This window comes from Cyanobium sp. BA5m-10 (assembly GCF_024346255.1).
Lineage (GTDB): Bacteria > Cyanobacteriota > Cyanobacteriia > PCC-6307 > Cyanobiaceae > Cyanobium_A > Cyanobium_A usitatum.
In genome coordinates this window covers 1-52,996 of sequence record NZ_JAGQCP010000015.1, presented here as the reverse complement: position 1 = coordinate 52,996, position 52,996 = coordinate 1, and the positions used below count along the sequence as shown (strand labels likewise).

At 65.3% G+C, this 52,996-nt stretch carries 60 protein-coding genes, 3 tRNA genes, 1 other RNA gene and 1 pseudogene; 28 read left to right on the top strand and 37 right to left on the bottom strand.

The window, feature by feature from the left end:
• Positions 1-84: 84 nt before the first annotated feature.
• Positions 85-231 (top strand): DUF2256 domain-containing protein, encoded by a 147-nt coding sequence (locus tag KBY85_RS07580; RefSeq protein WP_254960916.1) that lies wholly within the window; start codon positions 85-87, stop codon positions 229-231.
• A gap of 3 nt (positions 232-234) precedes the next feature.
• Complete coding sequence (locus KBY85_RS07575) at positions 235-561, top strand: YciI family protein (protein WP_254960915.1); 327 nt, start codon at positions 235-237, stop codon at positions 559-561.
• Here the strand turns inward: KBY85_RS07575 and KBY85_RS07570 are convergent.
• The 4 genes from KBY85_RS07570 to ilvC form a co-directional block, all read right to left on the bottom strand.
• Entirely contained in the window at positions 532-774 is a 243-nt protein-coding gene (locus KBY85_RS07570; protein ID WP_254935882.1) for a hypothetical protein, read from the bottom strand. The two genes, KBY85_RS07575 and KBY85_RS07570, sit on opposite strands and share 30 nt — an antisense overlap.
• A 49-nt stretch (positions 775-823) precedes the next feature.
• Positions 824-1,822, bottom strand: coding sequence for an adenosylcobinamide-phosphate synthase CbiB (cbiB, locus tag KBY85_RS07565; protein ID WP_396121827.1), 999 nt, complete (start codon positions 1,820-1,822; stop codon positions 824-826).
• Between the two features lie 2 nt (positions 1,823-1,824).
• A complete protein-coding gene (locus KBY85_RS07560; RefSeq protein ID WP_254960914.1) occupies positions 1,825-2,757 on the bottom strand; it encodes a hypothetical protein in 933 nt (310 codons plus the stop codon).
• Between the two features lie 161 nt (positions 2,758-2,918).
• A complete protein-coding gene (gene ilvC / locus KBY85_RS07555; RefSeq protein WP_254960913.1) occupies positions 2,919-4,001 on the bottom strand; it encodes a ketol-acid reductoisomerase in 1,083 nt (360 codons plus the stop codon).
• Between the two features lie 30 nt (positions 4,002-4,031).
• Here ilvC and KBY85_RS07550 point away from each other — a divergent pair, with 30 nt between their 5' ends.
• A complete protein-coding gene (locus tag KBY85_RS07550; protein ID WP_254960912.1) occupies positions 4,032-4,547 on the top strand; it encodes an ester cyclase in 516 nt (171 codons plus the stop codon).
• A 49-nt stretch (positions 4,548-4,596) separates the two neighbouring features.
• On the opposite strand, the gene KBY85_RS07545 is transcribed toward KBY85_RS07550, so the two are convergent.
• The 4 genes from KBY85_RS07545 to KBY85_RS07530 all read right to left on the bottom strand — a co-directional run bounded on the left by KBY85_RS07545 (position 4,597) and on the right by KBY85_RS07530 (position 7,526).
• Positions 4,597-4,983 carry a nuclear transport factor 2 family protein gene (locus KBY85_RS07545; RefSeq protein ID WP_254960911.1) on the bottom strand — a complete coding sequence of 129 codons (387 nt, stop codon included), beginning with the start codon at positions 4,981-4,983 and terminating at the stop codon, positions 4,597-4,599.
• A 4-nt stretch (positions 4,984-4,987) separates the two neighbouring features.
• Positions 4,988-5,590, bottom strand: coding sequence for an ATP-dependent Clp protease proteolytic subunit (locus KBY85_RS07540; RefSeq protein WP_106501400.1), 603 nt, complete (start codon positions 5,588-5,590; stop codon positions 4,988-4,990).
• Positions 5,591-5,654: 64 nt separating this feature from the next.
• The gene (locus KBY85_RS07535) at positions 5,655-6,341 is read right to left on the bottom strand and encodes an ATP-dependent Clp protease proteolytic subunit (RefSeq protein WP_254960910.1); all 687 of its coding nucleotides are present in this window, start codon (positions 6,339-6,341) and stop codon (positions 5,655-5,657) included.
• 30 nt (positions 6,342-6,371) lie between these two features.
• The gene (locus KBY85_RS07530; RefSeq protein WP_254960909.1) at positions 6,372-7,526 is read right to left on the bottom strand and encodes a PIN/TRAM domain-containing protein; all 1,155 of its coding nucleotides are present in this window, start codon (positions 7,524-7,526) and stop codon (positions 6,372-6,374) included.
• Positions 7,527-7,679: 153 nt separating this feature from the next.
• Between KBY85_RS07530 and hemW the strand changes: the two are divergent.
• A pseudogene (gene hemW / locus KBY85_RS07525) lies at positions 7,680-8,882 on the top strand (radical SAM family heme chaperone HemW); the annotation flags it as partial.
• On the opposite strand, the gene panB reads toward hemW, so the two are convergent.
• Positions 8,833-9,672: a 3-methyl-2-oxobutanoate hydroxymethyltransferase gene (gene panB, locus KBY85_RS07520; protein ID WP_254960922.1), complete on the bottom strand. Its 840-nt coding sequence runs from the start codon at positions 9,670-9,672 to the stop codon at positions 8,833-8,835. The pseudogene hemW and the gene panB sit on opposite strands and share 50 nt — an antisense overlap.
• A gap of 45 nt (positions 9,673-9,717) precedes the next feature.
• On the opposite strand from panB, the gene ffs reads away from it, so the two are divergent.
• Positions 9,718-9,814, top strand: an RNA gene (ffs, locus tag KBY85_RS07515) — signal recognition particle sRNA small type.
• 18 nt (positions 9,815-9,832) lie between these two features.
• On the opposite strand, the gene ftsZ is transcribed toward ffs, so the two are convergent.
• The 5 genes from ftsZ to miaB all read right to left on the bottom strand — a co-directional run bounded on the left by ftsZ (position 9,833) and on the right by miaB (position 14,844).
• Entirely contained in the window at positions 9,833-10,972 is a 1,140-nt protein-coding gene (gene ftsZ / locus KBY85_RS07510) for a cell division protein FtsZ (protein ID WP_254960908.1), read from the bottom strand.
• Between the two features lie 119 nt (positions 10,973-11,091).
• A complete protein-coding gene (locus KBY85_RS07505; RefSeq protein WP_254960907.1) occupies positions 11,092-11,910 on the bottom strand; it encodes an FtsQ-type POTRA domain-containing protein in 819 nt (272 codons plus the stop codon).
• Between the two features lie 22 nt (positions 11,911-11,932).
• Complete coding sequence (locus tag KBY85_RS07500; protein ID WP_254960906.1) at positions 11,933-12,343, bottom strand: hypothetical protein; 411 nt, start codon at positions 12,341-12,343, stop codon at positions 11,933-11,935.
• Entirely contained in the window at positions 12,340-13,437 is a 1,098-nt protein-coding gene (locus KBY85_RS07495) for a D-alanine--D-alanine ligase family protein (RefSeq protein WP_254960905.1), read from the bottom strand. The genes KBY85_RS07500 and KBY85_RS07495 overlap by 4 nt, the downstream gene beginning before the upstream one ends.
• A 33-nt stretch (positions 13,438-13,470) precedes the next feature.
• Positions 13,471-14,844 (bottom strand): tRNA (N6-isopentenyl adenosine(37)-C2)-methylthiotransferase MiaB, encoded by a 1,374-nt coding sequence (gene miaB, locus KBY85_RS07490; protein WP_254960904.1) that lies wholly within the window; start codon positions 14,842-14,844, stop codon positions 13,471-13,473.
• 138 nt (positions 14,845-14,982) lie between these two features.
• On the opposite strand from miaB, the gene KBY85_RS07485 reads away from it, so the two are divergent.
• Together KBY85_RS07485 and KBY85_RS07480 are read left to right on the top strand one after the other, a co-directional pair.
• Positions 14,983-16,080 carry a dipeptide epimerase gene (locus KBY85_RS07485; protein ID WP_254960903.1) on the top strand — a complete coding sequence of 366 codons (1,098 nt, stop codon included), beginning with the start codon at positions 14,983-14,985 and terminating at the stop codon, positions 16,078-16,080.
• Positions 16,074-17,135, top strand: coding sequence for a DUF1611 domain-containing protein (locus KBY85_RS07480; protein ID WP_254960901.1), 1,062 nt, complete (start codon positions 16,074-16,076; stop codon positions 17,133-17,135). Before KBY85_RS07485 ends, KBY85_RS07480 begins: the two co-directional genes overlap by 7 nt.
• Before the next feature lie 45 nt (positions 17,136-17,180).
• Here the strand turns inward: KBY85_RS07480 and KBY85_RS07475 are convergent.
• Positions 17,181-17,253, bottom strand: a tRNA-His gene (locus KBY85_RS07475).
• A gap of 73 nt (positions 17,254-17,326) precedes the next feature.
• Entirely contained in the window at positions 17,327-17,539 is a 213-nt protein-coding gene (locus tag KBY85_RS07470) for a hypothetical protein (protein ID WP_254932365.1), read from the bottom strand.
• A 161-nt stretch (positions 17,540-17,700) separates the two neighbouring features.
• On the opposite strand from KBY85_RS07470, the gene KBY85_RS07465 reads away from it, so the two are divergent.
• From KBY85_RS07465 to KBY85_RS07455, 3 genes are read left to right on the top strand one after another with little or no spacing between them, the layout of a single operon-like run.
• The gene (locus KBY85_RS07465; protein WP_254960900.1) at positions 17,701-18,072 is read left to right on the top strand and encodes a DUF4359 domain-containing protein; all 372 of its coding nucleotides are present in this window, start codon (positions 17,701-17,703) and stop codon (positions 18,070-18,072) included.
• Positions 18,072-19,352: an amidohydrolase family protein gene (locus KBY85_RS07460; RefSeq protein ID WP_254960899.1), complete on the top strand. Its 1,281-nt coding sequence runs from the start codon at positions 18,072-18,074 to the stop codon at positions 19,350-19,352. The genes KBY85_RS07465 and KBY85_RS07460 overlap by 1 nt, the downstream gene beginning before the upstream one ends.
• Positions 19,345-20,724, top strand: a complete 1,380-nt coding sequence (locus KBY85_RS07455) for an FAD-binding oxidoreductase (protein WP_254960898.1) — start codon at positions 19,345-19,347, stop codon at positions 20,722-20,724. Before KBY85_RS07460 ends, KBY85_RS07455 begins: the two co-directional genes overlap by 8 nt.
• On the opposite strand, the gene KBY85_RS07450 is transcribed toward KBY85_RS07455, so the two are convergent.
• The 5 genes from KBY85_RS07450 to murA form a co-directional block, all read right to left on the bottom strand.
• The gene (locus tag KBY85_RS07450) at positions 20,708-21,289 is read right to left on the bottom strand and encodes a pentapeptide repeat-containing protein (RefSeq protein ID WP_396121826.1); all 582 of its coding nucleotides are present in this window, start codon (positions 21,287-21,289) and stop codon (positions 20,708-20,710) included. The genes KBY85_RS07455 and KBY85_RS07450 overlap by 17 nt on opposite strands.
• Before the next feature lie 119 nt (positions 21,290-21,408).
• Positions 21,409-22,695, bottom strand: coding sequence for a folylpolyglutamate synthase/dihydrofolate synthase family protein (locus KBY85_RS07445; protein ID WP_254960896.1), 1,287 nt, complete (start codon positions 22,693-22,695; stop codon positions 21,409-21,411).
• A 7-nt stretch (positions 22,696-22,702) separates the two neighbouring features.
• Entirely contained in the window at positions 22,703-23,917 is a 1,215-nt protein-coding gene (locus tag KBY85_RS07440) for an aspartate aminotransferase family protein (RefSeq protein WP_254960895.1), read from the bottom strand.
• A gap of 23 nt (positions 23,918-23,940) precedes the next feature.
• Positions 23,941-24,022: transfer RNA gene (locus KBY85_RS07435), tRNA-Leu, on the bottom strand.
• 12 nt (positions 24,023-24,034) lie between these two features.
• Positions 24,035-25,351, bottom strand: a complete 1,317-nt coding sequence (gene murA, locus KBY85_RS07430; RefSeq protein WP_254960894.1) for a UDP-N-acetylglucosamine 1-carboxyvinyltransferase — start codon at positions 25,349-25,351, stop codon at positions 24,035-24,037.
• Positions 25,352-25,504: 153 nt separating this feature from the next.
• Between murA and KBY85_RS07425 the strand changes: the two genes are divergently transcribed.
• The 5 genes from KBY85_RS07425 to trpC all read left to right on the top strand — a co-directional run bounded on the left by KBY85_RS07425 (position 25,505) and on the right by trpC (position 29,093).
• Positions 25,505-25,588: transfer RNA gene (locus KBY85_RS07425), tRNA-Leu, on the top strand.
• An 8-nt stretch (positions 25,589-25,596) separates the two neighbouring features.
• The gene (locus KBY85_RS07420) at positions 25,597-25,845 is read left to right on the top strand and encodes a hypothetical protein (RefSeq protein WP_254960893.1); all 249 of its coding nucleotides are present in this window, start codon (positions 25,597-25,599) and stop codon (positions 25,843-25,845) included.
• Complete coding sequence (locus KBY85_RS07415) at positions 25,820-26,686, top strand: RNA methyltransferase (protein WP_254960891.1); 867 nt, start codon at positions 25,820-25,822, stop codon at positions 26,684-26,686. The genes KBY85_RS07420 and KBY85_RS07415 overlap by 26 nt, the downstream gene beginning before the upstream one ends.
• 38 nt (positions 26,687-26,724) lie before the next feature.
• Positions 26,725-28,200 carry a dihydrolipoyl dehydrogenase gene (gene lpdA, locus KBY85_RS07410; RefSeq protein ID WP_254960889.1) on the top strand — a complete coding sequence of 492 codons (1,476 nt, stop codon included), beginning with the start codon at positions 26,725-26,727 and terminating at the stop codon, positions 28,198-28,200.
• A 5-nt stretch (positions 28,201-28,205) separates the two neighbouring features.
• Positions 28,206-29,093, top strand: a complete 888-nt coding sequence (gene trpC, locus KBY85_RS07405) for an indole-3-glycerol phosphate synthase TrpC (RefSeq protein WP_254960886.1) — start codon at positions 28,206-28,208, stop codon at positions 29,091-29,093.
• A gap of 71 nt (positions 29,094-29,164) precedes the next feature.
• Here trpC and KBY85_RS07400 read toward each other — a convergent pair whose 3' ends face one another.
• Positions 29,165-29,314 carry a hypothetical protein gene (locus KBY85_RS07400; RefSeq protein WP_254960884.1) on the bottom strand — a complete coding sequence of 50 codons (150 nt, stop codon included), beginning with the start codon at positions 29,312-29,314 and terminating at the stop codon, positions 29,165-29,167.
• Positions 29,311-29,919, bottom strand: a complete 609-nt coding sequence (gene rpsD, locus KBY85_RS07395) for a 30S ribosomal protein S4 (RefSeq protein WP_254960882.1) — start codon at positions 29,917-29,919, stop codon at positions 29,311-29,313. Before rpsD ends, KBY85_RS07400 begins: the two co-directional genes overlap by 4 nt.
• A gap of 197 nt (positions 29,920-30,116) precedes the next feature.
• Here rpsD and yidD point away from each other — a divergent pair, with 197 nt between their 5' ends.
• From yidD to aqpZ, 4 genes are all read left to right on the top strand, one after another.
• Positions 30,117-30,356, top strand: coding sequence for a membrane protein insertion efficiency factor YidD (yidD, locus tag KBY85_RS07390; RefSeq protein WP_254960921.1), 240 nt, complete (start codon positions 30,117-30,119; stop codon positions 30,354-30,356).
• Positions 30,356-30,670, top strand: a complete 315-nt coding sequence (locus KBY85_RS07385; protein ID WP_254960881.1) for a glutaredoxin family protein — start codon at positions 30,356-30,358, stop codon at positions 30,668-30,670. Before yidD ends, KBY85_RS07385 begins: the two co-directional genes overlap by 1 nt.
• A gap of 27 nt (positions 30,671-30,697) precedes the next feature.
• Positions 30,698-32,191, top strand: coding sequence for a UDP-N-acetylmuramoyl-L-alanyl-D-glutamate--2,6-diaminopimelate ligase (locus KBY85_RS07380; RefSeq protein WP_254960880.1), 1,494 nt, complete (start codon positions 30,698-30,700; stop codon positions 32,189-32,191).
• 104 nt (positions 32,192-32,295) lie between these two features.
• Positions 32,296-33,036, top strand: coding sequence for an aquaporin Z (gene aqpZ, locus KBY85_RS07375; protein ID WP_193486053.1), 741 nt, complete (start codon positions 32,296-32,298; stop codon positions 33,034-33,036).
• A 76-nt stretch (positions 33,037-33,112) separates the two neighbouring features.
• On the opposite strand, the gene KBY85_RS07370 is transcribed toward aqpZ, so the two are convergent.
• Positions 33,113-34,276: an aminotransferase class V-fold PLP-dependent enzyme gene (locus tag KBY85_RS07370; RefSeq protein WP_254960878.1), complete on the bottom strand. Its 1,164-nt coding sequence runs from the start codon at positions 34,274-34,276 to the stop codon at positions 33,113-33,115.
• Positions 34,277-34,398: 122 nt separating this feature from the next.
• Here KBY85_RS07370 and KBY85_RS07365 point away from each other — a divergent pair, with 122 nt between their 5' ends.
• A complete protein-coding gene (locus KBY85_RS07365; RefSeq protein WP_254960876.1) occupies positions 34,399-35,178 on the top strand; it encodes a mechanosensitive ion channel family protein in 780 nt (259 codons plus the stop codon).
• On the opposite strand, the gene KBY85_RS07360 is transcribed toward KBY85_RS07365, so the two are convergent.
• The 10 genes from KBY85_RS07360 to sppA form a co-directional block, all read right to left on the bottom strand.
• Entirely contained in the window at positions 35,175-35,348 is a 174-nt protein-coding gene (locus KBY85_RS07360; RefSeq protein ID WP_254960875.1) for a hypothetical protein, read from the bottom strand. The two genes, KBY85_RS07365 and KBY85_RS07360, sit on opposite strands and share 4 nt — an antisense overlap.
• Positions 35,349-35,468: 120 nt before the next feature.
• A complete protein-coding gene (locus KBY85_RS07355; protein ID WP_254960874.1) occupies positions 35,469-36,944 on the bottom strand; it encodes an AAA family ATPase in 1,476 nt (491 codons plus the stop codon).
• Positions 36,945-36,954: 10 nt separating this feature from the next.
• On the bottom strand, positions 36,955-37,494 hold the full coding sequence (locus KBY85_RS07350) for a DUF177 domain-containing protein (protein WP_254960873.1): 540 nt from the start codon (positions 37,492-37,494) through the stop codon (positions 36,955-36,957).
• Positions 37,495-37,497: 3 nt separating this feature from the next.
• Positions 37,498-38,625 (bottom strand): membrane protein insertase YidC, encoded by a 1,128-nt coding sequence (yidC, locus tag KBY85_RS07345; protein WP_254960872.1) that lies wholly within the window; start codon positions 38,623-38,625, stop codon positions 37,498-37,500.
• A 53-nt stretch (positions 38,626-38,678) separates the two neighbouring features.
• Positions 38,679-39,086, bottom strand: coding sequence for a PH domain-containing protein (locus KBY85_RS07340; protein WP_106501423.1), 408 nt, complete (start codon positions 39,084-39,086; stop codon positions 38,679-38,681).
• A complete protein-coding gene (gene rnpA / locus KBY85_RS07335; protein WP_254960871.1) occupies positions 39,083-39,466 on the bottom strand; it encodes a ribonuclease P protein component in 384 nt (127 codons plus the stop codon). The genes KBY85_RS07340 and rnpA overlap by 4 nt, the downstream gene beginning before the upstream one ends.
• 5 nt (positions 39,467-39,471) lie before the next feature.
• Positions 39,472-39,609 (bottom strand): 50S ribosomal protein L34, encoded by a 138-nt coding sequence (gene rpmH / locus KBY85_RS07330; RefSeq protein WP_006170261.1) that lies wholly within the window; start codon positions 39,607-39,609, stop codon positions 39,472-39,474.
• A 96-nt stretch (positions 39,610-39,705) separates the two neighbouring features.
• A complete protein-coding gene (locus KBY85_RS07325; RefSeq protein ID WP_254960870.1) occupies positions 39,706-40,299 on the bottom strand; it encodes a DUF2808 domain-containing protein in 594 nt (197 codons plus the stop codon).
• 88 nt (positions 40,300-40,387) lie between these two features.
• The gene (aroH, locus tag KBY85_RS07320; RefSeq protein ID WP_254960869.1) at positions 40,388-40,765 is read right to left on the bottom strand and encodes a chorismate mutase; all 378 of its coding nucleotides are present in this window, start codon (positions 40,763-40,765) and stop codon (positions 40,388-40,390) included.
• Positions 40,762-41,574, bottom strand: a complete 813-nt coding sequence (sppA, locus tag KBY85_RS07315; RefSeq protein ID WP_254960868.1) for a signal peptide peptidase SppA — start codon at positions 41,572-41,574, stop codon at positions 40,762-40,764. The genes aroH and sppA overlap by 4 nt, the downstream gene beginning before the upstream one ends.
• A gap of 58 nt (positions 41,575-41,632) precedes the next feature.
• Here sppA and KBY85_RS07310 point away from each other — a divergent pair, with 58 nt between their 5' ends.
• The 3 genes from KBY85_RS07310 to KBY85_RS07300 all read left to right on the top strand — a co-directional run bounded on the left by KBY85_RS07310 (position 41,633) and on the right by KBY85_RS07300 (position 45,643).
• Positions 41,633-42,568, top strand: a complete 936-nt coding sequence (locus KBY85_RS07310; RefSeq protein ID WP_254960867.1) for a DMT family transporter — start codon at positions 41,633-41,635, stop codon at positions 42,566-42,568.
• Complete coding sequence (locus KBY85_RS07305) at positions 42,568-43,641, top strand: glycosyltransferase (RefSeq protein ID WP_254960866.1); 1,074 nt, start codon at positions 42,568-42,570, stop codon at positions 43,639-43,641. Before KBY85_RS07310 ends, KBY85_RS07305 begins: the two co-directional genes overlap by 1 nt.
• 244 nt (positions 43,642-43,885) lie before the next feature.
• The gene (locus KBY85_RS07300; RefSeq protein WP_254960865.1) at positions 43,886-45,643 is read left to right on the top strand and encodes a glycosyltransferase family 39 protein; all 1,758 of its coding nucleotides are present in this window, start codon (positions 43,886-43,888) and stop codon (positions 45,641-45,643) included.
• On the opposite strand, the gene KBY85_RS07295 is transcribed toward KBY85_RS07300, so the two are convergent.
• On the bottom strand, positions 45,637-46,185 hold the full coding sequence (locus KBY85_RS07295; RefSeq protein ID WP_254960864.1) for a DUF721 domain-containing protein: 549 nt from the start codon (positions 46,183-46,185) through the stop codon (positions 45,637-45,639). The two genes, KBY85_RS07300 and KBY85_RS07295, sit on opposite strands and share 7 nt — an antisense overlap.
• Positions 46,186-46,272: 87 nt before the next feature.
• On the opposite strand from KBY85_RS07295, the gene KBY85_RS07290 reads away from it, so the two are divergent.
• From KBY85_RS07290 to KBY85_RS07270, 5 genes are all read left to right on the top strand, one after another.
• Positions 46,273-47,046, top strand: a complete 774-nt coding sequence (locus tag KBY85_RS07290) for a PspA/IM30 family protein (protein ID WP_254960920.1) — start codon at positions 46,273-46,275, stop codon at positions 47,044-47,046.
• A gap of 79 nt (positions 47,047-47,125) precedes the next feature.
• Positions 47,126-47,446 (top strand): thioredoxin, encoded by a 321-nt coding sequence (gene trxA / locus KBY85_RS07285; protein WP_254960863.1) that lies wholly within the window; start codon positions 47,126-47,128, stop codon positions 47,444-47,446.
• Positions 47,433-48,626, top strand: a complete 1,194-nt coding sequence (locus KBY85_RS07280) for an aminotransferase class I/II-fold pyridoxal phosphate-dependent enzyme (protein ID WP_254960862.1) — start codon at positions 47,433-47,435, stop codon at positions 48,624-48,626. Before trxA ends, KBY85_RS07280 begins: the two co-directional genes overlap by 14 nt.
• The gene (locus KBY85_RS07275) at positions 48,623-49,330 is read left to right on the top strand and encodes a biotin--[acetyl-CoA-carboxylase] ligase (protein ID WP_254960861.1); all 708 of its coding nucleotides are present in this window, start codon (positions 48,623-48,625) and stop codon (positions 49,328-49,330) included. The genes KBY85_RS07280 and KBY85_RS07275 overlap by 4 nt, the downstream gene beginning before the upstream one ends.
• 51 nt (positions 49,331-49,381) lie before the next feature.
• The gene (locus KBY85_RS07270; RefSeq protein ID WP_396121825.1) at positions 49,382-50,533 is read left to right on the top strand and encodes a M23 family metallopeptidase; all 1,152 of its coding nucleotides are present in this window, start codon (positions 49,382-49,384) and stop codon (positions 50,531-50,533) included.
• Here the strand turns inward: KBY85_RS07270 and KBY85_RS07265 are convergent.
• Together KBY85_RS07265 and KBY85_RS07260 are read right to left on the bottom strand one after the other, a co-directional pair.
• Positions 50,526-51,200 (bottom strand): ABC transporter ATP-binding protein, encoded by a 675-nt coding sequence (locus KBY85_RS07265; RefSeq protein WP_254960859.1) that lies wholly within the window; start codon positions 51,198-51,200, stop codon positions 50,526-50,528. The two genes, KBY85_RS07270 and KBY85_RS07265, sit on opposite strands and share 8 nt — an antisense overlap.
• Before the next feature lie 36 nt (positions 51,201-51,236).
• Positions 51,237-52,796 (bottom strand): NAD(P)H-quinone oxidoreductase subunit N, encoded by a 1,560-nt coding sequence (locus tag KBY85_RS07260; protein WP_254960858.1) that lies wholly within the window; start codon positions 52,794-52,796, stop codon positions 51,237-51,239.
• Between the last annotated feature and the right edge of the window lie 200 nt (positions 52,797-52,996).

The following is a 52,996-nucleotide window of genomic DNA, read 5'->3' as shown; positions in this document are numbered from 1 at the left end:
GGTCGCTTTTTGTCGTTTCCCTGATCTGGATTTGGTTTCGGTTGCCTAAATTTCCCATCCCTGATCTGGGTCGAGCCCCTGGAGATGCCCCACCACGAGAACCGTCCCACCAAAATCTGCCCCGTTTGTGAGCGGCCCTTTCAGTGGCGGCGCAAGTGGAGGGAGGTTTGGGAAGAGGTGCGCTACTGCTCAGAAAGGTGCCGCCGGCAACGCACCGCCAAAGAGGTTTAAAAGATGCGCCCCACCTTTGTTAAGTTGGAGCTGGGTCTGGTTTCTAAGCCCCAATTCGACGCCGTGATTCCAGCCCATCTGGCCTGGCTGGCAGAACTAGAACGCAAGGGCCATGAGCCCCGCAGTGGTTATTGGGCCGATCGGGTCGGCCGCAGTGGCGATGGGGCTGGCGGCATGTTGCTCTTTACGGCAGCCAGTTGGGAAGAAGCCGAGGCCCTTGTTCGAACAGATCCGCTGATCGTCCAGGGCTGCGTCAGTTGGACGCTGCATCAATGGGCGCTGGTGTTTCCCCCAGCAGGCCTAGCTGTGAAACAGCAACACCAAACCTGAATTGAGCTGGTGAAACTCCCGCTCTTCGCGACTCAGATCCAGCCCTACCTGCAGACCTTCCTTGAGGGCATCTTCGTAGGGAGGAGCCGTGGGCGCTGCCCCGGCCTGCCACAGGGCTGCAATCCCTACAGGTGTGGCGTGCCAGCGAAAGCAAGGGGTTAGGCCGATGTTCGGCTCCTTGAGGGCATCTTCGAGCAGCTCGCGAATCGCCATGGTCCCAGTGATCTGTGTGCAGCTTCGGCAGGGGCTGGGGCAGGGGCAATCAGCTGAGAGTTTTCGTGATGAACGCCACTGCAGCGGCTGCGGTGAGCCATATCAGCTCAAGCCGCCGATTCAGTTGCAGCATTTGCAGTACCGCCGCCTGATCCGGCGCTGGCAGCCCAGCGGCAAGCAGGGGCTTGCGATGCATTTGGCCGCCATAGCTATTGCTGCCTCCCAGCTGCACCCCGGCGACGTGGGCATAGGCGGCTTGGGATAGCCCCGCATTGGGTGAGGGGTCGGCGGCGCCATCGCGCCGGGCCGCTGCCAGTACCTCAAGGCTGCGGCCTGGCTGGCCAGCCGCCAGCGGCAGGCTCACCGCCACCAGCCGGCAGGGCAGCCAAACCAGTAGGTCATCGAGGCGGGCTCCCGCCGTGCCCAGCCAGCGCAGGCGCCCGTGGCGGTAGCCCAGCATTGAATCCAGGGTGCTCGCTGCTTTGAAGCCCCAGGCCAGGGCCAGGGGGCCGGGCCATTCGGGGTTGAGGCTCCACAGCCCAGCCCCCAGCAGTATCCAAAACAGTGGCGCAAACAGACCGTCCACGCCGTTCTCGCTGGCCGTTTCGGCCAGGGCCCGCAGAATTTCCGGGGCGTCGAGATCGGCCGTGTCGCGGCCCACTATCCAGCTGAGCCGCTGCCGTGCCAGGGGCAGATCGCAGGCGGCAACGGAGGCCAGCACGGCGCCCACCGCCTGCTCCAAGCTGCGGCCGGCCAGGGCGCTGGCTAGGGCTACGACCAATAGAACCGCGCCAAGGGGGCCGCTCCAGGCCAGCCGTTCCGTGCCCCAGCCCGCCAGGCCGCTCCCGCCCACCAGCAGGGCTGTGATTGCAACGCCCGCCAGCCGCAGCCGCCTTGGCTGGTTTGCGGCCCAGCGTTCCGCCCAGCCGCGCAGTCTGCTGATCAGCCAGCCCATCACTACCACCGGGTGGATACAGCCCCGAGGGTCCCCCACCAGGCGATCCAAACCGCAGGCCAAGGCCACCAGCACCAGAGGGGCCATGGCCATGTTCATGGGGACGGTTGCCTCGAAGCGCAGCGTCCCAGGGGCCAGGCCAGGGCGAGAAAGAGTCCCACTTGAAGTGGCATCACAGCATTGATTCCAAAGATCTGGCTGAGTAACCCCATGCCAAGGCTGCCAATGAGCCCGCCGACCCCCCCGGAGCGCAACAACATTTCCCAGCGCAGGGCTGCATCCGCCAACGGTTGCATTGAAGCCACCAGCGCGGCATCGCTGGCGGCAGCGAGGGCACCAAGAGGCAAGAACACCGCCACCACTCTTGAATCGCCGAGTGCCTCAGCCAGCACCAGAAGTGCCGCCATCGCCGCGTAGATCAGAACACTCCCTCTGATGGGTATAAAACTGTTCAGGCTGCGTCCCAAGCAGTAGCAAGCCAGCAGCAGGCCGAAATCGAAGTAACTCGCGCCATAGACTTCTCTTAGCCAGAGGGGTAACACGGCAAAGAGGCTGCCGAAGAGAACGCCTTGTAGGAGACAGCGCCGGCTGAACGGCACGAGCTCCGGAGTTTGATTCGAGTTTGCCTCTGTTGTGGTGTCGAGAGGCTGGTCGCTCTGCAGACTGCTGAGGCCGAGGGGCAAGAGCAGCACGAGGGCGCTGGCGAATTGCGCTAGCGCTGGAAAGATAAACGCCTCCAGCAGATTGCCTGCCATGGCACCGATCTCACTGCCAATCCGCAACCGCTCGACCGTGGCCCCGGTTTTCCCGAGCAACTGGCGTTGCAGCGGCAGCTGGCTGATCTCCCGGCCAAATGCAAAGAGCAGAACGGCCAGAAGCGCTGGCGCCACGAGCCAGGCGTCTGGGATCTGAAGGCTGGATTCCCCAACAGTGATGCCAATCAGCCCCACCACCCCGACCAGCTGTGCTGCATAGCCACCGCTCCGGCGTTGCAAGGGCAGCAAGGCCGGCAGAGTGGCCAAGGCCATCAGAAGGCTGATGACCAGAGGGGATTTGCTTAGGCCGGTGACCAACCAAGCGGCAGAAGCCTGGGTGAGACTGTTACCTGCTCTGGAACTTCCCCAGAGCAGGACTGGGGCCTGGAAATGCAGCCGTAGACCCATGGCAGCGGCCCCTCACCCCGCCGGCTTCAGGAGGCTTTCAGCCAGCTGAACATTGAGCGCAGGCCCTTGCCCACCTGCTCAATCGGATGGGCCGCATCGCGCTCGCGGATTTTGGTCATCTCCGGCTTGCCGGCGTCACACTCGGCCACGAAATTGCGGGCGAAGGTGCCATCTTGGATGTCGGTGAGGATGCGCTTCATCTCCGCTTTGGTGTCGGCGGTGACCAGGCGCGGGCCGCTCACGTAGTCGCCGTACTCGGCGGTATTGGAGATCGAATCGCGCATGGCCGTCAGGCCGCCCTTAACCATCAGATCGACGATCAGCTTCACCTCGTGCAGGCACTCGAAGTAGGCCAGCTCGGGCTGATAGCCAGCCTCTACCAGGGTTTCGAAGCCGGCCTTGACCAGCTCGGAGAGGCCGCCGCACAGCACGGCCTGCTCACCGAAGAGGTCGGTTTCGGTCTCTTCTTTGAAGTTGGTTTCGAGGATGCCGGCTCTGGTACCGCCGATGCCCTTGGCGTAGGCCATGGCCAGCTCACGGGCGTGGCCGCTGGCGTCCTGCTCGATGGCGAATAGAGCCGGCACGCCCATGCCGTTCTGGTATTCCCAGCGCACGGTGTGGCCGGGGCCCTTGGGGGCAATCATCACCACGTCCACATCTGCGGGCGGCTTGATCAGCTCGAAGCGGATGTTGAAGCCGTGGGCGAAGCTCAGCACCTTGCCGGCGCTGAGGTGCGGTGCAATTTCCTTGTCGTAAACAGCCTTCTGGAATTCATCGGGCAGCAGCACCATGATCCAGTCGGCCTTGGCGCAGGCGTCGGCCACGCTTAGTACTTCCAGGCCATCGGCCTTGGCTTTTTCTGCCGAGCGGCTGCCTTCGTAGAGCCCAACGACCACGTTGACGCCGCTGTCCTTGAGGTTCAGCGCGTGGGCATGGCCCTGGCTGCCGTAGCCAATGATGGCCACCGTCTTGCCAGCAAGCAGGGAGAGGTCGGCGTCGGTGTCGTAATAGAGCTTGGCCATCGAGGCGTCGGTTCTGGACAGGGCAGAAGCTGAGCTTACGCAGGCGCCTGCGGAGCGCCCCTTCCAACTGACAGGGCCCAAGGCCATCCCTAACATTTGGACCTTGCCCCAAGCGCCATGGTTGTCGACCAAGCCACCACTTCGACAACGGCCAACGCTCTCTTCGAGGCCCACATGCAGGCCGAGCTCAACGGCGATCTCGACGCCACCATGGCCACGATGGTGGCGAACCCCCATCTGATCAATCTGGCCTCTGGCACCGGGGGGCAGGGCGCCGAAGGGGTGCGTGAGTTCTACGCCACCCAGCTGATCGGCCAGTTCTTTCCCCCCGATGTTGAGTTCATCCAGATTTCACGCACCGTGGATGGCGAGCGCCTGGTGGATGAGCTGGTGATTCGCTTCACCCACACAAAAGCCATCGGCCATCTGCTGCCCGGGGTGGCTCCCACCGGCCGGCGCGTGGAGATGGCCCTTGTTGTGATCGTGGGCGTGCGCGAAGGCAAGGTGGCCTACGAGCACATCTACTGGGATCAGGCCGGACTACTTGTCCAGCTTGGGTTGCTGGATCCATCCGGGCTGCCGATCGGGCTAGATACCGCCTCACGCCTGCTGGCCGCAACCGGCAAGGGCTGAATTTACGAATTTGGTCTTTAGAAGGCCTGGGCCTTAGAAGGCTTGGGCATTAAAAGGTATCGGTGTGATGGTGCACCACACGCCAGTTGCCAGCCTCCTTGCGGAAGACCGTGGTGGCGCGGATGTCAGTCCGAACCTCCGCACCGGCCTGGGTCATGCCGCTGGTGCGCTCCATGCACACCAGGTAGCCCATATCAGAGCTTTCAACAAAGCGACGGTCGTCAGCCACCAAGGTGCCTTCGAAGCCCATTGCTGACTCCTTGGTGAATTGTTCAAACACCGCCTTTTGGCCTATGCAGAGATTGCCGGTGGGGCCGAGGTGGCTGATGTCATCGCCCTCAGACCAGATCTCCGCAAATGGGGCGCAATCCCCTGCAAGCAGCTGGTTGCCAGCTGCGTAGAACAGATCGGCAGCCTCGGGGAGGGTGGTGGCCATCGGCTCAAGCCTCGCTGGGGTGGGCGATCACCCGATCGATCAGGCCGTACTCCTTGGCTTCGGCGGCGCTGAGAAAGTAATCGCGGTCGGTGTCCTTCTCGATCTTCTCGAAGGGTTGGCCAGTCATGTCGGCCATCGAGTGGTTGAGCATGTCCTTGATGCGCAGGATCTCCTTCGCCTCAATCTCGATGTCACTGGCTTGGCGCTGGCTGGTGCCGCCTAAGGGCTGGTGAATCATGATCCGGCTGTGGGGCAGGGCCAGCCGCTTGCCCTTGGTGCCAGCGCCCAGTAGGAAGGCGCCCATCGAGGCGGCCAGACCCACGCAGATCGTCACCACGTCGCTCTTGACGTACTGCATGGTGTCGTATATCGCCAGGCCCGCGGTCACCGAGCCGCCGGGCGAGTTGATGTACAGGTAGATCGGCTTGGAATTGTCTTCCGAATCCAGATAGAGCATCTGGGCTACCAGCGCGTTGGCCACTGCGTCGGTGACCTCCGAACCCAGGAAGAGAATTCGCTCCACGCCCAGCCGCGTGTAGATGTCAACCCAGCGCTCGTACTGGCTGCCGGGGAGGCGGTAGGGAACGCTGGGGGTGCCGATGGGCATGGGTTTGGTTGGGGTGGTCGGTGGAACGCGGGGTGCCTGGGGGGGCTGGCTGCCTGACGGTGGCTCAGCCCAGGCCGGCTGCCGTGGCCGGCGGAGCGGTTGGAAGGTCTTTCAGGCTCGTGAGTACCCGATCGATCAGTCCGTACTCCTTGGCTTCCTCAGCGGTGAAGTAAGTCATGCGGTCGGAATCGCGCGACAGCTGCTCCACCGACTTGCCGGTGTTGAGAGAAAGCATCTCCAGCAGGGTGCGCTTGTTGTGCAGCACTTCCTGGGCCCGGATCTGGATGTCGGTGGCCTGGCCGCGGGCGCCGCTGCGGGGCTGGTGCAGCACGATCGAGGCGTGGGGTAGGGCGGCCCGATGGCCCTTGGTGCCGGCGCTGAGGATCATGGCTGCGGTGCCCATTGCTTGGCCGATGCAGATGGTGTGCACCGGCGGCTTCACGTAGCGGAGCGTGTCGGCGATGGCGAAGGCTTCGGTTTCAAAGCCAACGGCGTCGCCGGTGTACCAGCTAGTGCCGGTGGAGTTGATGTAGAAGAAAATAGGTTTCTCCGGATTGTCAAACTCCAGGTAGAGCAGCTGAGCGATGATCAACTCGGTGACGTCAATGCCCATCTGGCGCTTGGCTTCGTCGTCGCTAAACAGGGGCAAGCCCAGATAAACGATGCGCTCCTTCAGCAGCAGGCTGGGCAGATCGGGCGGCGGCGTGCGCATGGCCGCGGAATCGCCGTAGTAGGGGGCTGAAACCGACATCCGCGGTTGATGGAAGCAGGTTTGCGGAGCCTAGCGGGGGCCGTCCGCCTGCGGATTGGCCTTGCTGCGCTCTTGCCGTGGTTTGCGCTTGGCGGTGGCCTCCCCATTGGCCTCGGCTGGGGCTCCGTCGCCCCGGGCGAAAACGATCCGGCCAGTGGGGTTTTGCAGGGCTCCGGTGACCACCACCGGCAGCCGCTCGCCAATGCGGCCCCGGGCGCCTTCCACCACCACCATGGTGCCGTCGTCGAGGTAGCCCACGCCCTGATCGGCCTCCTTGCCATCGCGGGCGATCTTGAGCTGCAGCTCGTCGCCAGGCTGCACCTCGGGCCGCAGGGCGATTACCAGCTCGCTGAGGTTGAGCACCTTGAGATCCTTCACCTCAGCCACCTTGGCCAGGTTGTAGTCGGCGGTGAGCAAGGTGCCGCCGGTGTCAGCGGTGAGCAGCAGCAGCTTGTCGTCGACGCCGTTGCCTTCGTAGCGGGTGCTGTTGACCACCAGCCGCCGGCCGTACTGCTCGCGCAGCTCGCTCAGCAGCTTGAGGCCGCGGCGGCCCCGGCCGCGCTTCTCGGCGTTGCCCGAGTCTGCCAGGGCCTGCAGCTCATCGATCACGCTCTGGGCCACGATCACCTGGCCCTCCAGCAGCCCTGAGGCGAGCAGGCCGCGGATGCGGCCATCAATGATCACGCTGGTGTCAAGGATTTTCGCGCTGGCCGGTTGCAGCACCCCATCGGCCACCAACATCGCCTCTGTGCTGCTGGGGTTGAACAGGCGCAGCAGGGTGCGGCCATGCACCTCAGCCAGGTTGTAGCCGGATACGCCGAAGAAGACGTTGCTGAGCACCGCCGCCAGCGGTTTGATGAAGATCACCTCCCAGGGCAGGGGCAGCAGCAGGATCGGCGCCAGCAGCAAGTTGGCCACCAGCAGGCCGAGGATCAGTCCCACGGCGCGGCTTATCAGCAAGTCGGTGGGCATGGTGCGGACCTGCTGCATCAGCTTGCGCCGCAGCTGCTGGAAGAAAACTCCAGCGATCACCCCAAAGAAGGCACCGAAGCCGCCCAGCACGGTGCGCAGCTCTTCTGGTTTGTCCACCTGCAGCAGCAGCTGCTCGGGCAGCAGGTCTACCCCCAGCCAGCCGGCGGCGGCGCCAGAGATCACAAACAGGATCAGGATGAGGGAGTCCACCATTCCCGTCGTGCGTGGCTACCCAACTGATCTGGAGTGCAGCATGCCTGATTTCGGTGCCTTTGGCCTGAAGGGGTTTCCGCACCTGTTGTTGTGACTGCTCAATTTCCCCATCCAGTTCCAGTCCCAGCCCCAGCTCCAGGCCCGGCAGCCGCCCTGCTCTGGCCGCCGCGCAGTGCCTATTTGCACATCCCCTTTTGTCACCGGCGTTGCTTTTATTGCGACTTTCCGGTGGTGCCCCTGGGCGACCTTGCCGGCGGCGAAGCGCCGGCGCCGGGGTCGGCCTCGATTGCGGCCTACCTCAGCCTGCTGCTGCAGGAGATTGCCGCCTCGCCCCCCGGCCCCCCGCTTGCCACGGTGTATTTCGGTGGCGGTACGCCCTCACTGCTGACGCCCCCCCAGCTGGAGTCCCTGCTGGCGGCACTGAGCTGCCGGTTTGGCCTGGCTCCTGGAGCTGAGATCAGCCTGGAGCTTGATCCAGCCAGTTTTGACCAGGATCGCCTGGCTGGCTATCTGCAGGCCGGGGTAAACCGGGTGAGCTTGGGCGGCCAGAGCTTTGACGATGCCGTGCTCGCCGGGCTGGGTCGCCGCCACCGCGGCGCGGACCTGCTGGAGGCCGCCGGCTGGCTGGCCCAAGCCCTGGGCGGCGGGGCCCTCAGCAGCTGGAGCCTGGATCTGATCCAGGGTCTGCCGGGTCAGGACCTAGGCCACTGGCGCCGCCAACTGCGGCAAGCCATTGCCCTGGCACCGCCCCACCTTTCCGTCTACGACCTCACCCTGGAGCCCGGCACCGTGTTTGCCCAGCGCCACGATCGCGGCCAGCTGCAGCTCCCCGATGCCGACCTAGGCGCCGACTTGATGGAGCTCACCTGGGCCGAGCTCAGCGCCGCTGGCTACGGCCACTACGAGATCTCCAACTACGCCCTCCCCGGCCACGCCTCCCGCCACAACCGCGTCTACTGGAGCGGCGCCGGCTGGTGGGGCTTTGGGATGGGAGCCACCGCGGCGCCCTGGGGTGAGCGCCTGGCCCGGCCGCGCACCCGCGAGGCCTACGCCGACTGGTTGGCCCAGCCGGGCTCGCCGCCCGCTAGCGCTGGTGAGGCTTGCCCAGGAATGCCGCTAGATGAGCGCTTGCTGGTGGGGTTGCGCCGCCGCGAGGGGGTGTCCATGCCCGCGCTGCTGGCCCAGGCTGGGCTGGGGCCAGCGGCGCTTGTCGCCTTGCACAGCCACTTGGAGTCCTGGATCGGTGAGGGGCTGCTGCGGATTGAGGGGCCCCGGTGGCGACTCAGCGATCCAGCTGGCCTGGCCCTTAGCAATGGGGTGCTGCGGGAGCTACTGGCTTGGTGGCAGGAGCAGGAGCAGTTGCCTGGGCAGGGTGACGCTGGCTGGCGATCCAGCCCTGCAGCGCTGCCACCCCCAGGGCACGACCCTGCAACAGCGGCGGGCTGAAGGGGGGCTGGCGGCTGGTGAGCCCCAGCAGGTCTGCCGTGACCCGAACCTGGCCATCACAGCCCTCGCCGGCGCCGATGCCTATCACCGGTAGTTCCAATTCCTTTTGCAGCAAGGCGCCCAAATCGGCGGGCACGTGTTCAAGCACTAGGGCGAAGCAACCCGCTGCCTGCAGGGCCAGGCCTTGGCGCCGCAGCCGCTCGCGGCTGACCTCATCGTTGCCCTGGCGGCGGTAGCCCAGCCGATGCACCGACTGGGGGATCAGGCCGATGTGGCCCATCACCGGTATGCCGCTGCGCACCAACCGGTCGATCAAGGTCAGGGTCTCAGGCTCGGCGCCTTCAAGTTTCACAGCTGCGGCGGGGGTCTCCTTGAGCACCCGGCCGGCGGCAGCTACTGCGTCATCTGGGTTGCACTGATAGCTGAGGAAGGGCAGATCGCAAATAAGCAGGGGCATCTGCCCAGGGCCGCAGCTGCTGGCTAGGCCGCGGGCCGTGGCCCGGGTGTGGTGCAGCATCTCCTCGAGGGTCACCGGCAGCGTGGTGGCGTGGCCCAGCACGGTCATCGCCAGGGAATCCCCCACCAGCACCGCATCAGCGCCCGCCTCGGCCACCAGAGCGCCAGAGAGGGCATCCCAGGCCGTAAGCATCGTGATCGGCAGGCCCGCCTGCTTGCGGCTCGCCAGATCAGCGGGGCGCAGGGGCACGGGCTTCGGTGCGAGTGATGCCATTGCTAACATCTAATCGACTCGGACCCATGCGGCTCTGACGCCCAAATCTGGTCAGGACCGGAAGGGAGCAGCCACACGGGATGCTCAGGGCAGGCGTGGAATCCGGGTCACCCCAATCAAAAACCGCTGACTAGCTTTCCTGGCTCTGGCGGTTGAGCAGGAATGGCGGGATTTTGGCGCCCCGTTCCTCCTGGGTGCTGTTGAACAGGGGAGTTCCGGCAAAACTGACCACGGTGCGCTCGGTGCGGTAAGGGGCGCCGCTCTCGAAGCCGGTGGCGATCACGGTCACGTGGATTTCGCCCTCGAGGCGTTCATCCACCACGGCACCCACAATGATGTTGGCGTCAGGATCGACAACCTCGTAGATCACTTCAGAGGCGGTGGTCATGTCCTCGAGGGTCATGTCTTTGCCGCCGCTGATATTGATCACACAACCCTTGGCACCGTCGATGCGGGCCGATTCCAGCAGGGGGCTGCTCATCGCCGCCTGAGCAGCCTCAAGAGCGCGGGAGCGGCCGGAGCCCACCCCGATGCCAAGCAGGGCGGTGCCGGCGCCAGCCATCACCGAGCGCACATCGGCGAAGTCGACGTTCACCAAGCCAGGCCGGGTGATGATGTCGCTGATGCCCTTAACGCCCATCCGCAACACGTCATCGGCGGCGCGGAAGGCCTCTTGCAGGGGGGCGCCGGCAATGGCATCGCGCAGGCGATCGTTGGGGATCACGATCAAGGTGTCCACGCTCTCGGCCAGCCGGGCAATGCCCTCTTCGGCCTGACGCAGCCGCTTGCGACCTTCAAAACCGAAGGGCTTGGTGACGATGCCTACGGTGAGGGCGCCAACTTCTTTGGCGACCTCGGCAAGAATTGGTGCTGCGCCGGTGCCGGTGCCGCCACCCATGCCAGCGGCGATGAAAACAAGGTCGGCACCCTGCAGTGATTCCTGCAGTTCGGCCCGGGACTCTTCCGCAGCCTTTTGGCCGATTACCGGATTACCGCCGGCACCTAGGCCGCGAGTCAGTTTTTGTCCGAGCTGGATGCGCTTCTGCGATGCCGACTGCAGCAGCGCCTGGGCGTCGGTGTTCAGCACCCGGTAGCCCACACCCTGGAGGTCGGAGGCAATCATCCGGTTCACCGCATTGCTGCCGCCACCGCCGACCCCGATCACTTCGATGCGTGCCGACTGGCTCGGCACAATCTCCCCTGAAACGCCGCCAAAGGACGGATCGTTTGAGGCTTGTACACCGTTTGACTGGGAAGAGCTTTGGGTCATAGCGGCATCAGGGGTGGCGGTGCGAACAATCGGCGACTGCATTATGTCGGCGTTTCCTTGCCTGGATCAGGAGAGTGTCTCACCTTTGCGGGTTTCCTGGCATGTCTCTGCTGGATTCCTTACGGCTCCCTGCTGGCCGCAGCCTGTCTACGGGTGGCGGGTAGGCCCAGCTCGGGTTGTTCTGGATCGCTGAGATCGATGGATTGCAGCTGGCGGCCCTTCACCTTTGTCGGCAGTTCCTGTTGCAGGTGACGGAGCACTTCAAGGCGCCGCCCCAATTGGGCATCAGCCGGCCCGAGGCTCACCTTGCCGAGCCGCTTGCTCTGCAGCCACAGGCTGCTGTCTGGTTCAAAGCGGATCTGGCTGATATCGCCACCAAGCCGCCCCCGTTGTTCGAGCACCAGGGCGAGGGCCGGGCGGTAGCGGGCCTGCCAACCCAGCACCAGTAAGCCGGCACTGGCTTTGGCTGCGGCCCCCTGGCCCTGGCCAATGCTCATCCAGTGGCCGAGTCGATCGACATAGCCCTGCTCGCTTCCCTTGGCGGTGCGTCGCTGGGCCCTGGCTACCGCCTGGCGGTCGACCAGTTCAACCCGCAGCCGCGGCGGTGCCATCAGCCGACTCACCCGCACCTGTTCCACCGGCAGGGCACCGGCCAGCACATCGGCGATGCGTTTGGGGTGCAGGCCCAGCAGGGGTTGGGGAAAAGTCAGGCGGACGGCTTGCACCACCTGGTCGGCTCCCACTTGCTGGCTGCCCACCACCTCCACCTGGTCGGGGCCGCTTAGTACCCAGCCCTGACGCAGCAGGCCGTAGCCCAGGCCGCCGGCGAGGGCTAGCAGCACAAGGAAACGCCAAAGATTGCGCAGGCGCTCTCGGCGCCGCTGCTGGCGCAGTTGGCGCCGCCGCTCCGATCCAGGTTGGAGAGGGGTGGCACTCACCGCAACAGGCTCCACTCCTGGCTCACAACTCGCAGCGCGAGCGCGACATCAGCTCATCGATCCAGCGCCGGGCCCGCTCTGAATCGGCGAAGGGCAGGTCTTTTTGTTCGCCACCACCCACTAAGCGCAGTCGGCAAGCCCCCTGGCTCTCTTCGGTGAGGGGCGCCTCGCCCGAACCCAGCGAAAGCAGCTCAACCAATTCGAGCTGCTTAATCACAAAAAAGTCATCTTGCTTGAGTTGACCGGCTTCGAAGGAGCACCAAGTCAGCAGGCCATCCACCAGCCGGGCGCCGCCGCAGCTGTCGAGTTTGGCCAGCTCGGAGCCCTCGGCCCATTCGCGAAACAAGCGCTGCCGCCGCCGCTCGAGCCAGCCCAGGGCGGTGAGCAGTACGAACACTAAAAGCAGTGGCAGCCAAAGCAGGCCGTGACTCATGTCGAAGGGCCTCCACTAGATACCTGGAAATGCCATTGTCGGGCCCCTTCGATCAATTCGCGCACCAAGGTGGGCAGGGCCACACCCGTGGCGGCCCAGAGCATCGGGTACATGCTCTGGCTGGTAAAGCCCGGCAGGGTGTTGATCTCGTTGAGCCACAGTTCGCCACTGGCTTCGCAGAAGAAGAAGTCAACCCGCGAAAGCCCCATGGCACCAACGGCCTCACAGGCCTCGATCGCCATGGTCCGGCAGCGTTCAGCCACCGCCTCTGGCACCAGCGCCGGGATCACGGTGTGGCTTTTGCCCTCGCTGTATTTGGTTTCGTAGTCGTACCAATCGGCTTCAAAGCAGATTTCGCCCAGCACCGAGGCCTGCAGGGGCTGGTGGCCGCCGCCCCGCACCGCGCATTCCAGCTCGCGGGCCGTCACCCCCTGCTCCACCACCAGCCGCGGATCAAGGGCGGCGGCAAGCTTCAGACCGGCCTGCAGGCTGGCCCGATCAGTGGCCTTGCTGATGCCAACCGAAGAGCCGAGGTTGGCTGGTTTCACGAAGCAGGGGTAGCCGAGCTGGCTCTCCAGCTGGTCGAGCAGGGCGTCGTCGTTTTGGGCCGCTGCGCTCGCTGACACGCAGGCATAGGGCACCTGGGGCAGGCCGGCGGCGGCGAAGGCGGCCTTCATCGCCTGCTTATCCATGCCCACCGCCGAGCCCAGCACACCCGAACCCACATAGGGAACCTGCATCAGGGTGAACAGGCCCTGGATCGTGCCGTCTTCGCCGTTGGGGCCGTGCAGCACCGGCAGCCACACATCGATCTCCAGGGCGCCGGCAGGTAAGCCCCGGAATCCAGGCGGCGGCAGCGGTTGGGGCAGTTGCTCGAGCCGGGCCGGGCTGCCCTGGCGCAACACAGCATCGGCCAACTCAGCTCCCCACCAGCGTCCTTCGGGGTCGATGTAAAAGCAATGCAGCGCGTAGCTCGATGCGTTTTCGCCATCCCGCACGGCCGCCGCCACCGTGGCGGCGGAACGGATTGAGACGGCGTGTTCGCCGGAGGCTCCCCCAAAGATCAGACCAACGGCGATGGGGGTGGGAGTCATGCCAGCCGGTATGGGACCCAGGGGGCCCAAAACTCAGGCCAGTTTGCCGCTCAAGGAGAAGGCGCGCACCTCTTCGATTTGCACCGTTACTAGGTCGCCCGGTTTGATCGGGCTGCCATCGGCGTTTTGGCCGGGGAAAAAGGTGAGCCGGTTGGTGCGGGTGCGGCCCATCACCTGATTGGAGTTTTTGGGATTGCTGCTTTCCACCAGGATCTGCTCACAGCGGCCGGCGTAGCGGTTGCTGCGCTGCTGGGCGGTGCGCTCCACCAGGGCGTTGAGCTCCTGCAGGCGTTCCACCTTCACCGCCTCGCTGAGCTGGTTTGGCCAGTCGGCTGCTGGGGTGTTGGGACGCGGCGAGTAGGCGGCGGTATTCACCAGGTCGAAGCCGATCTCTTCAATCAGGGCCAGGGTGCGGCGGTATTGGGCGTCGCTTTCGCCGGGGAAAGCCACGATCGCATCGGCACTGATCGAGGCATCGGGCATGCGCTCACGGATGCGCTCAACGATGCGGCGGTAGCGATCCACCGTGTAGCCGCGGGCCATGGCTTTAAGCACGTCATCGTCGCCGCTCTGGAAGGGCACATGGAAGTGCTCGCACACCTTGGGTAGGTCGGCGCAGGCATCGATCAGCCGCTCGGTGAAGTAGCGCGGGTGGCTGGTGGCAAAGCGGATCCGCTCAATTCCGGCCACGTCGTGGACGTGATGGAGCAGGTCGGTGAGGGTGTGGGCGCGGCGGCCTTCGGGGGTGATGCCGGGCAGGTCGCGGCCGTAGGCATCGATGTTTTGGCCCAGCAGGGTGATCTCCTTGAAGCCGCGTGCCGCCAGGCCCTGCATTTCCAGCTTGATCGCTTCGGGCAGCCGCGACTGCTCCTGGCCGCGCACCGAGGGCACCACGCAGTAGGTGCAGCGCTCATTGCAGCCGTAGATCACATTCACCCAGCCGCATACCTGGCTGTCGCGGCGAGCGGTGGTTATGTCTTCAAGGATGTGCTGCTCACCGGTGGCTAGCACCTGCTGACCCTGCTCCACCTGGGCCAGCAGGGTGTCTAGCCGATTGGCGTGCTGGGGGCCCATCACCAGATCCAGCTCGGGCACTCGCCGCAGCAAAGATTCGCCCTCCTGCTGGGCCACACAGCCCGCTACCACCAGGGTGAGGTTGGGGTTGATTCGCTTGCGTTGGGCCTGGCGGCCTAAGTAGCTGTAAACCTTCTGCTCGGCGCTATCGCGGATTGTGCAGGTGTTGTAAAGCACCAAATCGGCGCTGTGCTCGTCTGTGCCGGCCCGGTAGCCCATGGCTTCCAGGATCCCGGCCATGCGCTCGGAATCCGCCTTGTTCATCTGGCAGCCAAAGGTGGTGATCCAGTAGCTGCCGCGGGGGACGTTGGTGCTGAGGTTGGTGGCCGTCATGCAACTAGTTTCGGCCATCAGGGTTGGCGGCTGGCGGGAAAAGGGACCTGGTCTGGTGTCCTGGAATCTGTACACGCTGTACGGATTCCAGGACGTGTGCCAGACCCGTGTCAGCTTGAGACCAGCCCCTTAGCCCTGATGCAGCTTCGCCTGCAACGCTTTCAGCTCACCAAGGCCGTGCCCCTGGCCATCAGCCGCGGCACGACGGCTGCGGCGGAGCACCTGCTGGTGAGCCTTGAGCACGACGGGCTCACGGGCATCGGCGAGACCGGCGGCTTCGATACCGGCCACCGCCATTACGACACCGATGCCGTTGCGGCGGAGCTGGAGGCGGTTGCCCCCCAGCTGGCCGCCCTGGCGCCGGAGCCCCTGCAGGCCCTGGAGCCCCTGCTGGCCGCCCTGAGCCCCCCGGCCCGTTGCGGCTTGGATCTGGCCCTGCACGACTGGTGGGGCAAAAGGTTGAATCAGCCCCTGTACCGGCTCTGGGGCCTGGATCCAGGCGCCTGTGTCGCCACCAGCGTCACCCTTGGCTTAGGTACGCCCGAGGCTGTCCTGGCGAGGCTTGAGCGCTGGTGGCTGCAGTTGCCTGCCACCCGCATCAAGCTCAAGCTGGGCAGCCCCGCTGGCATCGCCCACGACCTGCCCCTGCTGGAGGGGGTGGCTACCGCCCTCGAGCAGCGGCGCCAGCAGACGGGTAGAGCCTGCGAGCTGCAGGTGGATGCCAACGGCGGCTGGGATCTGGCCACAGCCCGGGCCATGCTCGAGCCCCTGGAGCGGGCCGGCGTGGTGCTGCTCGAGCAGCCCCTGGCGCCCCTGCTGGATCCGGAGGCTGACAGCGCTGGTTTTGCGGCCTTGCATGGCGAATCTCCCCTGCCCCTGGTGGCCGATGAGAGCTGCTGGCAGCTGGCCGATCTGCTGCGGCTGGCCCCCCACGTGGATGGCATCAACATCAAGTTGCTTAAGAGCGGTGGCCTTGGCGAGGCCCTGCTGCTGGCCCAGACGGCTCGCCGCCTGGGTTTAGGGGTGATGCTGGGGTGCTACTCGGATGGCGCCCTGCTCAATGGCGCGGCAGCCCAGCTGCTGCCCCTAGTGACCTGGCCCGATCTCGATAGCCATCTCAACCTGGTGGACGACCCCTTCACCGGATTGACCCTGGAGGGAGACGTGCTGATTCCGCCAGCGGGCCCCGGCCTTGGCATCAATCTGGGTATCTCCATGGGGCAGGCGTCATGTTGAGCCCAAGCGCTCCGGTCGTGCTGCTGCTCCACGGCGGCCTCGACGACCTCAGCGGCAAGACCGGTTTGGCGATGTTGCGCTATCGCAGTGGGCCAATCGTGGCGGTGATCGATCCGGCTTTCGCTGGCTCCGACCTGCAGCAGGTGAGCGGCATTGAGCGGGCTGTGCCGGTGGTGGCTGATATGGCGGCGGCACTGGCCTACGGGCCCGAGGTGGCGGTGGTGGGGCTGGCCCCCTCCGGTGGCCGCCTGCCACCAGCGATGCGGACCGATCTGCTGGCGGCGCTGGAGGCGGGGCTGAACCTGGCCAGTGGCCTGCACAGCCGCCTTGGCGATGATCCCGAGCTGGCTGCCGCCTGCCGCCGAGCCGGCCAGTGGATCTGGGATCTGCGCCAGGAGCCGGCTGGCTTGGAGGTGGCGGCCGCGCGAGCTGCTGCCCTGCCCTGCCGCCGGGTGCTGGCCGTGGGTTCGGATATGGCCGTGGGCAAGATGAGCGCCTGCTTGGAGTTGCAGGCTGAGGCCAGGCGCTGCGGCCTTGATGCCCGCTTTGTGGGCACGGGTCAGGCGGGCATCTTGATCAGCGGCCAGGGCGTGGCCCTCGATGCCGTGCGGATTGATTACGCCGCCGGTGCCGTGGAGGCGGCCGTGCTGGCCGCCGCCGTTGGGGCCGGGCCGCAGGCGTTGCTGCTGGTGGAGGGCCAGGGGTCGCTTTGCCATCCGGGCTCCAGCGCCACCTTGCCCCTGCTGCGCGGCAGCCAGCCCACCGAACTGCTGCTGGTGCACCGCGCTGGCCAGAGCCACGTGCGCACCCGGCCAGGGGAGGTGCCGGTGGCGATCCCGCCCCTGCCCGAGTTGATCGCGGCGCTGGAGGCCCTGGCGGCCTTGGGGCGTCCCGATGGCCTGCGGCCGCGGGTGCGGGCCGTGGCGCTCAACACCGCCCGATTGGACGCCGCCGCCGCTCAGCTTGCTGTTGACGCCACCGCGGCCGAGCTCGGCTTGCCCTGCGCCGATCCGGTGCGGCATGGGGCTGGGGTTTTGCTGCAGGCGCTGCAGTAGTCACAAAAAAGCCGCCCCGAAGGTGGGGACGGCTAGGGAATCAAGGGCGAGCGAGGGGATTCGAACCCCCGGATGGCGGCACCACAAGCCGCTGCCTTAACCGCTTGGCGACGCCCGCCGCGCCCTTGGAATGTAGCAAGTCGTGGCCTGTCAAGGCTTCTCACCCGTTGCGGCGACCTGCTTCAGCGCAGCTACCGCGGCCTCAGCCACAGGATTGGAATTGCCACCAGGCAGAGAATCCCCGCGCCTGTTTGCAGTTCGGGCAGCACGCCGGCCACTGGCACCAGCAGCGGCGAGCGCAGCCAGGGCCCGACTAGGTCGCGTAGAAATGCTGCTGAGTCGGCGTCGAGCAGGGCTGCTGCCAGGGCAGCCAGAAAGGCCGTGCCAATGAGCTTCTGGTCCATGCCCTTGCCCCTGGGCTTGCATTAGACAGGACGTTGAGGGTTGGGGCAAGGCGCCTGCCGTGGCGAGCAAAGGGTGCCAACCTTGATTGCCTGCAACTTTGCACCGTTTGGTCTGCCGTTCGGACACCCCGGCCCGCTTCGCATGGGCGCCTGGCTTGATCATGCTCGGCCTAGCCGCTGGCGGGCTTGCCCTCACCAATCCATCCCCTGCCGATTTCCGCGCCTACGCCGGTGATCGCCTAGTGGAAGAGATCAGCAAGGAGCTCTGCGGCGATGGCGGCGTGCCGGTGCTGTTGCGGATGGCGATCAACAACTGTGTGGGGCTTGTTCAGGCCCAGCGAGCGGCCTTGGCGGCCGTGGTGCTCAGCCACACCCGCCGCCGCAGCTACGGCCTGTTGAGTGTTTTCGAAAGTGAGCTGGGCGGCCAATCGCTGCTGCGCTGGCAGGTGCCGCGCTTTCGCTCCACCGTGGTGGGCGTAGCCGGTCAATTTGTGTTGATCAGCGCTGCCACCGACCGTCCCGAGAGCCCTTAGTGAAGCTGCGCCTGCCCCGGGGGCTGCTGGATCCGCGCCTGGGCGGAGCCGAGTTTCGCGCCGATGCGGATGGGCTGGTGTCCCTGAGCATCGCTTTCGAGGCGGGACGGATCACGGCCATTTCGCCCCTGCCCGCCCAGGCGGCGGCGGCCAGCCTGCCCCTGGCCCTAACTCCCCTGATTGAGCCCCATGCCCACTTGGATAAGGCTTTCAGCGCCGCCGCCTTTCCCAACCGGGAGGGCACGATGGCGGCGGCCTTAGCTGCTAACCAACGCGAATACGCTCAGCGCAGCGTTGAGCAGGTGGCTGAGCGGGCTGAGCGGGCCTTGGAGCGGGCCTGGCGCAACGGCGTGCGGGCGATCCGCAGCCATATCGATAGCGTTGGGGCTGGGGCCGAACCCAGCTGGGAAGCCCTGTTGGCGGCCCGTGAGCGCTGGCGCGAGCGGCTGGAGCTGCAGCTGGTGGCCCTGGCACCAATGGCCCATTGGCTCACGGCGGAGGGGCAGGCCCTGGCCCGGCGGGTGGCCGCTGGCCAGGGGCTGCTGGGTGGGGTGATCGGGCCGCCCTATGGCCAGGGTGCCGCTAGCCGCAACGTCGACCGCGAGGCCCTGCTGGCCCTGCTTGACCTGGCCGAGCGCCATGGTTGCGGGGTGGATCTGCACGTTGATGAGGCCGTTTCCTGCCCTGGCGAGGGGGTGGCGATGGTGGCCCAGTTGGTGTTGGAGCAGCGCCGCGCCGTGGCGATCACCTGCAGCCACGCCAGCAGCATGGCCCTGTTGCCGCAACGCAACTGCGACCGGCTGGCGGATCGGCTGGCCGCCGCCAACATCGCCGTGGTAGCCCTGCCTACCACCAATTTTTGGCTGCTGGGGCGCCGGCCCGGGCGCACCCCCTGGCGGCGGCCCCTGGCGCCGATCCGCAGCCTGCAGCAGGCGGGCGTGAGGCTGGCTATCGGCGGCGACAACGTGCAAGACCCCTGGTATCCAGGTGGTGATTTCGATCCCATTGAGCTGCTGCGCTGGTCGGCGCCGCTCTGCCAATTGATGCCCTGGCAGCGGCTGGGCCTGGCCCCCTTCAGCACCGCCGCCGCAGCGGTGCTGGAGCTGGCCTGGGATGGGGTGGTGCGGCTTGGGGCCCCAGCCGATTTAGTGCTGCTTGGGTCTGGTAGCTGGGGGGAGCTGCTGGCCCGGCCGCCCCAGCGGCGGGTATTGCGTCAAGGCGTCTGGCTGCCGCCGCCCGAAGCTGAGAAGCCTTCACCCCTTTTGCCACCCCATGGCTGAGCGTTGCCCTGAGGCCCAGATCACTGCCCTGGCAGCTGAGCTGCGCCGGTTGGATTCGGCCCTGCCGCTGCTCGGGGCCGAGTCGCCGCTGGAGCTGGAGCGGCTCTCCCGCGACTACTACGACTACTCGCCGGTGCTGGTGCCCCTGCTGCAGGGCTGCCGCGCCCAGCTGGTGGCTAGAGCCACCACGGTGGAGCAGGTGCTGCTGGTGGCAGGAGCCTGTGCTCGCCAGGGCGTGCCCTTGACGGTGCGGGGTGCCGGCACGGGCAACTATGGCCAGTGCGTGCCGCTGGAAGGCGGGCTGGTGCTGGATCTCAGCGGCCTCAATCAGCTGCGCCAGCTGGATGAAGCCACCGGGGTGCTCGAGGTGGAGGCAGGCGCCTTGATGGGGGCGATCGAGAAGCAGTTGGCCCCCCGGGGCCGGGCCCTGCGGCTGGTGCCCAGCACGGTGCGCAGCGCCAGCATCGGTGGTTTTATCGCCGGTGGCTCCGGCGGCATCGGCTCCCTGCGCTGGGGTTTTCTGCGCGATCCCGGCAACCTGCTGGGTCTGGAGGTGGTAACCCTCGAGCCCGAGCCGCGGTTGCTGCAGCTCGATGCTGCGGCCAGCGCCCCGCTCAACCACGCCTACGGCACCAATGGCATCATCACTGCCCTGCGGCTGCCCACCAGCGAGGCGGTGGTTTGGCAGCAGCTGGTGGTGGGTTTCGAGCAGTGGGGGCAGGCCCTGGCGGCGGCCCAGGCCCTTACAAGCACGGCCTTTGAGCTGAATGCCATCACCGTGCTGGAGGCGCCGCTGGTTAGCCAGCTCCCCTGGCCGGCGGGCTGTCCGGCGCCCGAGCCTGGTGAGCAGCGCCTGTTGTTGCTGGCCGCCCCCGCAGCCCTGGAGGTGTTGCCGAGCTGGCTGGCGGCCAAGGGCGGAGCGCTGCGCTGGCAGGCTCCCCAGGGCCAGAGCCGGGGGCTGCCGCTGCGGGAGCTCAGCTGGAACCACACCACCCTGCATTGGCGCGCCCAGCATCCGGATTGGACCTACCTGCAGATGCTGCTGCCCCAGCCGGAGGCCCCCTGTCTGGAGCGCCTGCGGCAGCAATGGGGCGACGACCTGCTTTGGCACCTGGAGGCCGTGAGGCAGCAGGGTGCGGCCCGGCTGGCGGCCCTGCCGCTGCTGCGCTGGCGCGGCGAGGAGGCCCTGCAGCAGCTGCTAGACGATTGCCGCCGCTGCGGTGCCGTGTTGTTTAACCCCCACGTGATCAGCGTCGAAGATGGCGGCTTGGGTGTGATCGATGCCGACCAGGTGGCAGCAAAGGCCGCCTACGACCCGGCTGGCCTGCTCAACCCAGGCAAATTGCGCGGCTGGCTTAACAGCCCAGGCTGAGGCGAGTGTCGGCGCCTGTGATCGGGTTGGTGCCTTCGGCATCGCGGCAGAGGGAGCGCTGGTCCACCCGGTCGATCAGGGCGTCGCTGAAGTCGGCATCGGTGACGTTGGCGCCGCGGAAGCTGCTGCCTGAAGCGATCGCCCCGGTGAGAATGGCTCCGCTGAGATCGGCTCCGGAGAGGTCCACCTTGTCCATCAGGGTGCCGCTGAGATCGGCGCCGGCGAAATTGGCATTGGGGAAGGCCGCCTGGGTGAGGATCGCCCCGTGCAGATCGGCGCCGCTGAAGTTGGCGTGCCGTCCGGTGGCCCCAGCGAACGAGGTATTGGCTAGATCCTGACCGCTGAAATCCTGCTCGTTCTGGTTGGTGAGCGTGTAGTCCACGCCGGAGAAGTCGGCCGCTGCCGGCAGTGGAGAAAGCAGTGGAGACAGCACCAGCAGCAGCCCCAGAGCTAGGGAAAGGGCTACTGATTTCCCTATTGATCTCGCGCTTGATTTTGCTCCTGATTTCGCCACTGATTTGGCTACTGACTGGGCCACTAAGAGGAGCTCGAAGAAGGGAGCCATGGGGATGGGCCGCGGGACCTCACTCTGGCCTGGATGGTGTGGAGTGGCAGAAGGGGAGGAGTAGGCGCGTGTTTTATGACTTGACCTAGCCTTAGCTAAGCTAACAAGCAAAAGCCTGATTAACCAAAGTCAGAAGTCCCTTCAGATGTCCCTGGGCTTGCAACTGGGGCCTGCTGTGATGTGGCTGCCTGGCCGAGTAGGTAGAGAGAGCCAGCAACTACCACGCGTTGCAAACCACTTCCCGCTTGGGCCAGGCCGGTCTCGAGGCTGGGGGCGCTGTGCAGCTGGCTAGCGAGTCTGGGACAGGCGGCGGTAAGGGCTTCAAGGCTCCAGCAGGCGTGCCCCGCCACCGGCACGATCCAGGCCCGGTCGCCTGGGGCCAGCAGGGCCGCGGCTATCTCCGGCCCCTGCTTGTTGGCCAGCATGCCAAGCAGCCAGTGGCGCGGGCCGGAGACCAGGCCGTGGCGCTCGGGATGGGCGTCGAGTTCGGCGCGTAGGGCGAGGGCGGCCGGCAGGTTGTGGGCGCCATCGAGCAGTAGGGGTAGGCCGTGCCAGCTCAGTTGTTGTAGTCGGCCTGGCCAGCGGGCTGCTGCGAAACCGCGGCGTATGGCTGGGTCGTTTACCGGCCAGCCCCGCTCCTTTAATGCCCGCAGCAGGCCCAGGGCGACGGCGCCATTGGCGGCCTGCACTGCTCCTGAAAGCCCCAGGTTCCACTGGTTGAGATCCAGCGGCTCCACCCAGCGCAGTTCGGCTCCCACTGCGGCGGCGCTATCGCTCAGCACCGCCGCCACCTCCGGGCTCTGGGGAGCGCTAATTGCCACGGCCCCCGGCTGTAGCACGCCGGCTTTTTCGGCGGCAATCGTGGCTGGATCCGGCCCGAGGAACTCAGCGTGGTCGAGCCCCACCGAGGCAAAGCCGATCACGGGCCGGTGGGGATGGCAGGTGGTGGCGTCGAGCCGGCCCCCCAGTCCCACCTCCAGCACCACCAGCTCCAGATCCGCTGCCGCGAAGGCCAGGAAGGCCGCGGCGGTGACCAGTTCAAAGGGCGTTAGCTGGTGGCGTTGGGCGATCGGCGTGGCGATCTCCAGGTGGCGGCGCAGGCATGGCGCGGCGATCGGGTCATGGCCAAGCCGGATGCGCTCGGTCCAGCTCACCAGGTGCGGCGAGGTGTAGAGGCCGGCGCGGATGCCGGCGGCCAGCAGGGCCTGGTGCACCAGGGTGCAGATCGAGCCCTTGCCGTTGGTGCCCGCCACCTGCACGGCGGCAAAGCGGCGCTCGGGGTTGCCGAGCTCGGCCAAGGCGGCCTGCAGGCGATCGAGTCCCAGGTCGACGCCGCGGCGGCTGAAGGGCTCGATCAGGTCGGCGAAATTGTCGAGCTCAGGGCCCACGGCTGTTTCAGGGCCCAAGGCTGTTTCATCGCCCAAGGCTGATTAGGGCGCGCTCGAGGCGGTCGACGGCCAGGCGCAGGTGGCGGGGCTGGATCACCAGCGGGGGCACGAAGCGCACCACCCGTGGGCCGGCGGGCACCAGCAGCAGCCCCTGCCCCATGGCCGCCTTGACGATGTCCGGAGCGCTTGGGGCCTCTTCGCGCAGCACCAGGCCTTGCAGCAGACCCCAGCCCCGCACCCCCTCCAGCAGGGTGGGATGACGGCTCACCAGCTGGGCCAGTAGCTCCTGCAGCAGTGCGCCCATCCGCTGCACGTGGCTGAGCAGGTCGCGCCGCTCTAGTTCGGCTAGCACGGTGAGGCCGGCGCGGCAGGCGAAGGGGTTGCCGCCGAAGGTGCTGGCGTGTTCGCCGGGGCGGAAGTGATCCACTGAGGCTTTCACCGCCAGGGCACCGATGGGGATGCCGCCGCCGAGGCCCTTGGCCAGGGTGATCGCATCGGGCTCGACGCCCAGCTGCTCGTAGCCCCAGAGCTGGCCGCTGCGGCCAACGCCGATCTGCACTTCATCGAAGATCAGCAGGATGTTGTGGGCGTCGCAGAGCTCACGCACCCGCCGAAAAAAGGCCCTGTTGCCGGGATGCACGCCGCCTTCGCCCTGAATTGGTTCGAGCAGCACGGCGGCCACCCGCGGACCCTCCACTTCGCAGGTGGCGAGCAGGGCTTCAAAGGCGGCAGTGTCGTTGTAAGGGAAGTAGCGGAAGCCCTGCACCATCGGCTCAAAGCCCTGGTGGTACTTGGGCTGCCCCGTGGCTGTAACCGCAGCCAGGGTGCGGCCGTGGAAGCTGGCCTGGGCGGTGAGGATTAGGGGCGCATTGCCCTCGCCAGTGGTGATGCCCCTCACCGTGTGGCCGTGCTTACGGGCCAGCTTGATGGCGGCCTCATTGGCCTCAGCGCCGGAGTTGCAGAAGAAAACCCGATCCAGGCAGCTGCTGGCGGTGATCGCAGCGGCGAGTTCCTCCTGCTCGGGGATTCGATACAGATTGGATACGTGCTGCAACTTGCCCAGCTGGCGGCTTAGGGCCCGCTTCAGCCGCCCGTCGCTATGACCGAGGGTGCAGACGGCAATGCCGGCTACACAGTCGAGATAGCGCTTGCCATTGCTATCCCAAACCCAGACTCCCCGGCCTCGGGTGAGGCTGATCGGGAAGCGGGCGTAGGTGTCCATCACGGCTGAGGCAGACATGCCTGAGTGGGTGATGGGCGAGATGGGAGCGGTGGGACTCGAACCCACAAACCCGAAGGCGCTCGATTTTGAGTCGAGTCCGTCTACCAATTCCGGCACGCTCCCGCAGTTGAGAGCTTAAGCCGCCGAGCTGACACGCTCAATGCTGGCACCGGCGGCATTGAGCTTGCCCTCAAGATTGGCGTAGCCACGGTCTAGGTATTCGAGGCCGCGCACGTTGGTGATGCCGTCTGCGGCTAGGCCAGCCAGCACCATGGCGGCGGAGGCGCGCAGGTCGCTGCCTTGCACTGGAGCACCGCTGAGGCGGGCCACCCCTTCCACAAAGGCGGTGTTGGCCTGCATGCGGATGTCGGCACCCATGCGTTGCAGTTCGCCCACGTGCTGCAAGCGATTTTCAAAGATGTTTTCGGTGATCACGCTGGTGCCTCGGGCCGTGGCCAGCAGGCTCATGAAGGGGGCTTGCAGGTCGGTGGGGAAGCCGGGGAATGGCTGGGTGCGCAGGTCAACTGCATTGATCTGATCGGCCTTGATGGTGAGCCCGACGCCGTCGTGCTCCAAGGTGCAACCCGCCTCCTCGAGCTTGCTGAGCACGGCGCCAAGGTGATCTGGGATCACTGGGGTTACCCGCAAATGGGAGCGGGTGATGGCGGCTGCCAGTAGAAACGTGCCAGCTTCGATGCGATCTGGGATCACGGCGTAGTCGGCGCCATGCAGGCGATCCACACCCACTATCGTGATCGTGGAGGTGCCGGCGCCGCGCACCTTGGCGCCCATGGCGATCAGCAGGCCTGCTAGATCAACCACCTCTGGCTCAAGGGCGGCGTTTTCGATCAACGTCTCACCATCGGCGAGCGCGGCCGCCATCATTAATGTCTCGGTGGCGCCAACGCTGGGGCAGTCCATATGGATGCGGCCGCCCGTGAGGCGATGGCCGCTGCCTGGCACCACGGCCGTAACGACCCCGTGCTCAATGGTGACCTGGGCGCCCAGGGCCTTGAGACCTTTGACGTGCTCGACGACTGGCCGGGTGCCGATCTGGCAGCCGCCTGGCAGGGGCACCTTGGCCATGCCAGTGCGGGCTAGCAGAGGGCCAATACAGAAAAAACTGGCCCTCAGGCTATTCACCAGCTCGTAGGGGGCTGTAGAGCTATTGATTGAGTCGCCCTTTAATTCCAGGGCGTCACCATCACGGTGGACCTGACCGCCAAGGCTGCTGAGCATTTCGCCCATGGCGGTGATGTCGGTAAGTGGAGGGACGTTTCTCAGTCGGATGGTGTCCCTGGTCAACAGACAGGCAGCCATGAGCACCAAGGCTGAATTCTTGGCACCACTCACGTGCAGCTCGCCTGAGAGGCGCCGGCCGCCCCGGATTTCAAGCTGGGGATTTTGAACGAAACGGGTCTTGCTAGGTGATTGGACAGCGATCAGACCCATGGAACGACTGCCCGGTTCACGTCGCAGCATATTGACAACACATTGTGAGATCGTCTAGACGGCCGCAGCCAGAACTGGCTCCGACCGCTGGTGCGGGTTGCCGATGGCGTATGTTTTCTCCGTTGCAGCGAGCTCTGCTCTAGCGACAGCCACGCGGATGTGGCGGAATTGGTAGACGCGCTAGTTTCAGGTACTAGTGGCAGCAATGTCGTGGGAGTTCAAGTCTCCCCATCCGCATTTTTCTCATGATCGTTCTCAAGATCTCAAACGCTTCCGAGGTGATGGCCTCGAAGTTAGGCAAATTCCTTGAGAGCCTTACGCCCGACAGCCTTGATCAATCCACGATCGAGGACATTGTCATCAAGAAATTGGTCGAAAACCTCCATGCTGAAGGCCTGAAGGGTGAGGTCGCCTCGGTGCGTGGTCTCGATTTAGACGGCAAGGAGCTCGTAGTGCACGACGGTTTGAATGTGCGCCGTCACCAGGCTTTCTGAAGTGATCCCTAGCGATGGCTTGGGTGCTGCCGAGCCGCTCACTAGCCGCCGCAACCCGCTGGTTAAGCAGCTGCGTCTTCTGCAGGAGTCTCGCGGTCGCCGCGAGCAGGGGTTGCTGCTGCTGGAAGGCACCCACCTCCTGCAGGAGGCGGTGCGTCTAGGGCTTCAGCCCAGGGACGTTTTGGCTACCGCCGCTTGGCTGGCTGACCATGGCGAGCTGGTGGCAGCCCTGCCTCCAGGCTGCAGTTGGCGACTGGTGGGTGGTGAGGTGCTGGAAGCCATAGCCACTACCCAGCATCCCGACGGAGTGGTGGCCAGCCTGCTGCCTCCGACGGCAGCGGCTCCAGGCACAGCCAGCTTTGTGCTGGCCCTTGATGGGATCCAGGATCCCGGCAACCTCGGCACCTTGATGCGCACTGCCTTGGCGGCGGGGGTTGGGGCCCTGTGGCTGGCCGATGGGGCTGACCCATTTCAACCCAAGGTGTTGCGCGCCTCGGCGGGGGCTGCCTTGGCCGTGCCCATGGTCCGAGAGAGCAGGCAGGAGTTGGCGGAGCGGTTGCAGGCGGCAACGGCCGCCGGCCTGCAGCTGGTGGTTGCGGTGCGCCCCGAGATCGGATCGGTGGCTGTTATTTCGGCACCTCTTCCCTATTGGAAGCTCGATTGGACCCGGCCCACGGTGTTGCTGCTTGGCAATGAGGGGGCTGGGGTGTCAGCGGAGCTCCAGGCCCTGGCTAGCCAGCGCGTCACCATTCCCCACAGCCCAGCGGTGGAATCCCTCAATGTGGCCGTGGCGGCAGCTCCGCTACTGCTCGAGCGTCTGCGCCAGCAGGCTGGAGCTTGACGGGGGAGAATGCCCGTCAACAACCGCAGTGCTGCCCGGTGAGCGAAGCCCCCCTCCACGGATCGAGCTTTGACGGATCGAGCTTCGATTACGACGTGATCGTGGTCGGTGCCGGCTATGGCGGCTTCGATGCGGCCAAGCACGCTGCCGACCATGGCCTGCGGGTCGCCATTGTTGAGTCGCGCGATATGGGCGGCACCTGTGTGAACAGGGGCTGTGTGCCCTCCAAGGCCCTGCTGGCGGCCAGCGGCCGGGTGCGGGAGCTGGCCGACGCCGAGCATCTGGCGGGCTTTGGCATCCACGCCGCCCCAGTGCGCTTTGAGCGCCAAAAGATCGCCGACCATGCCAACCAGCTGGTGGCAACTATCCGCAGCAATCTCACCAAAACCCTGGAGCGCGCCGGTGCCACGATCCTGCGGGGTCAGGGCCGCCTGGCCGGCCATCAGCAGGTCACTGTGCGCGAGAACGGCAGTGGCATCGAGCGCACCATCAGCGCCCGCGATGTGATTCTGGCTACTGGTTCTGAGCCTTTCGTGCCCCGCGGCATCGAGACAGATGGGCGCACCGTGTTCACCAGCGATGAGGCGGTGAACCTCGAGTGGCTGCCCCGCTGGCTGGCGATCATCGGCAGCGGCTACATCGGCCTGGAATTTGCCGATGTCTACACGGCCTTGGGCTGTGAGGTCACGATGATTGAGGCCCTCGATCGGGTGATGCCCACCTTCGATCCCGACATCGCCAAGCTTGCTGCTCGCACCTTGATCAATGGCCGTGATATCGACGCCCGCGCCGGTGTGCTGGCCCGCAAGGTGACCCCCGGCTGCCCGGTGAAGATCGAGCTGGCAGACATGGCCACCAAGGAGCTTGTGGAAACCCTGGAGGTGGATGCGGTGCTGGTGGCCACTGGGCGCGTGCCCACAAGCGCCGAGCTCAACCTGGCTGCCGTTGGTGTGGAAACCGAGCGGGGCTTCGTGCCAGTCGACGAGCACATGCGGGTGCTGGTGGGAGGTGAGCCGGTGCCGCACCTTTGGGCCGTAGGCGATGTGACCGGCAAGATGATGCTGGCACACACCGCTGCCGCCCAAGGCACCGTGGCCGTAGACAACATTCTTGGCCACAGCCGCCAGATCGACTACCGCTCAATTCCAGCGGCCACCTTCACCCACCCGGAGATCAGCTCGGTGGGCCTGAGCGAGGCCGACGCCCAAGCCCTTGCTGAGCAAGAGGGCTTTGAGCTGGGCCTGGTGCGCAGCTACTTCAAGGCCAATTCCAAGGCCCTGGCTGAACTCGAGGGCGAAGGCCTGATGAAATTGCTGTTCAACAAAGCCAGCGGTGAGGTGCTGGGCGCCCACATCTTTGGTTTGCATGCGGCCGACCTAATCCAGGAGATCGCTAACGCCGTGGCCCGCCGCCAGAGCGTCTTGCAACTGGCCACCGAGGTGCACACCCATCCCACCTTGAGCGAGGTGGTGGAAGTGGCCTACAAGCAAGCAGCCATGGCGGTGGCAGGCTGAGCACCATGGAGATCCGTCGCCGGCCGCCCAACCCCAAGGTGAAGGTGGCCTTTCTCGAATACGCCATCCGCCACGAGGACAGCGAGCCCCGTCACATTCTTGAGCAGATCCTCTGGGAGAAGGATCGGGAGATAACGGCCGCCCGGGAGAGGGTGCCCTTGGAGAAGCTCAAACAGCAGGTGGCTGAGCTGCCGGCGACCAGGGATTTTTTGGCGGCCCTGCGGGCCTCCTGCCGCAAGCCGGCGGTGATCGCCGAGGTGAAAAAGGCCAGCCCCAGCAAGGGCGTGATCCGCGAGGATTTCGATCCTGAAGCGATTGCCAAGGGCTACGCCGCCGGTGGTGCTAGCTGCCTCTCGGTGCTCACCGATAAGCAGTTTTTCCAGGGTGGCTTTGAGGTGCTGGTGCAGGTGCGCCAGGCGGTTGATCTGCCCCTGCTCTGCAAGGACTTCATCCTGAGCCCATATCAGCTATTTCAGGCCCGCGCCGCCGGGGCCGATGCGGCCCTGCTGATCGCCGCGATTCTCAGCGATCAGGATTTGGCTTACCTGCTCAAGGTGGCCAGGGCTCTGGGCTTGGCCGTGCTGGTGGAGGTGCACGACGGCGAGGAACTAGAGCGGGTGCTGGGCCTTGATGGCGTGCAACTTATCGGTATCAACAACCGCGATTTGGCCAGCTTCCATACCGATCTGGCCACCACCGAGCAGCTCACTGCCGTTTATGGCGAACGCATCCGCGCCAAGGGCTGCCTGCTGGTGAGCGAGTCGGGCCTGTTCACCCGCGAGGACCTCGACCGGGTACAGGGTGCTGGCGCCGATGCGGTGCTGGTGGGCGAAGCGCTGATGCGTCAGGCCGATGTGACCGCCGCCCTGGAGACCTTGATCGGCAGCGTCTGATGATCGGCAGGGGCTGATCTTTGTGTTTGCAGTGCTTAGCTAAACCAGGGCTTAGCTAAGCACTGGTTTAGCTAAGAAGCGCGCAGGTTGGGCGCTGCCGCTAGGCCAGCCGCCACCCCAGCCGCTACGCCGGTCGCTACAAAAATGACTGCAACAAAAAGCCCCCGCCACTGGGCGAGGGCTTGGGGAGTTCGGGGCCGCCGCAGCAGCCAGGCGCTCACACCTTGCGGGAGTAAAACTCAACCACCAGCAGTTCGTTGATCTCAAGGGCGACCCATTCGCGCTCGCACTTGCTGATCACCTTGGCGACGAGCTTGTTCTTATCGAGCTCCAGGTGGGGCGGGATGTTGGCCAGACCCGGGAAGGCCAAGTTGCCTTCAGCCAATTGCTTGCTCTGCTTGCGCTCGCGCACGGCGACCACATCGCCGGCCTTGCACTGGTAGCTGGGGATGTCCACGACGCGGCCGTTCACGGTCACGTGGCCATGGTTCACGAGCTGGCGGGCACCGGGAACGGTGGGGCCAAAACCGAGGCGGAAGCAGACGTTGTCGAGCCTGGTTTCCAAAAGCTTGAGCAGGTTGGTTCCGGTGGAACCCTCCTGGGCACGGGCTTTCTTCACGTAGCGAACCAGCTGACGTTCGGAAATGCCGTAGTTGAAGCGAAGCTTTTGCTTCTCTTCGAGGCGAATGGCGTATTCGGAGCGCTTGCGACGGGCTTGGCCGTGCTGACCGGGGGGATAAGACCGCTTGGCGGACTTACGGGTGAGACCGGGAAGGTCTCCCAAGCGCCGCGTGATCCTCAGGCGAGGGCCGCGGTAGCGAGACATGAAAACAAATTCAAAGGACGAAGTACCTCCCTTGGGAGGCAAGGCGCTGCGGTATCGAGCATGCTGGGATGACCCCGCTAACTCGAGCTGTGCCGCGCCAACGATCGATCTTATCGGTTGGGCCGCGCAGCCTCGATCTCCAGCCTGAGCCGGGCCTCGCCTCGCTGCAAGCGGCCGAGCTTGGGAGCTCAACCCAACTGCCGACCCAATTGCTTAGTCGTGGCCTGGCGGCCCTATTGCTCGCCTTGATCGGCTTTTATCGCCAGTGGATTTCGCCCTTGCTGGGGCCCCGCTGCCGTTTCATTCCCAGTTGCAGCGCCTACGGCCTCGAGGCGATCAGCCGCCATGGGCCCTGGCGGGGCAGCTGGCTCACCCTGCGCCGGCTGCTGCGTTGTCATCCCTTCAGCGCCTGCGGTTGCGATCCGGTGCCCGATTGATGCTCTCCTCCGCTCCCTCTTGGCCCTCTTCCTCCCCCGGGCTTCCGGTTTTGCTGCTGCTAACCCGCAAGGGGTGTTGTCTGTGCAAGGGACTGGAGCAGAAGTTGCGCGCCCTCGATCCTCCACTGGCGCTGGAGTTGATCGATGTGGATGGTGATCCCGCCCTGCAGGCCCGCTTTGGGCTGGAGGTGCCGGTGCTGCAGGTGCGCTCCGGCCAGGGAGATCGGCAGCTGCCCAGGGTGCCGCCCCGACTGGCTGGCGCCAGCTTGCAGGTTTGGTTGCAGAAGCACGGTTTTTCCAGCCAGGACGCTTAGATAGGCCCCAGTTTTACTGACGACGCCATGACCCAGCTGCTCCACCCAGTCCTGCAGCAGGTGGGTTTGGAGGTGCCGGCGGGCGTGGCCAACGGGGAGTTGAGCGGCATCAGCTGTGACTCGCGCCGCATCGGGCGGGGCACTTTGTTTGTGGGGCTGCCTGGCAGCCAGGTGGATGGGGGCTGCTTCTGGCCCCAGGCACTGCAGGCCGGTGCGGTAGCTGCGGTGATTAGCGAGGCCGCGGCGGCCCTGCAGCCGCCTGGCCCAGGCGATGCGGTGCTGGTAGCGCCTGAGCCGTTGACCCGCTGGGCCGGAGAGCTGGCTGCTGCCTTCTGGTCCCAGCCCAGTCGCAGGCTGGCCCTGATTGGGGTCACCGGCACCAACGGCAAAACCACCACCACCTATTTGATTGAGCATCTGGCGGTTTCGTCAGGCAGGCCTTCGGCCCTGTTTGGCACCTTGGTAAACCGCTGGCCAGGCCACAGCGTGACGGCCCAGCACACCACGGCCTTCGCCGATCTGCTCCAGGCCCAGCTGGCCCAGGCCGTTGAAGCCGGTGCCCATATCGCTGCCATGGAGGTGAGCTCCCATGCCCTTGATCAGCAGCGGGTGGCTGGCTGCCACTTCTCCGGCGCCGTGTTTACCAACCTCACCCAGGATCACCTCGACTATCACCCCTCGATGCAGGCCTATTTCGAGGCCAAGGCGCGGTTGTTTGCGGAGCCGCTGCTGGCGGGTGGGGCGGTGGTGAATGGCGACGACCCCTGGGGCGCCCAGCTGGTGAGCCGTCTAGGTAAAGCCTGCTGGCGCAGCTCCCTGGAAGACCCCAGCGCCGAGCTGTTCATCCGCGATTTGCAGCTGGGTGCAGGCGGCGTGCGCGGGGTGCTGCAGACGCCGGCGGGGGAGGGGGCATTCCACTCGCCTTTGGTGGGACGCTTCAACCTGATGAACCTGCTGCAGGCGGTTGGTGCCCTGGTCCAGCAGGGCGTCCCCCTGCCCCGGTTGCTGGAGGGGCTGGCCAACTTCCGCGGCGTGCCTGGTCGCATGGAGCGTGTGGTGGTGGGCGACGGCGGCGGCGATCCAGCCGTGCTGGTGGATTACGCCCACACCCCCGATGGCCTGGCCAACGCCCTGGCTGCTTGCCGCCCCTTCACTGGGGGGCGTCTGATCTGCGTGTTTGGCTGTGGCGGCGACCGCGACCGCAGCAAGCGGCCCCAGATGGGAGCGATCGCCGCCCAGCTCGCTGACCAGCTCTATGTGACCTCCGACAACCCCCGCACCGAGGATGCCCAGCAAATCCTGGCCGATGTGACTGCCGGCATTGCCCCTGGAGCCTCCATGCAGGTGGAGGCCGACCGGGCGGTGGCGATCGCAGCCGCCATTGCCGCGGCAGCACCTGGGGATTTGGTGCTGATCGCTGGCAAGGGCCATGAGGACTACCAGATCCTCGGCACCACCAAGGTTCACTTCGACGACCGGGAAGAGGCGGAGAAAGCCCTGCGCCTCAGGCGGGTCACTTAGGGGCTCCGGATGTATCGACATGTACCCAGTGGCTTGTTTGTGCAAGTTTCTCTGGGTACGTTCCTCTTGTTGTATCAAACACCTTTGTGACAACCTCTGTTCCGATGGGCAAGAAGCTTCTTGCCGAAGGTTTCGGTACTTTTTGGCTGGTGTTGGGAGGCTGCGGCAGTGCCGCAATCGCCGCTAATTTCCCGTATCTCACTGGAGCTGATATTGCCCCCGGCAATCCCTTTGGTCTGGGCTTTCTGGGCGTGTCGCTGGCCTTTGGTCTCACGGTGGTGACCATGGCCTATGCAATTGGCCACATCTCTGGTTGTCACCTCAATCCGGCGGTGAGCTTCGGCCTTTGGGCTAGCGGCCGCATGAAGGGATCGGAGCTGCTGCCTTACATCGTGGCTCAGGTGATCGGCGGCGTGCTGGCCGGAGGCTTTATCAAGCTTGTGGTGGCTGGTGGCCCTGCTTTTGATTTGGTGATGGCTGGTAGTAATCCGCTGGCTACAAATGGCTGGGGCACCCATTCACCAGGTGGCTATGGCTTTTGGGCAGCTTTGATCGTGGAGCTAGTGCTCACCTTCTTCTTCCTATTGGTGATTATTGGTGCCACTGATCGCCTGGCGCCCTCTGGCTTTGCTGGCCTTGCTATTGGCCTCACCCTGGCCCTGATTCACATGATCAGCATCCCGGTGACCAACACATCGGTTAATCCTGCCCGTAGCACTGCAGTGGCTGTTTGGGCCGGAGTGGAAGCGATGGGTCAGCTCTGGCTGTTCTGGGTAGCACCGATTGTGGGAGCCCTGCTGGCTGGCTGGGTGTACCGCAATGTGTTCAGCGACCAGGCTTCCTGATCGCAATTAGATCTAGGCAAGCTGGATCTACTGAGGGGGGCGAAAGCCCCTTTTTTTGTTTGAAGTTGGCAGCGACTCAGAACGCTTGCAAAGCTGCAAGCAGCTGGTCAATCTCGGCTTCGGTGCTGGTGATGTGGGTGCAGGCCCGCAGGCAGTGGGGATCGTCGAGGCTGCGCAGCCAGATGCCTTGCTCGCCCAGGCGCTTCACCACCCTTTCCGGATCTTCGCCCCTGAGCTCAAAGCTCACCAGCCCCGCTGGTGGCGGCACCTCCAACAGGGTGCGGGCCCGAGGGTTGGCCTGCAGTCCTTGCCAGAGATAGCCGCTGCGCTGCTGAATCAGGGCCAGGCGCTCTTCGGCAGTGCCTTCCGCCTCCAGCAGGTGCAGGGATTGCTCAAGCCCAGCGCAAAGGGGTACGCAGGAGGTGGCCACTTCAAAGCGGCGGCTGTCGGTGTGAAATTCGCTCTGGCCGCTGGCTTCGTGGCTAAGGCTGCGCCAGCCGATCAGGGTTGGTCTGGCCTCTCGCACCACCCGCTCCGATAGGGCTACTGCTCCCAGTCCCTCGGGGCCACAGCACCATTTGTGGCCGGTGCAGCCGTAGATGTCGGCGGCCGCGGCTGCAGTTGCGATCGGAATGGCCCCAAGGGATTGGGCCCCGTCCACCAGCAGCCAGGGATGCTTGGGGTGTGAGCTGAGCTGGCCTGCTACCGCTGCAATCGGCATCACCTGGCCCGTATTCCAGAGCAGGTGTGAAAGCACAACCAATCGGGTGGCGGGGCTGAGCTGGCGATCCAATCGCTGCAGCACCTGCTTGTTTGTGTCATCGGCAGTGCCGCGTAGATCCGCCACCGGCAAGGTGGTGAGCACAAGCCCTTGGCGGTGGGCTAGTTCGCGGCAGGCGGCCACCACCCCCGGGTGCTCGCAGTCGCTGATCAGGAGTTCGTCGCCTGCCTGCCATGGCAGGCCCCAGAGCGGCAGTACGCAGCCACTGGTTACGTTTTCGCTGAAGGCCAACCGGTGCGCTGGCACGCCAAACCAGCCAGCCAGGTGCTGACGCAGCTGGCTGGTGGTCTGTTCCACAAAAGGCCATACCGCGCCGGTAAACGGACCCAGCTCCTGGATGCTGCGCCATGCGGCCGTGATGGCCTCGAGGGATGAGCTCGGCAAGGGCCCCTGGCCGCCGTAGTTGAAGTAGGTCTTGTTGGCCAGGGCGGGTAGCTGGGCGCGGAAATTAGTTGGCATCAGGAGCGTTTATTTGCTCGGATCCTGGCATTGCATTGACGACCGGTCGATTGATCCGTGAGGATCCAGTTAGTTCAATCTACTAATTGTTGGCAATGCCAATTCCAGATCTGTCAGCGCTCGTGGTCTCCACGATTGTTCCCTTTGTTTTGAAGTTGGTTGGGGCAGTAGCCCTCTGGATCGCTGGTGGCTGGCTGATTCAGCTGGCAATGCGCATTATGCGCAAAAGTTTGCGCAGTAGCAGTCTCGATGTGACGGTTGTTGGCTATCTGATCAACATCCTCGCTGCGGTCTTGCGAGTGATCTTGGTGGTAGCGATACTCGGCTTCTTTGGTATTCAGACAGCCAGCTTTGCTGCCCTGCTTGCGGGTGCCGGCGTAGCCATCGGGGCGGCCTGGAGTGGCATGCTCGGCAACTTTGCAGCTGGGGTTTTTCTACAGATTTTCCGTCCCTTCAGTGTTGGCGACTTCATCACGGCTGCTGGAATCACCGGCACAGTGGAGGAAATCGGCATGTTTGTTACCTCGTTGCTGGCCCCAGACAACGTGCGCAACATCGTGCCCAATGGCAAGTTGTTTGGTGACACCATCCAGAACTATTCGGTCCATGGTTATCGTCGCGTTGAGCTAGTAGCCCAGCTCGATAATTCCGCCGATGTAGCCCGAGCCATTGCCCTGCTCAAAGAGGGCATTAAGCAGGTGCCTAATCAGTTTGCTGGCATGGAAGCAGACGTCGAGGTGCTCGAGTTTAGTGAGCGTGGTCCACGGCTGGCGGTGCGTCCTTACACCCACACCAGCAACTATTGGCAGGTGTATTTCGACACCAATCGCATGATCATCGACGTGCTTGGTGCCAATGGCTTCCCCGTGCCCAGAATTCCGCTGGCGATGGGCGCTAACTAGAGCACCTGGCCAACCATTACGGCGGCGATTGCTGAAAAAAGCGTGATGCCCAAGGCGGTGAGTGGGTTCTGGCCCTGAGCCACCGCCACGGTGGTCACGATTCCTGCTCCAAGGCAGGCCACCGCCAGTTGGCTAAGAACTTCAGGGCGGCTGTTCGGGGTGGGGCTCACGGATGCTCGGGCGGCTTGGGCCAGAACGTAGAGGTGATTTCCTTTTGATTCCTGGCCTGGCGCCGAGCTTGTTACCAGACGTCGGAGTTCGTTACGCCGCGACATCAACGCCAGCTTTCCCTAACCGCGGGAAGCGGGCCGGGCCCGGCCGCCGCTGGCCCAGGCCTGCAGCGCCTCCAGTTGCTCCCGGGCGGTGCGCGAAAGGGGCACCACCTGGCTAGCAGCAGCGATGAGGTCGGCTTCGCCGAATTCCCGCTGCTCGGCGAAGGCCAGGTGCATGGCCTCGATCACGGTCTGCTCCAGTTCGGCGCCTGAGAATCCCGCAGTTCGATCTACCAGCACTTCCAGGGTGATGATGTGCTTTGGCCGGCGGCGACGCAGCTGCAGATCGAGAATGGAGCGGCGCTCGTCAGCGCTGGGCAGATCCAGCAGGAAAATCTCGTCGAAGCGCCCCTTGCGTAGCAATTCGCCTGGCAGCTTGTCGACGCCATTGGCAGTGGCCACCACAAACACGGCGCTGGTTTTCTCCGACATCCAGGTGAGCACCGTGCCCAGCACCCGCTGGCTGGTGCCGCCGTCACTGCGGGAATCGCCCCCAAAGCCTTTGTCGATCTCATCGATCCAGAGCACGCAGGGCGCCATCGCCTCCGCCCGCTGGATCATGTCGCGGGTGCGGGCCTCTGAAGCCCCCACCAAACCGGCAAAAAGCCGGCCCACATCCAGGCGCAGCAAGGGCATGCTCCAGCTGTGGGCGATTGCTTTGGCGGTGAGCGATTTGCCGGTGCCCTGGGGCCCCACCAGCAGCACGCCCCGGGGTAGGGGCAGGCCGTAGCGCATCGCTTCTTCGCTGAAGGCCATGTGGCGCTGCTCCAGCCAGTGCTTGAGTGCTTCGTGGCCTCCGATATCAGCGGGGCTGGCTTCGCTTGGGCAGTACTCCAGCAACTCGCTCTTGGCGATCGCCTGACGTTTCTCCTCCAGCACCTCGGCTAAATCAGCCTCCCCGAGTTGGCCGCGCCGCGCCAGGGCTCGGGCAGCTAGCTGGCGCACCCGCTGCTCGCTGAGGCCGTGGCAGGCGGCGGTGAGCTGCTCGCACACGGCCGTTGCCATCGGATAGCCACTGGCGCCAGCAATCGTGCTGAGCAGTTGACGGATTTCTTCGGCATCAGGCAGGGGTAGGTCCAGCAGGGTGATGCTGTCTTCCAGTTCCCGGGGAATGGCCCAGTCGGGGGCGGTGATCACCAGGGTGCGGGGGGCCTGGCGCAGGCTCGAGGCCAGGTTGCGCAGCCGGCGGCAGACGCCGGCGTCTTCGCAGTAGCGGTGAAAATCGCGCAGCACCAGCAGGGCCCCCTGCTCGGGCGGCAGGGTGTCGAGACAGGCCAGGGCCGCCATCGGGTTGCGGGTGGCCTCGCCGCTGCGGTTTGGGGCACCGCACAAGCCATCAATGAAGTCCCAGCGCAGCAGGGTGCGGCCGCCCAGTCGTTGGGCGGCTTGTTCCAGCAGGCCATCAACCCGTTCCTCCTCAAGGCTGCGGATCCACAGAATCGGCGTGCGGGCCCGGATTAGTAGATCGAGTTGGTCGGCCCAGCTGTCGGTCACGGAGGGAGGCTCAGGGGTTTAGGCCCTGCAGGGCGCTCCAGCGGGAATCGATGCCGGCGCCGTCGCTGCTCCAGGTGGCCGGACCGGGGCAGTCCTTGCCGCAGTTGTTAACGATGGGTAGCAGCAGGTTTAGTTGCTCAAATACCCAGTGTTCTGGATCGAAATTGCCCCTGGGATCTAGCTGCTCCATCAGGCCGCTGTCGTCAGCCTCGCCCTCCATTGCCATCGAGTCGGATGGGATTGGGGCGGGTTCGCCGATCCAAAGCAATTCTTGGTTGCTGGCGCGCAGGGGATGGTTGAAGTGCTGGAGGCAGCGGTCGCAGCAGAGGGTGACGATCGTTTCTGCTTTGCCTACCACCTCCAGCACGTTGCCTCGATGGTTGGCGTGTAGTTGGCCTCGCACCGGTGTGAGGCTGGCTAGACCCTCGATGGTTTGGTCTATTTGCCAATGGCGCCCAGCTTCCAGGTGCCGCAGATCAGAAAGGGGAACCGGCCGAAGCCTCTCCCCGACAATCTGATCAGAGTGCTCTGGCTGGGGTGAACTGGACACGGGTCACTTCTTGCCCTTGGGTTCGAATGGCAGGCGACCGCCACTGGCTGACACAGTCACGGGTTGCTGCGCCATTTGCTGGTCAAGGATCGCCTGCAGGTTGTCGGGCAAGGCTTCGCGGCTGAGCAGGAAGGTCTGGAGGGCCTGGAAGATGTTGGCCACCACCATGTAGAGCAGCACCCCAGCCGGCAGGGGGAAGAACAGGAACATGCCGGTGATCATCACCGGGGTGATCTTGTTGGCGGTGGACTGCTGAGGATTGGCGGGCATGCCCATGCCAGAAAGGATCTGGGAGGCAAACAGGCTGGCGCCGAAACCTGCCACCAAGATGGCAATGTCCCAGTTCACGGCGCCATCGGTCATAAAGCCCACCTGGCCGAGAGCCTTGATGAACAGGAAGCCGCTGCGAGCTGCCAGGCCGGGGATCTTGGCCTCAACTGTGGCGTCGCCGGTGCCTAGGGCAGTGATCGTGCCATCAGCTGCCACGCTGACGACGCCTTCTCCTTTGGTCACGCTCCAGGCGGGCGTGTAGGCGTCGCCATGGTCGATGCCCTGCAGCACCGAAGCAAAGCTCGAGCCGTCTTTGGTGTGCAGCTTCACCTGGGCCGAATCACCCACTCCCAGCTTGGTGCCGCCTTCGAGGCTGGCGATCACCGGCACGTGGGTGGTTTCGGTAACGAAGATCGAGTGGCTTGGGCTGTTGAAGGGTTTGGGTTCGACTGCGGCGATTTGCTCAGCAGGCAGCACCTTTAGGTTGAGGGTGTAAGGCACATCCGCGAAAGGTGAGCCCCGCAGGGTGGCGAACAGGGCAAACAGGATCGGCATCTGCACCAGCAGGGGTAGGCAGCCAGCTAAGGGGCTGCCGAACTCCTTCATCAACCCGCCCAGCTCCTCCTGCTGCTTCTGTGGGTTGTTGGCGTATTTGGCCTTGATCTCGGCCTGCCGCTTCTGCATGGCGGGCTGGGCGATCCGCATGCGGCGGGCGTTGCGGATCGAGCCGGCGCTGAGCGGGAACAGGGCCAGCCGGATCACCACGGTGAGGGCGATGATTGCCAGGCCATAGCTGGGCACCAATCCGTAGAAGAAATCGAGGATTGGGAGCAGCAGGTTGTCGGAGATGTAGCCGATCACGGCAGAGGGGCTCTCGGGGTAGGGGGGCGCGTGGGCTCAGTGTGACTGATGGTCTAGGCGGCCATGCCCTTGGGTGTGGACCTTTTGGCTTGGCGGCGCTCCTCGATGTAGGCCTCGAGGTCCCGGAACCCAGGCACTGCGCGCATCTCGAGCTTGGAGCCGTCGTTGAGCACCAGCACCATGTCGCCCCAGAGGCCGAAGCCGCGGGGCACACTGCGCACCTCCCTGATTTGGCTGTACACAACCTGGGTGCGGTCGCGCCCCAGCCAGCCACCATTTACCTCGATGCGGCGACTGGTGATCCGGAAACGCAGCCAAAAAGCCCGCACGATCGCTCCAATGGCGAAAGGAATGCCGATGAGGGTGAGCCCGAGCACCAAATTGAAGATCAGGTCTCCCTTGGCGGGTCCACCTTCGTAGAAAACGCTTTCCTCAATGGAGGTGGCGGGGGCAGTGCTCATCGCGTCAGGCCTGCTTGGTGAAGAAGTTGACTGCATTCTCCCAGTAAGGACTGGGGGCATTGCTCAGCGCTACCGGGTTTGAGGCTGAGTAGCAGCCAGAGGCAGCGCTGGCCATCGCCGATTTGCTGGGCAAGTAGGTGCTCGTGCAGGAGCCGGCGCAGGCGATTGCGGCGCACGGATCGTTTGTGCACCTTGCTGCTGATCACAATTCCGCAGCGCCAAGTGCTGGACGGACTTGCTTGCTGCTTGGTAGGTAGGAGTTGGGGCAGGGCGTCCAAAACGCGGAGCAACAAAAAAGGGCCGTGCGTTTTGCGGCCCTTCTGATACAAACGGTCAAACACCCGTTGCCCCTTAAGCCGGTGGCACTGGGGCAGGGCCAAGGCTCTTAAACGGCGAGGCGGGCCCGGCCGCGGCGGCGGCGGGTGCGGATCACGCGGCGGCCTGTGTGGCTGCGCATGCGCACACGAAAACCAGATACGCGCTTGCGCTTACGACTCGTTCCTTCCAGGGTGCGCTTGGTCATGGCTGGCTCTTCGCTGCGCTTATTGCGTCGGTAATGGGCGTAAGGGCCAACCTATCAGGCGGGGTTGGCGCCGCTGGGGCTCAGTGTCTATGCCACTCAGTTGTTAGGCGGATCGATCTGAATCAGCCAGCTGCCCAGGTAGCCGGCCATTGGCACGTCGCCGGGGGCTTGGGCCAGGGCATTGAACTGATACATGCCGATGTTGAAGGGATTGAAGATGTTCATGTACACCCCGATGGTGCCGGTGTCTGGCACGGGGGTATCTGGGAAAATCTCTATGGCACCGCCATCGGCAGATACTTCGATCGTGGCTGGGATGGTCTCCTGGCACTTGGTGCGAGACATCATGCCGCCCTCACTCATCTTGCAGAGCTTGACTCGCTTGGGATCAATCTTGGTGTCAAAATAACTTGGGACGCTGATACTTAGTTTTAGAATTGCCGTCTTGCGATCTTTTGGTCTGAGTATCAAGTAGTACTCCGAGCGCTTGAGGCGCTGGGTTTCGGTCATAAAGAAGTAGAGCTTGCGGTAGTCCTTGGTGTTGTCCCAGCGGAACTCCATCAAGCTGGGCGTGCCCTGGGCCAGGCTCGGCTGGAGACTGGTGCTAAGCGCAACTGCTCCAGTGACGAGTGCGGCGCTGGCGGCCAGGGCCGGGAGGGCGAGTTGGTGGCGAAGGCGAGGGAAACCCATCAGGGCTGCACCAATAAGTGATTTGATTCTCAGCAGGGAGCTGCTGCCCCGGTGCCCGGGGTGGCCGGCCCCAAAGGTGGCGGCGGGCCTATGGCTGAGCCCGATCTGGTCGCAGGCCAGCTGCCTCGCGCAGGTAGGGGTGCATCGGGGTCTGCTGCGGTTGTAGCCAGGCATGGGCCAGCAGTCGGATGCAGCGAGGCAGATCGCCCGCTACTTCCATTTGCTGGCAATCGAGCAAAGCCACCTGGTCCCAGCCTGGCTGGCGCCTGGCGATGGCCGCCGGAAAACAGGCATCCAGATCCCGGGTTACGGAAAAGGTCACCGACACCAGCTGCTCTCCCTGGAGTCCATTGCGCTCCATCAGGGCATCCACAAGCTCCTTGACACAGGCCTGAATCGCCGCGGTGCTGTTCGCCTCGGCGGTGGTTGCCCCGCGTAGGGCCCGCAGCTCAAAACCAGCATTCATGGCCTGTAGAGCCACAGGGGTTGACCGTTCCAGGCCAGTTCCAAGCTGAAGCCCTCGATCAGCTGGCGCAGTTGGCTGCGGCCTGGCAGTACACCGCCAAAGCGTTTAGGCGGGCTGCCAAAGGTTGTTGGGCGGGTTTTCTCAGGGTCGAGGCCAGCCAGCTCAGCGGCCAGTCGTCTGGCCGTCTCCTCATCACCGAGCACATCTACTAAACCCAGCTCCAGGGCTTGGGCGCCGCTGAACACCCGGCCATCGGCGAAGCCGCGCACCGTTTCTTGGTTAAGCCCCCTTCCCGTTGCTACAGCCTCCACAAACTGGTGGTAGCTCGAATCAATCAGGCTCTGCAGCAGCTTGCGTTCACCTTCGCTGAGAGCGCGATCCGGCGAAAGAATGTCTTTGTAGAGGCCGCTCTTGACGGTTTCAAAGCTCACGCCCACCCGCTCCAGCAGTTTGGAGAGGTTGTTGCCCCGCAGAATCACGCCGATCGAGCCGGTGATCGTGCCTGGGTTGGACACAATTTTTTCGGCGGCAACTCCGATGTAGACCCCGCCTGAGGCGGAAATGTTGCCGAAGCTGGCCACCACCTTGCAGCCCTTTTCTCGCAGGCGCATTAGGGCGCTGTAGATCTCCTGGCTGTCGCCCACGGTGCCGCCGGGGCTATCGATGCGCAGCAGAAGAGCAGGGCACTCCCGTTGCTCCACCTGGCGCAGGGCCTTGAGCACCCGGCTGCGGGTGGGGCCGGCGATTGGTCCTTCGATGGCAATGCGCGCCAGGGTGCGACGGGTCTTGCGGCGCCAGGGCCAGGGCATTTGGGATAGGTGAAGTGGTTGGATCTTAAAAACAAAGCCTTCGCCGGCCAGGAAGCCCATGCCCCAGGCCCTGCGATGGCCCTTGATGTTGCTCCCTTTTGCGCTGTGGGGCACGGCGATGGCGGCGATGCGGCCCCTGCTGGAATCCGGCAGTCCCCTGCAGGTGGCAAGCCTGCGGCTGCTGCCAGCGGGGGTTCTGGTGCTGCTGGCCGCCCTGTTGCTGGGCCGCTCCCTGCGGGTCGCTGCCGTTGATTGGCCCTGGTTGCTGGCCTTTGCCCTGGTGGACGGCAGCCTCTTCCAGGGGCTACTGGCCCGGGGCCTGGGCCAGACCGGAGCGGGCCTGGGTTCGGTACTTATTGATTCCCAGCCCCTGCTGGTGGCCCTGCTGGCCCGCAGTCTGTTTGGGGAGGCGATCAATCCGGTGGGCTGGGTGGGCCTGCTGCTGGGGTTGCTCGGCATCCTTTGCCTGGGTTTGCCGGCACCGGTGCTGCGCCACTGGTGGCTCGATGGTCCCGTCGCCCTTGGCGAACAGGCCTGGAGCCATGGGGAGCTGTGGATGCTGGCGGCGGCGGCGGCGATGGCCATCGGCACGGTGCTTAGTCGCTACGCCAGCCGCCAGAGCGATCCGGTGGCAATTACCGGCTGGCACCTTCTGCTTGGTGGCCTGCCGCTGCTGGGCGGGGTCGCCTGGGAGGGGGCCTTACTGCCCAGCTGGAGCCTGGGAGAATGGGGATTGATGGCCTACGCCACCGTGCTCGGCAGCGCCCTGGCCTACGGCCTCTTCTTCTGGTTTGCCAACAGTGGTGACCTCACGGGTTTCACCGCTCTCACCTTCTTAACTCCCGTCTTCGCCCTGCTCTGCGGGGTTTTGCTGCTTGATGAGCAGTTGCAGCCGCTGCAGTGGCTCGGGGCCCTGCTGGCCTTGGTGTCGGTGCTGTTGATCAACCGGCGCAAGCAGCTCTGGCGCGGTACCTCCCTGCTGGAGCAGCCGTGATGCGGATCCTGGTGGTGAGTACTCCGGTGGGAGCCCTGGGCAGTGGCCGCGGCGGTGGGGTGGAGCTCACGGCCTGTGCCCTGGTAGCGGGGTTGTTGGCGCGGGGCCACCGGGTGACGGTGCTGGCGGCCGAGGAGTCGGTGTTGCCCACCTCCTGCCTCGCCGCCGAACTTTGGACCTGTAGCGGCAGCTCCCAGACCAGCGCCCAGCACCAGCAGCGCAGTGCTGCGATCACGATGCCGGCCGATGGCCTGCTGCAGGCCTTCTGGCGGCGGGCGCTGTTGGAGGGGCCTGGGGCCGGCTTTGAGGCGGTGATCAACCTGGCCTACGACTGGCTGCCTCTCTGGTTGACCCCCCTAGCGCCCCTGCCCCTGTTTCACCTGGTGAGCATGGGTTCGGTGAGTGAGGCCATGGATTTGGCGATTGCCGAGCTGGCGGCTTGGGATCAGCGGCGCCTCGCTTTTCATACCCGCGTGCAGGCGGAGGATTTTCGTTTGCCCCAGGCGCCGGTGGTGCTGGGCAATGGCTTTGACCTAGACGCCTACGGCTTCTGCGCCGAGCCTGAGCCGCTGCTCGGCTGGGCCGGCAGGGTGGCGCCGGAGAAGGGGCTGGAGGACGCGGCGGCGGCGGCGGCCCAGCTGGGGTTACCCCTAGCGGTGTGGGGTTTGGTGGAAGACCAGGTCTATGCGGCAGCTGTGGAGGCGTCGGTGCCGGCTGGCACCCTGCAGTGGCGGGGTTTCTTGCCCACCAATCAGCTGCAGCAGCAGCTCGGCCATTGCCAGGCCCTGCTGAATACCCCCAAGTGGAATGAGGCCTACGGCAACGTGGTGGTGGAGGCGCTGGCCTGCGGTGTGCCGGTGGTGGCCTATCGCCGCGGCGGCCCCGGCGAGCTGGTGCAGCACGGTCTCACTGGACTGCTGGTGGAGCCTGATGACGTGACGGCCCTGGCGGCGGCGGTGGCACAGGTGGGTGCGATCGAGCGACGCGCCTGCCGGGCCTGGGTGGAGGCCAACGCCACGCGGGCGGTGCTGGCGGAGCGGGTGGAGGCGTGGTTGCTGGCGGGGCTGAGCTGACTGAGATGGGGCATTCACGGCCATGCGGCAGGTGAACCGTTTGTGATCAGCTAGCCGCCGCCGAGATCGTCGATCTGTTTGATGGCGGTTGGTAGGAACTGCCAGGTCCGGCTTGCCACCAGCGGGCGCACGTCGCTTCAGTACGTTGAATGCTTCGGCAAAACGCCCTCTGCCACAGCGCTTAACGCCAGATCTGCTAAGCGCTGAGCCGCCACCGGCCACGCTGACCCGCCATCGCCTCGTCTTGCTCGGCACCCTGGCGATCGGCTTGCTGCTGTTCGTGTGGCAGCTCGGCAGCACGGGGCTAGTGGATGAAACACCGCCGCTGTTCGCCGCCTCCGCGCGGGCGATGGCTGAAACGGGCGACTGGCTGATTCCCCGGGTCAACGGCCTGCCCCGCTACGACAAGCCGCCGCTTGTTTATTGGCTGATGGGGGCCCTCTATGCCCTGCCGGGGCAGCAGGCCTGGAACCCCCTGGGCACCTGGGCGGCGCGGCTGCCCTCGGCCCTGGCCAGCGTGGCGCTGATGCTGGGCCTGGCCCACACGCTGCTGCGCTGGCCCCAGCGCTCCCGGGCCCCAGGGGCCACGGCGCTGGCGGCCGCCCTGGCCTATGGCCTTTCGCCCCTGGCGTTGGTGTGGGGCCGCATCGCCGTGAGTGATGCTCTACTGGCTGGGTGTCTGGGGTTCAGCCTGCTGCTGAGCTGGCGCTGCTACGCCGCAGGCGGGCGCCGCTGGTGGCAGGCCTGGCTGGTGCTGGGGCTGGCGGTGCTGGCCAAGGGGCCGGTGGCGGTGCTTTTGCTGGGGCTCACCCTCCTTTTATTTGGCTGGCTGCAGGCGGATCTGGGCGGGCTGTGGGCGCGGCTGCGGCCCCTGCCTGGACTGGCACTCACCGCCCTGGTGGCGCTGCCCTGGTATGGACTGGCGCTGCTGGTAGAGGGGGAGCCGTTCTGGAAGAGCTTTTTTGGTTATCACAATCTGCAGCGATTCACCGCGGTGGTGAACAACCACCAGGCTCCCTGGTGGTTCTTCGTGCCCGTGCTGGTGATCGCCAGCTTGCCGGTCACGCCCTTGTTGCTGCTGGGGCTGGCCCAGGGCCTGGGGCGCCTGCGCTGGCGCTGGCTGCCGGCGGAGCCGCTGGCGCCCGAGCTCTCCCTGCAGCGCTTCGCCGCCTGCTGGCTGCTGGCTGTGTTTCTGTTTTTCACTGCGGCCGCCACCAAGCTGCCCAGCTACTGGCTGCCGGCCACACCGGCGGCGGGCCTGCTGGTGGCCCTGGCTGCTCAGCGGGGCCGGCGCTGGGCCTGGTGGCTGAGCCTGCTGCTCACGGCGGTCGTGGCCGGGGGCTTCGCGGCAGGACCCCTTTGGCTGCCGCTGATTGAGGCCCCCGAGATGCCCAGCCTGGTGGCTGAGCTGTTGGCGGCGCCCTGGGTGCCCCTGGCCGCGGCCTTCTGGGCCCTAGCCCTGCTGCTGGGGGCCTGGGCAGGCTGGCGCAAGGACGCTCTGTCGGGCCTGCTGGCCCTGCAGCTGCCGCTTGCTGCATTTGTGCCGGCCGTGTTGCTGCCGCTGGTGGAGTTGGGGGATCGGCTGCGGGCCGCCCCAGTGAGGGAGCTCGCGGCTGAGGCCCGCTCAGCCTGGAGGCCCAGCGAGCCGCTGGCGATGCTCGGCATGCTCAAACCCTCGCTGCATTACTACAGCCGCCGGGTGGTGATCTTCGAGGGTGATGAGCCCCAGCACCTGTTGAACCTGGCCGATCGCCTCCGGCATGAGAGCCGCCCAGGCCAACCCGCCAGCACGTCGGCGCAGCAGCCAAGTGTGTTGGTGGTGATTGATTCCGGCACCGCCGCCCAGCCCCACTGGCAGGGACTTAAACCCCAGCTATTAAGTCGCCGCGGTATCTATGCCCTCTGGCGTCTGGAGCGCAGTCGCCTGGAGCAGCGGGCGGCTCAGCTGCAGCGGCAGGGGGTGGCCGCCGACTGGCGGCTGCAGCGCCCCGAGCGCTACTGAGGCTGCGCGCCTTCTAAAGACTGGGTCAGCTGCTTTTGCCGGCAGAAACTGCAATGGCCCCAGCGGGCCATCTCACCGGCGGGGGCCGGGCTGGTGCAGCGGGGACAGCTAGCCATCCCGTGGACGTCCACCCGGCTGGGATGGACGCTCCACACCTCTTCCTCCTGCTGGCGGCCGGGGGCTACGGCGGCGCTGGGGTGGTGCTGCTCCAGGCGTATGTCGCGCACGGTGAAGCCGTTGGCGCGTAGGGCCCCCAGCAGTTGGTGGCGGTTGTATTGGAGCGCCTGCAGCCAAGGGCCAGGGGCGGCGCCCACGGTGAGCAGGCCGCTGTGCAGCCGCAGGGGCCGGCAGTGGGGTGCCAGCTGGGCGCCGGCGATGCGGGGCCAGGCCTGCCATAGGGCTGCCAGGTGTCCGCCCTGCTGCCAGCGTTGCTCCAATTCCCTCAGGCAGCTGGCCAGGGCGCTGGCGGGCTGCCGGGGTGGCGGCATCAGCAGGCTCAGATTGCCGAGTTGGCGGGTTTGCTGTCGGGGGGCCTTGGCCATGGCTTGACCCTATCGGCGGTGCGGCAATCCCGCTGGTGAATCAAGCCAAACCCTGGCTAACCTCAAGCCTTGCCCCTGCAGCCTCCGATGGGCTTCTTTGACCGCCTCAGCCGCCTGATCCGCGCCAACGCCAATGCGGCGGTAGGCGCGATGGAGGACACTTCCAAGATTTTGGATCAATCGGTGGCCGACATGCAGTCGGACCTGATCAAGCTTCGCCAGGCGGTGGCTACTGCTATCGCTAGCCAAAAGCGCATCCAGAACCAGGCCGAGCAGGCCGATTCCCAGGCTAAAACGTGGTACGAGCGCGCTGAACTGGCCCTCAAGAAGGGTGAGGAAGACCTGGCCCGCGAAGCCCTAGGGCGCCGCAAAACCTGCCAGGACACCGCCACTGCCCTCAACAACCAGCTGCAGAGCCAGGCGGGTCAGGTGGACCAGCTCAAAAAGAGCTTGGTGTCACTTGAGAGCAGGATCGCTGAGGCCAAAACTAAAAAGGACATGCTCAAGGCCCGGGCCCAGGCGGCCCAGGCCCAGGAGCAGCTGCAGAGCGCCGTGGGCAGCCTCGGCACCAACAGCTCCATGGCTGCCTTTGAGCGCATGGAGGAAAAGGTGCAGACCCTGGAGGCTCGCAGCCAAGCCGCCGCTGAGCTGGCTGGAGCAGATCTGGAGAGTCAGTTTGCGGCGCTTGAAGGGGCCCCCGAGGTTGACGATGAATTGGCGGCTTTGAAAAATCGCCTCGCAGGTGGGACACCGGTATCCCTGCCCCTGGGAAGCTCAGCTGCTCCCCAGCTCGAGCCGGTAAAGGTGAGCGAGGTAGACCCGGAGCTCGAGGAGCTCAAGCGTTCGATCGACAAACTTTGAGCGGCTTGGCAGTTCGTCTCCGGCCGGCTGCCCCGCTTCATACAATCGCCGTACGCATACGTTTTTAAGGGCTGTTGTTGTGTCTGTCGCTCATCTCACCGATGCCAATTTCCAAGCTGAGGTGACCGATTGTTCAACGCCCGTGCTGGTGGATGTGTGGGCCGAATGGTGCGGTCCCTGCCGGCTGATGGCTCCAATGATGGAGTGGATGGCTGCTGAATATGCGGGTCGCCTGGTGGTGGGCAAGCTCGAGGCAGACGCCAACCCAGAGATTCGCGATGGCTTGCAGATCCAGGGACTGCCCGCCCTGATCTTGTTCCGAGACGGCAAGGAACTGGCACGCCACGAGGGTGCCATGGCAAAACCGCAGCTACAGGCTTTTGTGGATGCCCATATCTGACCGCCTGTCGCGTCTTGGCAGCGGCGTTTTCGCCCGCAATGACCAGCGCAAATCGGCCTACGCATCTCGTGCCGCTATCCGGGGCCTATCCCCACTCCTCGATCTCTCACTCGGCTCCACCGATCTGCAACCCCCCGAGGCAGCCATCGAGGCGATCGCTGCCCAGCTTGGTCAGCCCGCCAGCGCCTCCTACTGCCTTCACGCAGCGACCCTGCCCTTTCGCTCGGCAGTGGCCGATTGGGCCCAGCGTCGCTTTGGGGTGAAGGTGGATCCGGAGACGGAGGTGCTTTTGCTGGTGGGTTCCCAGGAGGGCACGGCCCACCTGCCCCTGGCGGTGCTTAACCCGGGTGATCGGGCCCTGCTGCTCGACCCCTGCTACCCCTCCCACCTGGGTGGCTTACACCTGGCTTCCGCTGAGCCGGTGTTGTTGCCGCTAGATCCCGAGGCGGGCTGGCGACCGGATTTTGATGCCCTCAGCCCAGAGCAGTGGGACGACTTGAAGTTGATGGTGCTCGGCTACCCCCACAACCCCACTGCAACTACGGGTCAGCAGGTCTGGCTGGATGAAGCGGCGGAAAGGGCCTTTCGCCATGGGCTGGTGCTGGCCCACGACAACCCTTACGTGGATCTGGCCCTCGATGGCGAGGCGCCGGCCCTGTTGCGAGCACCCCATTGGCGCGACTGCGGGATTGAGTTTTTCTCCTTTTCCAAGGGCTGGTGTTTGGGGGGCTACCGGCTGGCTTTCGCCATCGGTGCCGAGTGGTTGATCAGCGCCTTGCGCCAGCTCAAGGGGGTGGTGGATTTCAATCAGTCCCTTGCCTTGCAGGCCGGGGCAATTGCGGCCCTTGAGCAGGCTCCGCATTGGCCTGGTCAGTTGCGGCAGGAATATCGGCAGCGACGCGATCGCATGGCTGACGCCCTTGAGGCGGTGGGCTGGCCGGTGCGGCGGCCCTCAATGGCGCTCTATTTGTGGTTGGAGTTGCCGCCCCAGGCGCGCCAGCGCAGCTGGGGCAGCGAGGATTTTTGTGCAGCCTTGCTCGAGGCCACCGGTGTGGCCCTGACGCCTGGCAATGGCTTTGGCCCCGGAGGCGAGGGCTGGCTGCGCCTTGCCCTGGTGCATCCGGTGGCTGACCTCGAGGCTGGTGCGGCCCGCATCGGTGCCTGGCTGGCCACCCTTTGAGCTGGCAGTTGCGCCGCCTGCCGGTGTGTGCCAGCACCGAGATCGAACTTGATCGCTGGCTGGAGCGACGCCAGGCCGCAGGCATGTCGTTGCAGCGGCTGGCGGTAACAGCTCGGCGCCAGCGTTTTGGCCACGGTCAGCAGGGGCGGCCCTGGTTGTCGCCGGCGGGCGGGATCTGGCTAAGTGCGGCCATTCCTTGGGCTGGGGCTTTGCCTGGAACGGCCTCCCTGGGCCTTGCGGTAGCGGTGGGGCTGGCCCAGCAGCTCGAGGCCCTGGGGCTTGCGGTGCAACTCAAGTGGCCCAACGATCTACTCGTGGGGGATCGCAAAATTGCGGGGTTGCTGCCCCGGATGCGCTTGCGGGGCCAGCGGATCCGCGCGGCCCAGGTTGGGGTTGGTCTTAATGGTTGCAACCGGGTGCCGCCTGGAGCCCTGTCGGTGGCAGAGGCCCTCGGCTGCCGCCAGGGCCACCCCCTGGCGCGGCCAGAGCGCTTGTTGCCCAGGGTGCTTGCCGGCCTGGAATGGGCTGCGGCCCATGCCCAGCAGCCTTGCCAGGTGCGCGCTGCCGCCGAGGCCCGGCTGTGGCGCCCTGGGGCGGGCTGGTTGCACGACGGTGAGCTTTGGCAGGTGCTGGGTCTGCATGCCGATGGCCGCCTGCGCCTCGGCCGGCAGGGGCGGGAGCTGGCCCTCCAGCGCCACTTCTGAGGCCGTTCCTCGGCAAGGGCGCGGTTAGGCAGGATTTTTACAATGGCGCCTATGCGCGATCGCCAGCCACCGGGGCAAGCCCCCCTAAATCCTGCTGCCCCAAGCCCCCTGCGCCGGGGCCGGGCCCTGGTGGGGATGCTGCCCTTTATGGCATCCCCCCTGCTGGGAGTGGGCCTGGCCTGGGGGCAAGACCAGCTCAGTCCTGGCCTTGCCCCTTCGCCTGCTGCCGCTGGAGCCAACCCCCAGCGGGCAATCGAGATGCCGCCAGCGCCACCGCCCGTGCCCCTGGCCCAGCCGCTGCGTCCCGATCCGGCTGCCCTGCCGAGCCGGCCGCCGGCCCGTTTTGATGCCTCCCTCGATGAGCTGGTGCGTGATGGGGTGGTTAGTCCGGTGGAGCGGGCCCGGATTCGTTCGGGCTCCGGCACGACCCCCTTCAACGTTCCTGCCCACCAGCAGGCCTGTCGCAGCGGCGCCCTTTCCCAGCAGGAGTGCAGCAGGGGCTTGGTGGTGCGCTGGCGCGGCCGTACCAACAACGGCGTAAGTGGCGGAGTAGCGGGCGCTGAATCTTTTGGCCGCTATGACGGCGAAGGTCGCTTGCTGCCGCCGCTCACGGTGCCGGTTTCGGCCCTGCTGGCCGGCGCTGGCGGTAGCTTTCGCCTTGCCGATGTCTTTGGGGTTACGCCCCGCCCGGCTCCGATCGGTGGCAACGGCAACCGCAAGCTGCTGTTTCCTCTTATTGGTTCGGCGGTCACCACCAGCAACTTCGGCTACCGGCTGCACCCGATCCTGGGCAGCTGGCTGATGCACGCGGGCCGCGATTTGGCGGCTCCAGAAGGCACGCCAGTGGTTTCAGCCCTGGGCGGCTTGGTGGTGAGCAGTGGCCTGGCGGGTGGCTATGGCCTGGCGGTTGAGGTCGAACACGACCGGCCGCGGCGCCGCACTCTCTACGGCCATCTCAGCGAGCTCTACGTCAAGGAGGGTGATCGGGTGCGCCAGGGCGAGGTAATCGGCCGGGTCGGCAGCACGGGCTTGAGCAGCGGACCCCATCTGCACTTCGAGTTGCGGCTGCCCGGCGACGGCGGCTGGGTGGCGGTTGATCCTGGTGATCTAGACCCGGGCAAGGGGGCCGCCGGCAGCGATGCCATCGCCCTGTTGATGGGGCAGCTATTGGAGAGATTGGAGCGGCCACGCACCCTTAGCTGAGGATCCGGCCGTCGCGGAAGTGCACGATTTTCTCGGCCCGGGCAGCCACGTCGTCTTCGTGGGTAACCATCACCACGGTCATGCCGCCGCGATGCAGGGCATCGAAGATGTCGAGTACTTCGGCGGTGGTTTGGGAATCCAGGGCCCCGGTCGGCTCGTCGGCCAGCAGCAGGGCGGGCTGGTTGATGATCGCCCTGGCTATGGCTACCCGCTGCTGCTGGCCGCCCGAGAGCTGATTGGGCTTGTTATTTAGCCGCTGACCCAGCCCCACCCGCTCGAGAGCGGCCTGGGCCCGTTGGCGCCGCTCAGCCGCAGGCACCCCCGCGTAAACCATCGGCAGGATCACATTGTCGAGGGCGCTCAACTGTGGCAGCAGATGGAACTGCTGAAACACAAAGCCCAGGTCTCGGTTGCGCAAATCAGCGAGCTGGTCATCGCTGAGGTCTTCCACCGGGGTGTTGTTGAGCCGGTAGCTGCCGCTGGAGGGGCGGTCGAGGCAGCCGAGAATATTCATGGCCGTGCTTTTGCCGGAGCCGGACGCTCCCATCACTGCTAAGTAATCCCCTCTATTGACGGTGAGATCCACACCATCGAGGGCCTTAACGGCCATCTCGCCGCTGCCATAAACCTTGTCTACGCCCTCAAGTTGGGCAACGGGATCCCCCATCAAATCGCGGCCCTGTTCTTAACAAATGACCCGTGTTCAACCAATGGCCTGAACGAGCATCGGCGTGCCGGTAACAGCCTGGCTGGCCCAGGTGAACAGAGGGTTGGAGAGAATGCCACCCACGGCGGTGACAATCACGCAGCCCACTAGGGCGGTGCGCAGGGCGGGCAGGCCAGCCACAGACCAATTGATCGCCGGGTAGGCCTTCACCACATCTGAAGCTTCCTGGGGCTCTTTTACCACCATCATCTTGATCACTGAGATGTAGTAGTAGATCGATACCACCGAGGTGACCAGACCCACCACCACCAGCAGGTATTGGTGATCGGCCCAGCCGGCAAAAAATAAATAAATCTTGCCGAAGAAGCCAAGCATCGGCGGTATGCCACCTAGGGAAAGCAGGCAGAGACTTAAGCCCAGGGTGATCAGCGGATCCTTCTGATAAAGGCCGGCGTAATCGGCGATGCGGTCGGAGCCGGTGCGCAACGAGAACAGGATGATGCAGGCGAAGGCGCCCAGATTCATGAACAGGTAGGCCGCCATATAGAGCACCATCGCGGCGAAGCCGTCTTCGGTGCCGCACACCAGGCCGATCATCACAAAGCCGGCCTGGCCGATGGAGCTGTAGGCCAGCATCCGTTTCATCGAGGTTTGGGCCAGGGCCACCACGTTGCCCAGCACCATGCTGAGCACCGCAAGCACGGTGAAAAGCAGCTTCCACTGGGCATCAAAGCTCTCGAAGCAGCCCACCAGGATGCGCAGGGCCAGGGCAAAGCCGGCGGCCTTGGAACCCACCGAAAGGAAGGCCACCACCGGCGTTGGCGAGCCCTCGTAGACGTCGGGGGTCCATTGGTGGAAGGGCACCGCTGCGATCTTGAAGGCCACCGTGGCCAGCACGAAAACCAGGGCCAAGGCTGTAACGGGCGAGGCGCTGGTGCGCAGGGCCAGGGCTACGGCATCAAGGCCGGTGGCACCGCCGGTGAGGCCGTAAAGCAGGGAGGCGCCGTAGAGGAATACAGCCGCGGCGGCCGAACCCACCAGCAAATATTTCAGTGCTGCCTCGGAGCTGCGGGCATCCCTCTTCATGTAGCCAGCCAGCAAATAGCTAGACACAGAGAGGGTTTCCAGCGACACGAAAATTGTCACTAGATCGGTGGCGCCACATAGGAACATGGCGCCGAGGGTGGCAGCCAGCAGGATGCCGGCGAATTCACCCACCGGCGTGCCGCTCTGCTCTACGTAGCGCCAGCTGAGCAGCAGTGAAATCAAGGTGGAGGCCGCCACCACGGATCGGAAGGCAATCGCCAGGTTGTCCGCCAGGAAGGAGCCCACGAAGGCGGGCTGCAGGTCGGGGGTGTTCCACTGCAGGGCAAGCAGCACTAGGGCGCTGCCCAGGCCTGCATAACAAATCGGTGGAACCCAGCGGCTGGCCGCCTTTTCGCCAGCGAGATCCACCAGCAGGCAGGTGAGCAGTGCGATCAGCACCGCCGCCTCCGGGGCGATGGCGCCAGCGTTGAGCTGGAGATTTAATCCTCCCGTTCCGGCACCACTGCCGATCGCATCGGCCACGGAGGAGAGGGCGCCCAGCAGGAACATCAGCGAGGGGACCGCGAGGTGGGAGCTGTGATGGGGTGACTGTAGCTGCGCCTGGCTGTCAACTTGGGCTCGATGCGATAAAGAGGTAGCGGTTCACCGCGTGCCTGTGGGTCACACCCTGGTCATTGTTGAAAGTCCGACGAAGGCCCGCACGATCCGGGGTTTTCTTCCCAAGGATTTCAAGGTGGAAGCCTCGATGG

Excerpts from the sequence above, each read along its gene's own strand:
- KBY85_RS07580 (WP_254960916.1), top strand. The coding sequence starts at position 85 with ATGCCCCACCACGAGAACCGTCCCACCAAAATCTGCCCCGTTTGTGAG.
- KBY85_RS07575 (WP_254960915.1), top strand. The coding sequence starts at position 235 with ATGCGCCCCACCTTTGTTAAGTTGGAGCTGGGTCTGGTTTCTAAGCCC.
- KBY85_RS07570 (WP_254935882.1), bottom strand. The coding sequence starts at position 774 with ATGGCGATTCGCGAGCTGCTCGAAGATGCCCTCAAGGAGCCGAACATC.
- cbiB (WP_396121827.1), bottom strand. The coding sequence starts at position 1,822 with ATGGCCATGGCCCCTCTGGTGCTGGTGGCCTTGGCCTGCGGTTTGGAT.
- KBY85_RS07560 (WP_254960914.1), bottom strand. The coding sequence starts at position 2,757 with ATGGCCTTGGCCACTCTGCCGGCCTTGCTGCCCTTGCAACGCCGGAGC.
- ilvC (WP_254960913.1), bottom strand. The coding sequence starts at position 4,001 with ATGGCCTTGGGCCCTGTCAGTTGGAAGGGGCGCTCCGCAGGCGCCTGC.
- KBY85_RS07550 (WP_254960912.1), top strand. The coding sequence starts at position 4,032 with ATGGTTGTCGACCAAGCCACCACTTCGACAACGGCCAACGCTCTCTTC.
- KBY85_RS07545 (WP_254960911.1), bottom strand. The coding sequence starts at position 4,983 with ATGGCCACCACCCTCCCCGAGGCTGCCGATCTGTTCTACGCAGCTGGC.
- KBY85_RS07540 (WP_106501400.1), bottom strand. The coding sequence starts at position 5,590 with ATGCCCATCGGCACCCCCAGCGTTCCCTACCGCCTCCCCGGCAGCCAG.
- KBY85_RS07535 (WP_254960910.1), bottom strand. The coding sequence starts at position 6,341 with ATGTCGGTTTCAGCCCCCTACTACGGCGATTCCGCGGCCATGCGCACG.
- KBY85_RS07530 (WP_254960909.1), bottom strand. The coding sequence starts at position 7,526 with ATGGTGGACTCCCTCATCCTGATCCTGTTTGTGATCTCTGGCGCCGCC.
- ftsZ (WP_254960908.1), bottom strand. The coding sequence starts at position 10,972 with ATGACCCAAAGCTCTTCCCAGTCAAACGGTGTACAAGCCTCAAACGAT.
- KBY85_RS07500 (WP_254960906.1), bottom strand. The coding sequence starts at position 12,343 with ATGAGTCACGGCCTGCTTTGGCTGCCACTGCTTTTAGTGTTCGTACTG.
- KBY85_RS07495 (WP_254960905.1), bottom strand. The coding sequence starts at position 13,437 with ATGACTCCCACCCCCATCGCCGTTGGTCTGATCTTTGGGGGAGCCTCC.
- miaB (WP_254960904.1), bottom strand. The coding sequence starts at position 14,844 with ATGACGGCCACCAACCTCAGCACCAACGTCCCCCGCGGCAGCTACTGG.
- KBY85_RS07485 (WP_254960903.1), top strand. The coding sequence starts at position 14,983 with ATGCAGCTTCGCCTGCAACGCTTTCAGCTCACCAAGGCCGTGCCCCTG.
- KBY85_RS07480 (WP_254960901.1), top strand. The coding sequence starts at position 16,074 with ATGTTGAGCCCAAGCGCTCCGGTCGTGCTGCTGCTCCACGGCGGCCTC.
- KBY85_RS07470 (WP_254932365.1), bottom strand. The coding sequence starts at position 17,539 with ATGGACCAGAAGCTCATTGGCACGGCCTTTCTGGCTGCCCTGGCAGCA.
- KBY85_RS07465 (WP_254960900.1), top strand. The coding sequence starts at position 17,701 with ATGCTCGGCCTAGCCGCTGGCGGGCTTGCCCTCACCAATCCATCCCCT.
- KBY85_RS07455 (WP_254960898.1), top strand. The coding sequence starts at position 19,345 with ATGGCTGAGCGTTGCCCTGAGGCCCAGATCACTGCCCTGGCAGCTGAG.
- KBY85_RS07450 (WP_396121826.1), bottom strand. The coding sequence starts at position 21,289 with ATGGCTCCCTTCTTCGAGCTCCTCTTAGTGGCCCAGTCAGTAGCCAAA.
- KBY85_RS07440 (WP_254960895.1), bottom strand. The coding sequence starts at position 23,917 with ATGTCTGCCTCAGCCGTGATGGACACCTACGCCCGCTTCCCGATCAGC.
- murA (WP_254960894.1), bottom strand. The coding sequence starts at position 25,351 with ATGGGTCTGATCGCTGTCCAATCACCTAGCAAGACCCGTTTCGTTCAA.
- KBY85_RS07420 (WP_254960893.1), top strand. The coding sequence starts at position 25,597 with ATGATCGTTCTCAAGATCTCAAACGCTTCCGAGGTGATGGCCTCGAAG.
- KBY85_RS07415 (WP_254960891.1), top strand. The coding sequence starts at position 25,820 with ATGTGCGCCGTCACCAGGCTTTCTGAAGTGATCCCTAGCGATGGCTTG.
- trpC (WP_254960886.1), top strand. The coding sequence starts at position 28,206 with ATGGAGATCCGTCGCCGGCCGCCCAACCCCAAGGTGAAGGTGGCCTTT.
- rpsD (WP_254960882.1), bottom strand. The coding sequence starts at position 29,919 with ATGTCTCGCTACCGCGGCCCTCGCCTGAGGATCACGCGGCGCTTGGGA.
- KBY85_RS07385 (WP_254960881.1), top strand. The coding sequence starts at position 30,356 with ATGCTCTCCTCCGCTCCCTCTTGGCCCTCTTCCTCCCCCGGGCTTCCG.
- KBY85_RS07380 (WP_254960880.1), top strand. The coding sequence starts at position 30,698 with ATGACCCAGCTGCTCCACCCAGTCCTGCAGCAGGTGGGTTTGGAGGTG.
- aqpZ (WP_193486053.1), top strand. The coding sequence starts at position 32,296 with ATGGGCAAGAAGCTTCTTGCCGAAGGTTTCGGTACTTTTTGGCTGGTG.
- KBY85_RS07370 (WP_254960878.1), bottom strand. The coding sequence starts at position 34,276 with ATGCCAACTAATTTCCGCGCCCAGCTACCCGCCCTGGCCAACAAGACC.
- KBY85_RS07340 (WP_106501423.1), bottom strand. The coding sequence starts at position 39,086 with ATGAGCACTGCCCCCGCCACCTCCATTGAGGAAAGCGTTTTCTACGAA.
- rpmH (WP_006170261.1), bottom strand. The coding sequence starts at position 39,609 with ATGACCAAGCGCACCCTGGAAGGAACGAGTCGTAAGCGCAAGCGCGTA.
- KBY85_RS07325 (WP_254960870.1), bottom strand. The coding sequence starts at position 40,299 with ATGGGTTTCCCTCGCCTTCGCCACCAACTCGCCCTCCCGGCCCTGGCC.
- aroH (WP_254960869.1), bottom strand. The coding sequence starts at position 40,765 with ATGAATGCTGGTTTTGAGCTGCGGGCCCTACGCGGGGCAACCACCGCC.
- sppA (WP_254960868.1), bottom strand. The coding sequence starts at position 41,574 with ATGCCCTGGCCCTGGCGCCGCAAGACCCGTCGCACCCTGGCGCGCATT.
- KBY85_RS07310 (WP_254960867.1), top strand. The coding sequence starts at position 41,633 with ATGCCCCAGGCCCTGCGATGGCCCTTGATGTTGCTCCCTTTTGCGCTG.
- KBY85_RS07305 (WP_254960866.1), top strand. The coding sequence starts at position 42,568 with ATGCGGATCCTGGTGGTGAGTACTCCGGTGGGAGCCCTGGGCAGTGGC.
- KBY85_RS07295 (WP_254960864.1), bottom strand. The coding sequence starts at position 46,185 with ATGGCCAAGGCCCCCCGACAGCAAACCCGCCAACTCGGCAATCTGAGC.
- KBY85_RS07290 (WP_254960920.1), top strand. The coding sequence starts at position 46,273 with ATGGGCTTCTTTGACCGCCTCAGCCGCCTGATCCGCGCCAACGCCAAT.
- KBY85_RS07280 (WP_254960862.1), top strand. The coding sequence starts at position 47,433 with ATGCCCATATCTGACCGCCTGTCGCGTCTTGGCAGCGGCGTTTTCGCC.
- KBY85_RS07270 (WP_396121825.1), top strand. The coding sequence starts at position 49,382 with ATGCGCGATCGCCAGCCACCGGGGCAAGCCCCCCTAAATCCTGCTGCC.
- KBY85_RS07265 (WP_254960859.1), bottom strand. The coding sequence starts at position 51,200 with ATGGGGGATCCCGTTGCCCAACTTGAGGGCGTAGACAAGGTTTATGGC.
- KBY85_RS07260 (WP_254960858.1), bottom strand. The coding sequence starts at position 52,796 with ATGTTCCTGCTGGGCGCCCTCTCCTCCGTGGCCGATGCGATCGGCAGT.